The organism is Amphritea pacifica (genome assembly GCF_016924145.1).
Taxonomy (GTDB): domain Bacteria; phylum Pseudomonadota; class Gammaproteobacteria; order Pseudomonadales; family Balneatricaceae; genus Amphritea; species Amphritea pacifica.
Map to the genome: position 1 here is coordinate 114,476 of NZ_JAFFZO010000005.1, position 48,374 is coordinate 162,849.

42 protein-coding genes and 1 pseudogene (1 of these 43 cut by a window edge) are annotated in these 48,374 nt (G+C 51.3%); 33 read left to right on the top strand and 10 right to left on the bottom strand.

Annotation, left to right across the window (positions count from 1 at the left end; genetic code table 11):
* The 5 genes from JW499_RS03860 to JW499_RS03880 form a co-directional block, all read left to right on the top strand.
* A protein-coding gene (locus JW499_RS03860) for a hypothetical protein (protein ID WP_205209361.1) crosses the window boundary here: on the top strand, positions 1-559 show its 3' portion. 107 nt of this gene lie to the left of the window's left edge; the window shows 559 of its 666 coding nt (coding positions 108-666); its start codon lies off the left edge, out of view; it ends in the stop codon at positions 557-559.
* Between the two features lie 6 nt (positions 560-565).
* Entirely contained in the window at positions 566-1,849 is a 1,284-nt protein-coding gene (locus JW499_RS03865; protein WP_205209362.1) for a PASTA domain-containing protein, read from the top strand.
* Positions 1,850-1,866: 17 nt separating this feature from the next.
* Positions 1,867-2,442 (top strand): PASTA domain-containing protein, encoded by a 576-nt coding sequence (locus tag JW499_RS03870; RefSeq protein ID WP_205209363.1) that lies wholly within the window; start codon positions 1,867-1,869, stop codon positions 2,440-2,442.
* A gap of 18 nt (positions 2,443-2,460) precedes the next feature.
* The gene (locus JW499_RS03875; protein ID WP_205209364.1) at positions 2,461-2,814 is read left to right on the top strand and encodes a hypothetical protein; all 354 of its coding nucleotides are present in this window, start codon (positions 2,461-2,463) and stop codon (positions 2,812-2,814) included.
* A gap of 84 nt (positions 2,815-2,898) precedes the next feature.
* On the top strand, positions 2,899-5,040 hold the full coding sequence (locus JW499_RS03880; protein WP_205209365.1) for a hypothetical protein: 2,142 nt from the start codon (positions 2,899-2,901) through the stop codon (positions 5,038-5,040).
* 12 nt (positions 5,041-5,052) lie between these two features.
* Here JW499_RS03880 and JW499_RS03885 read toward each other — a convergent pair whose 3' ends face one another.
* Together JW499_RS03885 and JW499_RS03890 are read right to left on the bottom strand one after the other, a co-directional pair.
* Positions 5,053-5,928: a DMT family transporter gene (locus JW499_RS03885; RefSeq protein ID WP_205209366.1), complete on the bottom strand. Its 876-nt coding sequence runs from the start codon at positions 5,926-5,928 to the stop codon at positions 5,053-5,055.
* A 19-nt stretch (positions 5,929-5,947) separates the two neighbouring features.
* Positions 5,948-6,409 (bottom strand): Lrp/AsnC family transcriptional regulator, encoded by a 462-nt coding sequence (locus JW499_RS03890; protein WP_205209405.1) that lies wholly within the window; start codon positions 6,407-6,409, stop codon positions 5,948-5,950.
* Between the two features lie 297 nt (positions 6,410-6,706).
* On the opposite strand from JW499_RS03890, the gene JW499_RS03895 reads away from it, so the two are divergent.
* From JW499_RS03895 to JW499_RS03910, 4 genes are all read left to right on the top strand, one after another.
* On the top strand, positions 6,707-11,500 hold the full coding sequence (locus tag JW499_RS03895; RefSeq protein ID WP_205209367.1) for an NAD-glutamate dehydrogenase: 4,794 nt from the start codon (positions 6,707-6,709) through the stop codon (positions 11,498-11,500).
* Positions 11,501-11,931: 431 nt separating this feature from the next.
* The gene (gene putP / locus JW499_RS03900; protein ID WP_205209368.1) at positions 11,932-13,401 is read left to right on the top strand and encodes a sodium/proline symporter PutP; all 1,470 of its coding nucleotides are present in this window, start codon (positions 11,932-11,934) and stop codon (positions 13,399-13,401) included.
* Positions 13,402-13,699: 298 nt separating this feature from the next.
* Entirely contained in the window at positions 13,700-17,323 is a 3,624-nt protein-coding gene (gene putA, locus JW499_RS03905) for a bifunctional proline dehydrogenase/L-glutamate gamma-semialdehyde dehydrogenase PutA (RefSeq protein WP_205209369.1), read from the top strand.
* A 400-nt stretch (positions 17,324-17,723) separates the two neighbouring features.
* Positions 17,724-19,343, top strand: coding sequence for a putative bifunctional diguanylate cyclase/phosphodiesterase (locus JW499_RS03910; RefSeq protein WP_232846228.1), 1,620 nt, complete (start codon positions 17,724-17,726; stop codon positions 19,341-19,343).
* An 18-nt stretch (positions 19,344-19,361) separates the two neighbouring features.
* Here the strand turns inward: JW499_RS03910 and JW499_RS03915 are convergent, their stop codons facing one another.
* Positions 19,362-20,075: a TatD family nuclease-associated radical SAM protein gene (locus tag JW499_RS03915; protein WP_205209370.1), complete on the bottom strand. Its 714-nt coding sequence runs from the start codon at positions 20,073-20,075 to the stop codon at positions 19,362-19,364.
* A gap of 169 nt (positions 20,076-20,244) precedes the next feature.
* Here JW499_RS03915 and JW499_RS03920 point away from each other — a divergent pair, with 169 nt between their 5' ends.
* Genes JW499_RS03920 through arsJ form a run of 5 tightly spaced genes read left to right on the top strand, consistent with a single transcriptional unit; the run spans position 20,245 to position 24,146 of the window.
* Complete coding sequence (locus JW499_RS03920; protein WP_205209371.1) at positions 20,245-20,589, top strand: metalloregulator ArsR/SmtB family transcription factor; 345 nt, start codon at positions 20,245-20,247, stop codon at positions 20,587-20,589.
* 14 nt (positions 20,590-20,603) lie between these two features.
* Positions 20,604-21,593, top strand: coding sequence for a permease (locus tag JW499_RS03925; protein ID WP_205209372.1), 990 nt, complete (start codon positions 20,604-20,606; stop codon positions 21,591-21,593).
* A gap of 34 nt (positions 21,594-21,627) precedes the next feature.
* The gene (locus JW499_RS03930) at positions 21,628-21,864 is read left to right on the top strand and encodes a thioredoxin family protein (RefSeq protein WP_205209373.1); all 237 of its coding nucleotides are present in this window, start codon (positions 21,628-21,630) and stop codon (positions 21,862-21,864) included.
* A 56-nt stretch (positions 21,865-21,920) separates the two neighbouring features.
* The gene (locus JW499_RS03935) at positions 21,921-22,931 is read left to right on the top strand and encodes an ArsJ-associated glyceraldehyde-3-phosphate dehydrogenase (RefSeq protein ID WP_205209374.1); all 1,011 of its coding nucleotides are present in this window, start codon (positions 21,921-21,923) and stop codon (positions 22,929-22,931) included.
* A 3-nt stretch (positions 22,932-22,934) separates the two neighbouring features.
* Positions 22,935-24,146 (top strand): organoarsenical effux MFS transporter ArsJ, encoded by a 1,212-nt coding sequence (gene arsJ / locus JW499_RS03940; RefSeq protein ID WP_205209375.1) that lies wholly within the window; start codon positions 22,935-22,937, stop codon positions 24,144-24,146.
* Positions 24,147-24,154: 8 nt separating this feature from the next.
* Here the strand turns inward: arsJ and JW499_RS03945 are convergent, their stop codons facing one another.
* On the bottom strand, positions 24,155-25,105 hold the full coding sequence (locus tag JW499_RS03945; protein WP_205209376.1) for a cupin-like domain-containing protein: 951 nt from the start codon (positions 25,103-25,105) through the stop codon (positions 24,155-24,157).
* Between the two features lie 254 nt (positions 25,106-25,359).
* Here JW499_RS03945 and JW499_RS03950 point away from each other — a divergent pair, with 254 nt between their 5' ends.
* From JW499_RS03950 to JW499_RS03985, 8 genes are all read left to right on the top strand, one after another.
* Entirely contained in the window at positions 25,360-25,881 is a 522-nt protein-coding gene (locus JW499_RS03950) for a dimethylamine monooxygenase subunit DmmA family protein (RefSeq protein WP_205209377.1), read from the top strand.
* Between the two features lie 56 nt (positions 25,882-25,937).
* On the top strand, positions 25,938-26,840 hold the full coding sequence (locus tag JW499_RS03955) for a PDR/VanB family oxidoreductase (protein ID WP_232846222.1): 903 nt from the start codon (positions 25,938-25,940) through the stop codon (positions 26,838-26,840).
* 12 nt (positions 26,841-26,852) lie between these two features.
* Entirely contained in the window at positions 26,853-27,872 is a 1,020-nt protein-coding gene (locus JW499_RS03960) for a heme-dependent oxidative N-demethylase family protein (protein WP_205209379.1), read from the top strand.
* Positions 27,873-27,943: 71 nt separating this feature from the next.
* Positions 27,944-28,258: a DMT family transporter gene (locus JW499_RS03965; protein ID WP_205209380.1), complete on the top strand. Its 315-nt coding sequence runs from the start codon at positions 27,944-27,946 to the stop codon at positions 28,256-28,258.
* An 18-nt stretch (positions 28,259-28,276) separates the two neighbouring features.
* Positions 28,277-28,951 carry a type 1 glutamine amidotransferase gene (locus JW499_RS03970; RefSeq protein ID WP_205209381.1) on the top strand — a complete coding sequence of 225 codons (675 nt, stop codon included), beginning with the start codon at positions 28,277-28,279 and terminating at the stop codon, positions 28,949-28,951.
* Between the two features lie 81 nt (positions 28,952-29,032).
* Complete coding sequence (locus tag JW499_RS03975; protein ID WP_205209382.1) at positions 29,033-29,479, top strand: GNAT family N-acetyltransferase; 447 nt, start codon at positions 29,033-29,035, stop codon at positions 29,477-29,479.
* A 232-nt stretch (positions 29,480-29,711) separates the two neighbouring features.
* Positions 29,712-30,902 carry a GGDEF domain-containing protein gene (locus JW499_RS03980; protein WP_205209383.1) on the top strand — a complete coding sequence of 397 codons (1,191 nt, stop codon included), beginning with the start codon at positions 29,712-29,714 and terminating at the stop codon, positions 30,900-30,902.
* A gap of 340 nt (positions 30,903-31,242) precedes the next feature.
* Positions 31,243-31,785: a TFIIB-type zinc ribbon-containing protein gene (locus JW499_RS03985; RefSeq protein WP_205209384.1), complete on the top strand. Its 543-nt coding sequence runs from the start codon at positions 31,243-31,245 to the stop codon at positions 31,783-31,785.
* A 146-nt stretch (positions 31,786-31,931) separates the two neighbouring features.
* On the opposite strand, the gene JW499_RS03990 is transcribed toward JW499_RS03985, so the two are convergent.
* From JW499_RS03990 to JW499_RS04010, 5 genes are all read right to left on the bottom strand, one after another.
* Entirely contained in the window at positions 31,932-32,282 is a 351-nt protein-coding gene (locus JW499_RS03990) for a cupin domain-containing protein (protein ID WP_205209385.1), read from the bottom strand.
* Positions 32,283-32,342: 60 nt separating this feature from the next.
* Entirely contained in the window at positions 32,343-33,710 is a 1,368-nt protein-coding gene (locus JW499_RS03995) for an NAD(P)-binding domain-containing protein (protein WP_205209386.1), read from the bottom strand.
* A 99-nt stretch (positions 33,711-33,809) separates the two neighbouring features.
* Positions 33,810-34,595 (bottom strand): PAS domain-containing protein, encoded by a 786-nt coding sequence (locus JW499_RS04000; protein WP_205209387.1) that lies wholly within the window; start codon positions 34,593-34,595, stop codon positions 33,810-33,812.
* Entirely contained in the window at positions 34,592-35,320 is a 729-nt protein-coding gene (locus JW499_RS04005; RefSeq protein ID WP_232846223.1) for a response regulator, read from the bottom strand. Before JW499_RS04005 ends, JW499_RS04000 begins: the two co-directional genes overlap by 4 nt.
* Positions 35,317-36,471: a sensor histidine kinase gene (locus JW499_RS04010; RefSeq protein ID WP_205209388.1), complete on the bottom strand. Its 1,155-nt coding sequence runs from the start codon at positions 36,469-36,471 to the stop codon at positions 35,317-35,319. The genes JW499_RS04005 and JW499_RS04010 overlap by 4 nt, the downstream gene beginning before the upstream one ends.
* Positions 36,472-36,757: 286 nt before the next feature.
* On the opposite strand from JW499_RS04010, the gene JW499_RS04015 reads away from it, so the two are divergent.
* The 10 genes from JW499_RS04015 (at position 36,758) to JW499_RS04060 (ending at position 47,037) form a co-directional block, all read left to right on the top strand.
* On the top strand, positions 36,758-39,061 hold the full coding sequence (locus JW499_RS04015) for a DUF1989 domain-containing protein (protein WP_205209389.1): 2,304 nt from the start codon (positions 36,758-36,760) through the stop codon (positions 39,059-39,061).
* Positions 39,062-39,094: 33 nt separating this feature from the next.
* Positions 39,095-39,448 carry a cupin domain-containing protein gene (locus JW499_RS04020; RefSeq protein ID WP_205209390.1) on the top strand — a complete coding sequence of 118 codons (354 nt, stop codon included), beginning with the start codon at positions 39,095-39,097 and terminating at the stop codon, positions 39,446-39,448.
* Between the two features lie 269 nt (positions 39,449-39,717).
* On the top strand, positions 39,718-41,070 hold the full coding sequence (locus JW499_RS04025) for an ammonium transporter (RefSeq protein WP_205209391.1): 1,353 nt from the start codon (positions 39,718-39,720) through the stop codon (positions 41,068-41,070).
* Positions 41,071-41,078: 8 nt separating this feature from the next.
* Positions 41,079-41,249: a hypothetical protein gene (locus JW499_RS04030; protein WP_205209392.1), complete on the top strand. Its 171-nt coding sequence runs from the start codon at positions 41,079-41,081 to the stop codon at positions 41,247-41,249.
* Between the two features lie 100 nt (positions 41,250-41,349).
* Positions 41,350-42,732, top strand: a complete 1,383-nt coding sequence (locus tag JW499_RS04035; RefSeq protein ID WP_205209393.1) for an ethanolamine ammonia-lyase subunit EutB — start codon at positions 41,350-41,352, stop codon at positions 42,730-42,732.
* A gap of 22 nt (positions 42,733-42,754) precedes the next feature.
* Entirely contained in the window at positions 42,755-43,570 is an 816-nt protein-coding gene (eutC, locus tag JW499_RS04040; protein ID WP_205209394.1) for an ethanolamine ammonia-lyase subunit EutC, read from the top strand.
* 289 nt (positions 43,571-43,859) lie between these two features.
* Positions 43,860-44,198, top strand: a complete 339-nt coding sequence (locus JW499_RS04045) for a P-II family nitrogen regulator (protein WP_205209395.1) — start codon at positions 43,860-43,862, stop codon at positions 44,196-44,198.
* A 9-nt stretch (positions 44,199-44,207) separates the two neighbouring features.
* Complete coding sequence (locus JW499_RS04050; RefSeq protein ID WP_205209396.1) at positions 44,208-45,461, top strand: ammonium transporter; 1,254 nt, start codon at positions 44,208-44,210, stop codon at positions 45,459-45,461.
* 269 nt (positions 45,462-45,730) lie between these two features.
* Positions 45,731-46,444: an Ntn hydrolase family protein gene (locus JW499_RS04055; protein ID WP_091353229.1), complete on the top strand. Its 714-nt coding sequence runs from the start codon at positions 45,731-45,733 to the stop codon at positions 46,442-46,444.
* A 206-nt stretch (positions 46,445-46,650) separates the two neighbouring features.
* The gene (locus JW499_RS04060) at positions 46,651-47,037 is read left to right on the top strand and encodes a NifB/NifX family molybdenum-iron cluster-binding protein (RefSeq protein WP_205209397.1); all 387 of its coding nucleotides are present in this window, start codon (positions 46,651-46,653) and stop codon (positions 47,035-47,037) included.
* A gap of 494 nt (positions 47,038-47,531) precedes the next feature.
* Here JW499_RS04060 and JW499_RS04065 read toward each other — a convergent pair whose 3' ends face one another.
* Positions 47,532-47,921, bottom strand: a complete 390-nt coding sequence (locus JW499_RS04065; protein ID WP_205209398.1) for a hypothetical protein — start codon at positions 47,919-47,921, stop codon at positions 47,532-47,534.
* Positions 47,922-48,175: 254 nt separating this feature from the next.
* Between JW499_RS04065 and JW499_RS04070 the strand changes: the two are divergent.
* Positions 48,176-48,374: pseudogene (locus JW499_RS04070) on the top strand (transposase); the annotation flags it as partial.

The window sequence follows — 48,374 nt, forward strand, 5'->3', positions numbered from 1 at the left end:
GATGGGGCAGCAAAGCATGGTCTACCACATCCCGCGTATGGAGTTTGAACTTAAACTGCAGATGACTGCGTCAGAGGCGCCGGCATCGTCCGGGTCGGGGGGGCACCTGTCTCTGCAGAAAAAATCCCGGGTGCAATTTCTGCCGGTGAAAGCATCACAACAACACAGTAGTAGTTCTGCCACCAGTATTATCAAAGGGGTGTTTGTTGCAGCTCCGCTTGATTCAAGCGTGGCGCAGGTTCAGCTCAGCCTCAGTGTTGAGAAGAAGAGTGCGCGCAAAGCTCAGGTTAACATTGTTGTTCGGGCGGCCCCGGGTCACTCGGTGCAGGGGGCTGTTGTGGAGCTGAATATTGATCGCGAGCTGTCGGAAAAGCTCAATCAGACCCCGTTAAAACCCGCCACCCGACTGGAACAGGCCTCTCTGGCGTTGAATCAGGAGGGCACAGCTTCAACGGAGCTGATGATCTCCAATCAGGAGTCAGAAGGGCAGGTTATCGCCCTGATAGCCGATCTGTTCGGGCAGACTCAGACACTTTTGTACCGCTTTGAACAGGGATGATGACCTATGGCAATCAAAATCAAAGCCGTATTACGGAGCAGTGATAATAAAGCGCTGGGCAGTACCGATGCACAGCTGTTTTTCTATACCCTGAATGGCGGGACAAAGCTTGTTGCATCGGGGCGTAGCAGTGCAAATGGTGCACTGACTATGGAGGCGAGTACCCGTTTGAGTGGTTTTTTACCCCGTGTTCTGCTGAAGGTAAATCTGAATAATAAGTGGGTGAATGCCAGTAATACCCCAAAATCCTACAGTCAGGCGACCATTGATTTCGGCACGGTAAAACTGAGCAGTGAGCCCGTGCTGACGCTGGCGACAACGACTTTACATGCCATTCCGGCAGTTACTGCAGGTACCACAGCGGTCGCAGCTGATACTAATAAGCTCAGGTTATTAGAAACTCAGAATCTAAAACTGACCAATGAGGCGAAAAACCTGACAGAGCAGTTGAAGAGCAAAGAAAAGGCGCGCAAGTCACTGGAGGCAGAGCTGCAGAGTCGTCCCACTGTGCAGATGCTGAATGCAGAGAAAACTCAGGTCAGGGATTTAACCGCCCGGTTGAAGGCGCGGGACGAGCGGATTACCCAGTTGGAGAGGGGCAGTGGACAACTGAGCGAGATCAGCCGTCAGCTGGAATTGAAAGAGCAACAGCGCAAGCAGCTAGAGGTTGAACTCAATAAACGGCCCACAGTTGAGATGCTCAACATACAGAAGGGGCTGGTGACCGATCTTAAGGGCCAGCTTAAGTTGAAAGACAACCGCATAGCGGAGCTGGAAGAGCGGATTAGCCGGGGTGGGGCTACAGTCCCGATCAAATCAACCACCGTTAAAAGTGAAGATCTGATCTTTTCTACATCGCAGGCGATCTCCCGTGCCAGTGACAAACTGGTGAAGCAGGGAGGCTATCGCATCAGCAAAGCCAGCGTCGATCTGAAAGTTGTGGCGTCGGCTAACCACACCGATCTGATGTTGTTTGAAAGTGCGGATGACCTTGCCCGTATCCCCTCAAACTGCTTTGGCAACGTCAGCTTCGATATTGATCTGACCGATACCGGGGAGACCGCAACTCCCGCCGCTACCGATCTTAAAATGCCTGATGTTACGGGCTATACCCGCCAGCTTGCCGAGCGAAAACTGGATGGATTACAGGATCAGCTGTTCTGGTATGAACAGCAGTTATCGGAAAAAGATCCTTTTTCCGCCGGGCAGATCATTCGTCAGCATCCGAAAGCAAATACCCCATTGCAACCTGATACTCAGATCATTCTGATCGTTGGTGTCGGTATCTGATTATCAAGGAGACAATTATGGCAGATAACCCGTTTTCAACCGTACTGGCTGCCCCGTTGGGCGACATGATTGCCGAGATGGGGATCGGTGTTGCTCAGGCGCAATATGCGATCGATGCAAAAACCATTGAGAACCTGAAACAGATCTACAGTCTGGATGATGAGCTGCTGAAAGAGATGCGCCGTATCGGCTACCGGCCCACCTGGTATGTGATACCGGAGGCCGAAGCCGAGATCAGCATGGCACTGACGATACAGCAGACAACAGGCAGCGACCGGAAAGTTAAAACTGAGATCAGAGGGACCTCGGTTGATGCTGCATATCAGAATCAGTATGACTTCAAAATAGAGGGCGCCAGCACGCTGAAACTGACATTCAGACCGGTTCCTGCACCTCTGGAGGTTGATAACATGCAGGTTGTTCCACTGCTGGCAGGCATTCCTCTGGGAGAAGCCAAAGCGCTGCTGGGGAAGATCGGTATCGAATACAAGGTCTCCAGGGCAAACGCGAAGGACAGCGATATTGTCGCCTCGACGACGCCTGTGGCAGGGTCATTTATCGATGCAGGCAAACATATCTTGGTAGGCGTATAAGCGCCTGAGGAGTCTGGAATGAGTAATGGAGGTCAGCGGATCGAATCGCTGTTAAGACGTATTTCACAGCAACAAAATGCCCCGGCAGGGGAGCTGTTTGATCTGCAAAATCCGATAGCCGGAGGTTTAGGCCGGGTCAGCTCGGTGAGTCTGATCAATAACAGTCGCCAGAATCAACAGGGCTTCAGCAGTCTGATCTCAACCATGAGAATGCTGCACGATATGCCGGGACAAAACTCCCAACAGCTACAGCGCAGTCTGGACCAGCAGTCGGCATGGCCTGACCCCAACGCTGTTCCCATGCCTCCGGGGGATAGCCGGTTCGATACAGAACCGGATCCTGCGACAGATGGTGATGAAGAGCCCGATTAATAATCCCAACCGAAACACGAGCTGGTAAAGCCCGCTTTGTCAGCGTGAGGTCCCGGTGTTAGTCAAACGTTAAGGAGTAAACCGATGTGCAATGATGTGTGCGAAGCCAGTACTCCGGGCGCTGATGTCAGTCAGGAGTTTGCCTGTATCAGTGATGCGGTGAACTATTCAGAAATTTATAACCAGCAGATTGATGATGTCCGCAATGTGGAACGCAATGAGCGAACCCGGACCGCAGGTGTGTTTCTCTATCGAATCGCCAATTTCGATTATCCACTGGTTCGGGTCGAGCTGGATGCCTATCGTCAGGCGAATGGTCCGACCACAATCGGCGAACTGGCGCAGGTGCTGCATCTTGAACGTACGACCCTGTTTAACCGTATTCTGGACTGGCATGCGGGGCCTAATGGTCATGTCAGAGCGTTTCTCTACCGGCGATATGTGGGGGGAGATGCGACCTCAGTAGAGGATCAGGTTGCTGCTTTGCGAGAGATCAGACAGGGCGGCTCAGGTGTGCCTGTTTACCATCGCTGGCGATTACCCTCTGGCAGGAATTACCGCCTGATTCTGCCCAGAAGTGAAGCCCTGGAGCAGGAGATTGCCCTGAATCGTACGGCGCTGGTATCGGCGGATATTCAGCAGCTCAGCGCATCACTGTCTGCTGAGATGGATGATGCGATGGCTAAAGCGGAGCGGGTGGCTGCCAATCAACAGGCGCTGGGGCGGATTCTGCAGCCATACAAACAGGAGCTGGGAGCGCTTGAGCTGTTAATGGAATTTATCGATCTGGCTGAGGTTAACCCCGACTCGGCTTACTCCTCATCTGAGCAGGCAAAGATCGATACGCTGCAGAGTAAACTCAATACGCTGAAAGGTCATGCCGACAGCACATTTGGACGTGAGCCCACTCAGAGAGCCCGTTCACTGCAGCAGGCGATCAGACGGGATACCGATAGTCTGTATTCAATGCTGGAAGGTGACAGTCGTTTGAATGAACTACTGATCCAGGCCTGTAATAGTGACTCTATGATTACCAGCAGTTTTATGCAGGGTGTCTATAGCAAGCTGGGTGCCTGTTACCGGGTTATCATGACCAGCAATCATGCTGAAACATTGATAACTGAACGTTTGCAGCCGGCCCTGGAGATGATTGTCAGTAATGAGTGGCGCAGTTTTGTCAATCCCTCCTGTCTGGCTACCGTTGCCGGGAAGCTGAGTATTGTGCCAACCATTGCCGGTAACCTGCCGGGACCACCGTCGTTACTGATGGTGGTGATGGAAGCATCGATGCCGAAAATGATCCAGATCGCCTCTCAGAATCCGACCAGTGGACGTATTTTGAGGGATCTGAGTGTTCAGGTGACCGCCAGACTGATCGGCTTAACCGATGCCAATAAAGCCGAGTTTATCCGCCGTCTGAGCTCTGCAGAGCCCGGTGAGGTGCTTGGAGTGCGAGGCTGGAGTGAGAGAATCGTCAACTCTAATGTGATCAGCAGCCCCGGCTGGGGTGTCTTCATGTCGATGATTACCGGTATTCTCTTTCTCAATGCTTTCGTCAGCGCCGCGACTACGACGACTGACAGTATGATTACCCGAATCCGCTTATGGGGCGACACGGTGGCTCAGTTTTCCAACTTCGCTAACTCGCTGATCCAGGCGCTACAGCGGTTTAAATTTGTTCGTCAGGGGGTACTCGGAACCGCCGGGACAAGCCGGGTGTTGGGCATTATTGGATCTCTGGCAGCGATCGCCTCCAGCACTGCGCTGATGGCCGAAGAGTATCGTACCCGGGATTATGCCGGTATGACAGTGGCAGGCTTTGGCTTGGCCAGTGGTGTTCTGAGTCTGGCTGGATTTATGTTGTGGATGTCTGCAGGAACAATAGAGGTGCCTCCATTGGCCGCAGTACTATTTGTAGCGGCCCTGATCGTGGGGCTGGTTGGGGCAATTATCGGGCTGTTCACCTCGGATTCCAATGGTGAAGCGTTGGTTGAGGGATTGGTTGAGCATATGGCTGACGCCGACCTGTTCTCCCGTCAGCTACGTGGTGATCCGCGCCTGAATCGCTATTATGAGGATGTCAGACGATACCATCATAGTGTCACCATTAATGACCTGCGCAGTAGTGCCAGAACGGCACTCAACTATCTGTTTGGTCTTGATCAGATCACAGATTCAGAAAAACGGGAGCAGACTGAAGAGCTGATAGACGCACTGATTGCGTAGCTGGGAGCTGTTTTAGCGTTTGTGCTTCAGTTGCTGAAACAGCACCCCACCGATGATGAGTACCAACCCGATAACAGTTGAGATCATGATCGGTTCGTTGGCAACTGTAGCGAGCAATATCAGAGACAGAGGTGGAGACAGATAGACCAGATTGCTCAACTGGGCGGTGTTATCGGTCATCCGCATCGCCTGCATCCACAGCAGAAAGGCAAAGCCCATTTCAAAGGTGCCGATATAGATGCCGCCAGCGACCGCCTGCCAGGGGATCAACGTCACTTCACCCTGCAGTAACAGAAGAACACTCAGAATGGGCAGGCTCAGGCCAAAGCAGAGCAGTAGTGAGACGACGGCGTCCCTGGGCTTGCGGGTATTCAGAATCCAGTAACTGGCAAAAAAAACTGAACTGCCCAGCCCCAGAGTGACCCCCAGGGGGTTCCTGAACTCCAGTGCCAGCAGATCTCCCCGGGTCGCGATAACCAGCACTCCGCCGTAAGCCAGCAGAATGCTGATCACGTTTTTCAGGGTGAATTTTTGTCCCAGAAACGGCACTGCAAGAATGCTCAGCACCACCGCCCAGGTATAGTTCAGTGCCTGGGCCTGTTGCGCCGGTAACATATCGTATGCGGCGAACAGAATCAGATAATAAAGGGTTGGATTGAGCAGGGCTAACAGCAGAAAGTAACCGGGTGACTCTTGCAGATACTGGCGTGCCAGGGGAAGTTTACGCTGCGCAATGGTGGCTACCGATAGAATAACAAAGGTCGTGGTCACAGCGATCCAGAGCATCTGCAACGGGCTGATGATTGATAATGTCAGCTTAAATGCAGTGGCCACAGTGGACCACATCAGCACCACAGAGAGTGCCAGAATAAGTGAGGTGCGGCTCAACGTGTTGTCTCAGAACAGATCAAAGCAGTTTCGATTCGATGTCTTTGACATCTTCCATCACGACAAAGGTGCTGGTTTGAGTGACATAGGGCAGGGAGGATATTTTTTCCCCGAGCACTTCGCGATAGGACTCCATTCCAGTGGTGCGGACTTTAAGCAGATAATCAAAATTAGCGGCGATCATATGGCATTGTTCGATCTCAGGAATTTCACGAACGGCAGCGTTGAAAGCGTGCAAGGCTTTGGTTTTGGTATCACTCAGGGTTACCTGAACAAATGCGACATGCTTTGTCCCGAGCTTTTTCTGATCGACCAGAGCGATGTAACCGAGGATATAACCCTGTTCTTCCAGACGCTTCATACGGATCTGGCAGGGCGTTTTCGACAGGCCGACCCGCGAAGCCAGCTCTGTGACAGTGATACGGGCATTTTTCTGCAGCTCACGCAGAATGGCCATATCCAGCTTGTCCAGTTTATCCAAATTATCCATACGATTTCACAGTTCTGGTTGTTCGTTTGTTTAATTGATCGTTATGAGAAGGATACGGCTAAAAAAAATAAAAATACAGTGAAAAAGACTTCTATTCTTTTCCTATACTTTGATATTAACTAATACGTCCCGTTTTTTATACCTATCCTATTACTTATATGGTGGGAATAAAAAATGGGGTGTCAGCGCCAACCCTCTGTTTCTTGGGCGTTGTATCAGCCGATACAGGGAATAATAACAATCCGGTACCTGCCGGGCGTCGCGAGTGCTATCTGGAGTCTATACAAAATGCATGATTTATTGGGACTGACCAAATCTCAGATTATCGATCTGATCAGCGAAAAGCTCTCTGCTCAGGCGAGCAAGAGTCTGCAAGCATCGATGCAGCTGTTCACACAAAAGTTTTTTAGTGTCGCTGCGCCGGAAGAGCTGCAGAGCCGTTCACTTGAGTATCTTTGCGCTACTGCGTTGTCATACTGGCAACTGCTGCAGGATTACAAAGCGCCAGACCCCGATGTCAGAGTTTTCAACCCCGACTACGAGCAGCACGGCTGGCACTCAAACCATACGGTGATACAGGTTCACAATGTGGATGTACCATTTCTGGTGGATTCCGTCAGAATGGAGCTCAATCGTCGTGAGCTGGCGATACTGAGCATTAATAACTGTGTTCTGGCATGCGAACGAACCCGTACCCACAAACTTAAAAATCTTAAATCTGCCCGTGAACGCGATGAAAATACCCAGGTTGAATCGCTGATCTATCTGGAAATTGAACGTCACTCCGATCAGGCAACTCTGGATGAGATACGTGATGGTCTGTTAAGGGTACTGGCTGATGTGAAAGCAGTGGTCGATGATTTTCTGCCTATCAAAGAGAAAGGGCAGGAAATTAAAGAGGAGTTGCGGCTGCGTGATGCAAACAACCCTGAGATTAAAGAGATCCGCAAACTGCTGGACTGGTTAATGGATGAGAACTTTATCTTCCAGGGCTATGAAGAGGTTGCTATTCGCCAGGAAGAGGGAAAGGTTTTTGCTGATACGGTTAAAGGTTCACAACTGGGTACCCAGCGCAACACTCCGGTATGTAAAGAGCTGAGCCATCTGGAGCAGCAGTTTGTGCTGGCTGAGAAGGTGGCAATGTTCAGTAAAGATGTGGTGCGCTCCACAGTCCACCGGCCAGTGTACCGGGATCTGGTCATTATTAAACGGTTTGATGAGCAGGGCCGGGTGTGCGGAGAGTGCCGCTTCTACGGCCTGTATACCTCTTCGGTCTTTCTGACCAATCCGTTGCGGATTCCTGTGGTGCGGCTGAAACTGATCAGTATTCTTTCTGAGTGCGGTTTTGAACCGGGTGGTCACAGCCATAAAGCGCTGGTGCAGATCCTGACCGATATGCCCCGGGAAGAGCTGATTCTGGCACAAACCAGCGATCTGAAGCAGACCAGCTTTGGTATCTTTAATATGCAGGAGCGTCGTCGGGCCTGCCTGTTTGTCCGCCAGGATACAAGTAAGCGTTTTTATTCCTGTCTTTACTATATACCCCGCGACCTGTACACCACCAAGCTGCGAAACTCGGTATTAAACCTGCTGTATAAAGGGCTACATGGGCGGGATTATGAAGCTAACTCTCAGATCTCTGAATCGGTTTTGTCACGCACCCATTTCGTTATCTATGCCGATCCTGATCAGCAGGTTGAAGTAGATCTGAGAGCCATTGAAGCCCGGATTCTGGAGGTTTCACGCTCCTGGGATGATGATCTGAATATCAATCTGATTGAAACCTATGGTGAGGAGAAGGGCAGCCGCTTTGTCAACCGTTTCAGTGGTGGCTTCAGCTCCGCTTATAAAGAGAACTTCTCCACGGGTAACGGAGTCTATGATCTCCAGCATATCTCTTATCTGCAGTCGCCGGATGCAATCGCCATGAGTTTTTACCGCTCATTTGAAGAGGCAGAAGGGATTCTGAAGTTTAAGCTGTTCAGTGTTGATCGTCCCCTGGTGTTGTCCGAAGTAATCCCACTGTTGGAAAACCTGGGGCTTAAAGTGCTGAGTGAACACCCTTATGTGGTGACTGACCGGGATGGTAAACAGTTCTGGATCAGCGATTTCCGGGTTAGCTATGGGCCGCAGGCCGTGGTTGAACTGGATAAGGTGAAAGTGATTCTGCAGGAAGCCTTTGCCAGGGTCTGGGATGGGCAGGCTGACAGTGATGAGTTTAACCGTCTGGTTATTTGTGGCAACCTCAACTGGCGTGAAGTCGCCATGCTGCGCGCCTATGGCCGCTATATTAAGCAACTGCGTTTCGGCTTCTCTCAGCCGTTTCTGGCAGATGTTCTGGTGCGTAATGTTGACATTAGCCGGCAGTTGGTAGAACTGTTCCGCTGCCGCTTTCAACCTGGCCAGCAGAATCCTGGTCAGGAAGAGAAAATCGAGCAGAATATCCTCAGCGCTCTGGACGGGGTTAGCAGCCTTGATGATGATAAGATCCTGCGTCGCTTTATGGTGGTCATTAAAGCTACCCTGAGAACTAACTTCTACCAGCTGAAAGAGGGCCAGGAGAAGTCATACTTCTCATTCAAAATTGATTCTCAGTCAATTCCGGATATTCCGCAGCCAAAACCTAAATTTGAAGTATTTATCTATTCACCCCGTATTGAGGGGGTACACCTGCGGGTGGGTAAGGTTGCCCGGGGTGGTTTGCGCTGGTCCGACCGGATGGAGGACTACCGCACCGAGGTGCTGGGTCTGGTGAAAGCTCAGCAGGTGAAAAACTCGGTCATCGTGCCGATGGGCGCCAAGGGCTGCTTTATCTGTAAGCGGATGCCGGATACCGCTGATCGGGAAGTGATTCAGGCCGAGGGTATCGAGTGTTATAAAACCTATATTCGCGGCTTGCTGGATATCACCGATAACCTGATTGCCGGAGAAGTGGTTCATCCTGAATCGGTGGTGCGTCATGACGAGGATGACCCCTATCTGGTGGTAGCCGCGGATAAGGGCACCGCAACTTTCTCCGATATCGCTAACTCGATTTCCGAAGAGTATGGTTTCTGGCTGGGTGATGCGTTTGCATCCGGCGGAAGTCAGGGGTACGACCATAAGGGAATGGGGATTACTGCCCGGGGAGCCTGGGAGTCGGTTAAACTTCACTTCCGGGAGAAGGGGGTCAACACCCAGGCTGAGCCGTTTACTGTGATTGGTATTGGTGATATGGCGGGTGATGTGTTTGGTAATGGTATGTTGCTCTCTGAAACGATCAGTCTGGTGGCGGCGTTTAACCACATGCATATCTTTATCGATCCCGATCCCGATGTTGCCAGCGCATTTGTTGAACGTAAACGGATGTTTGAACTGCCGCGATCCAGTTGGGCAGATTATAACAGCAAGCTGATCAGTAAGGGTGGAGGGGTGTTTGCCCGGTCGGCCAAATGGATCGATATTTCACCCCAGATGAAAAAGCGTTTTGCGATTTCAGCTGATCGCCTGGCCCCGAATGATCTGATCAACGCCTTGCTGAAAGCCCCCGTCGATATGTTGTGGAACGGCGGTATCGGAACCTACGTTAAGGCGACTCAGGAAAGCCATGCCGATGTGGGTGATAAAGCCAATGATAGCGTGCGGGTCAATGGTTGTGAGCTGAGATGTAAAGTGTTGGGCGAGGGGGGCAATCTGGGGTTCACCCAGTTAGGACGGATCGAATTTGCTCTCAATGGCGGTTCGTCTAACACCGACTTTATCGATAATGCCGGCGGCGTGGACTGTTCCGACCATGAAGTGAATATCAAGATTCTGCTGAATGAACTGGTCAGCCAGGGTGATATGACGATGAAACAGCGTAATCAGCTGCTTCGTGATATGACCGATGATGTCGCAGAGCTGGTGTTGAAAAACAACTATCGACAGGCGCAGGCACTGAATATCGCTGAGACCTTTTCCAGGGAGTCTCTCGATGATTATATCCGTCTGATTAAGAGCCTGGAGCGGGAGGGAAAACTGAATCCGGAGCTGGAGTTTTTACCCACTGAGAAACAGCTGATACAGCGTCGCGAGCAGGGGCAGGGGTTAACCCGGCCAGAACTGTCAGTGTTGATCTGTTATGCGCGGATTGAGTTAAAGCAGGCTCTGATTAATTCCTGGATTACCGAGGATGAAGGTTTTTCCAAAGAGATGGAAACGGCGTTTCCGGCGCGTTTGCTCAAGGAATTTCCTGAGGCAATGCATAATCACCGTCTGCATCGGGAGATCACCGCCACTCAGATCGCCAATGATCTGATTAACCGGATGGGGATCACCTTTGTTAACAACCTTAGTACGGCTATCGGTGTCAGCTATGCTCAGATTGCAGCGGCATATATGGCCGCCCGTGAGATCTTTAATATTGAGCATCAGTGGCAGCAGATTGAAGCACTGGACAATCAGATACCAGCGGATCTGCAGGTTGCCATGATGCGGGATCTGATTCAGCTCCTTGGCCGGGGGACACAGTGGTTGCTGAGACACCATCGTGACAGTCTCAGTATGCAGGGTTGTCTGGAGGTTTATAAACCAGCCATTGACCAGGTTGTGGTTTCTGATAAACAGATCCACAAAGTGATTCCAGCCGACCGTCTGAAGGAAAAATATGAGAGTTATACTGGTGCGGGAACTCCGGGGCAGTTGGCAGCTTTCTGTGCCGCCAGTGAAAATATCTATTGGTTGCTGGATGTGATCGATGTTGCCCGCGAAACCAGCGAGGATGTTGAGCAGGTAGCGAGCACCTATTTTGGTGTGGGAACCAGCCTCAATCTGATCTGGCTGGATAAGCAGATCCGTCAGTTTGTTGCGGTTAACCATTGGCAGGCGCTGGCCAAAAATAGTTATCGGATTGAACTGGATAACCAGCATCGGGCACTGACACTGAAAGTGCTTCAGACAGGGGAGCCGGGAAGTAGTGTCAAGCAGCGGCTGGAGCGCTGGCAGCAGGAGCGGGCGGTGCACCTGGAGCGTTGGCATTACACACTCAAGGATATTCAGAATACCAAACTGATTGATTGTTCGATTTTCGCAGTGGCGCTGAGTGTGCTGCTCGAACTTCGTTAACGCAACCGTCATTGTAAAAAGCGGAGCCGGCATCTGTCGGCTCCGCTTTTTTATGTCGGACAAACAGGTATCTGTGATGGGGGACTCTGTTTGAATAAAAACCTACAAAATCTCACTCAAATAAAAGGATGTTCTTTTATTATTGTTTAAATAGGAAAAAAGGCTGCTTTTTGTTCTGTAAGCTATGTCGCTTCACTGTCTGCATTTGGGTACTGGATTGTATCGCAGCACAGACTCTGTGTTTCAGCGTTTGCTCACTGAGGTGGCAGATGGGGGGGGCGGGCTTTCTGAGCCTGTCTCTGAAACATACAAAATGCCGGTGGTGATACCGGTTATAACAATAATTGAATCTGCAACCTGTGCACTGTCCGGCTATGTAGTTGGCCCGCGCGGATGTGGTTAGCAGATTCTAAAATCGATGAGGCTTATGCATGATAATAACACTGACCTTTATTATCTATCTGGTTCTGATGTTGGCGATAGGGGTTGTTGCTTATCGTCGCACCAAGGATCTTTCTGATTATGTACTGGGGGGGCGGAATCTCGGAGCATTTCCCAGTGCGCTGAGTGCCGGTGCATCCGATATGAGCGGCTGGCTACTGATGGGATTGCCAGGTTATGCAATGTCTGCAGGTTATGGATCGTTCTGGCTGGCGGGTGGTCTGCTGGTGGGAACATGGCTGAACTGGCTGGTCGTTGCGCAGCGACTGAGGGTTTATTCCGCGCAGGCTGACGATTCGCTGACGTTACCAGCATTTTTCGAAAAGCGTTTTAATGACAGTAGCCGCAGTCTTCGTGTCGTATCGGCCTTCTTTGTCCTGGTCTTTTTCCTGTTTTACACCAGCTCAGGTCTGGTTGCAGGTGGCAAGTTGTTTGAAACGGTATTCGGATTCGATTATACCCTGGCCGTATTGCTGGGTGCTGTTGCTGTTATCTCCTATACGTTGTTTGGTGGTTATCTGGCGGTTTGCTGGACCGATGTGGTGCAGGGCCTGCTGATGGTGGGCGCCCTGTTACTGGTGCCCCTGTTTGCCATTGGTGAGCTGGGGGGGATGAGCCAGACGCTGGAGGCCGTCAACGCCAAGAATCCTGAATTGTTGAATATGTTTACCGAGGCGGATGGCAGCTCTATCACGCTTATCGGGACGTTGTCGCTGCTGGGTTGGGGGCTGGGCTATTTTGGTCAGCCTCACATTCTGGCGCGATTTAAGGGGATTTCCAGCAAAGACGCTGTGCCTTCCGCCCGTCGTATTGCCGTTATCTGGTCTGCTTTTTCCATGGCTGGGGCCTGCCTGATCGGTCTGGCTGCCATTGGTTATCTGCCTGATGGTCTGGGGGATAATGAGACCGTCTTTATGGTTATGGTCGATGCGCTGTTCCATCCGCTGATTGCCGGGATTCTGCTGGCGGCGATTCTGGCGGCCGTTATGAGTACTGCAGACTCTCAGCTGCTGGTGTCCTCCTCTGCACTGGCTGAGGACTTCTACAAAGCCCTGTTCAATCAGGAGGCTTCCCAGGAAAAACTGGTCATGGTTGGTCGTTTTGCGGTGATTGCGATAGCGGTCATCGCGACTTTTTTTGCGCTGGATAAAGATTCCAAGGTGCTGAGTCTGGTGTCTTATGCCTGGGCTGGCTTTGGGGCAGCTTTTGGGCCGGCCCTGATTATGTCGCTGTACTGGAAACGCATGAATACAGCAGGAGCGCTGTCGGGGATTATTGTCGGTGGTGTTACGGTGGTGGTATGGAAGCAGCTAAGTGGTGGATGGTTTGATCTTTATGAGATTATTCCGGGTGTCGTGTTTGCGTTTATCGCTATTGTTGTTGCAACGCTGGCAACAGCAGCACCGGCCCGATCCGTGACAGAGCGTTTTGAAAGTGTCGTAGCGGAAATAAAAGACTAGACTTATTCTGAATAGCATAAAGCCCCATTAGGGGCTTTTTTTATGTCCGCAGGATGTTTTTCAGCGTGATTCTTTGGGGTTAATTGTCTAAATATTTTTGATCTGGTGAGACTTAATTTTTGTTTTTGTTTAAAAAATATGACAATTATTTAAAAAAAATAACTTTATAGTGAAAACGACTTTATGGGACTGTTTAGAATGGGGTACATGAATCGTTCTTGCAGTGAAAATGGGTAAATACGCAAACAGCAGAACCAGAGCTGAGCTGTTTTCAAGCAGATTTTTAAAAGGTGAAACTATGACAAAAACAACTGACCAGTGCCGTACCGAAATACGTGAGCACTACCTTGCAAACGAGACTCAGGTTATCCGTGGTCTTATGGCAAATGCGCGTATGACAGCAGAAGATCGTAAGCAGATCTCTGCCAATGCTGCGCAACTGGTAACCACAGTTCGTAATGAAAGTTCGCCTTCAATGATGGAAAAATTTCTGGGTGAATACGGCCTGACCACAAAAGAGGGTGTAGCCCTGATGTGTCTGGCGGAAGCACTGCTGCGGGTGCCTGATTCAATGACAATTGATGCGTTGATCGAAGATAAAGTGGCATCGGGTAACTGGGGTGAGCATCTGGGTAAATCCAAATCTTCACTGGTGAACTCCTCAACCTGGGCGTTGTTGCTGACGGGTAAGCTGATTGCGCCTGCTGAAGATAAAGGTGTTACGCAGACGCTGCGTGCTATGGTTAAGCGCCTGGGTGAGCCCGTTGTGCGTACTGCCGTGGGCCAGGCGATGAAAGAGCTGGGACGCCAGTTTGTACTCGGCCGTACGATTGAAGAAGCGACCAAGAATGCCCGTAAACTGGAAAAACAGGGCTATTCCTATTCTTACGATATGCTCGGTGAAGCCGCGCGTACCGATGCCGATGCGGTACGCTATCATCAGGCATACAGTGTTGCGATCGGGAAGCTGGCTCCGGCGTGCATCCATTCTGATATCCGCATGAATCCAGGGATCTCTGTTAAGCTTTCTGCGCTGCATGCCCGCTATGAGTTTGGTCAGAGAGAACGGGTCATGACTGAACTGGTTGAGCGTACTAAAACGCTGGCCCTGCAGGCGAAAGAAGCCAACATGGGCTTCAATATCGATGCTGAAGAGCAGGACCGTCTGGATCTTTCTCTGGATATTATCGAAGCGGTTCTGTCCGATGAGGCTCTGGCTGGCTGGGATGGCTTTGGTATTGTGGTACAGGCTTTCGGCCCCCGTGCCTCTTTTGTGCTTGACTGGCTTTATGCCCTGGCGACCCGCCTGGATCGTAAAATTATGGTTCGTCTGGTGAAGGGGGCTTATTGGGATGCTGAGATTAAGCGCTCTCAGGAGCTGGGCCTGGATGGTTTTCCGGTGTTCACCCGGAAGGTCAACTCCGATGTCTCTTATCTGTGTTGCGCCGAAAAACTGCTGGCGATGACCGATCGCATTTACCCACAATTTGCCACTCACAATGCCCACTCTGTATCCGGTATTCTGCATCTGGCACGTGATCTGGATAACAAGCAGTTTGAGTTTCAGCGCCTGCACGGCATGGGTGAATCATTGCATGATACGGTGTTGAAAGGTGAAGGTACCCGTTGCCGTATCTATGCACCGGTAGGTGCTCACCGTGATCTGCTGGCCTATCTGGTACGCCGTCTGTTGGAAAACGGTGCCAACAGCTCTTTCGTCAACCAGATTGTCGATACCCGGATTAAACCTGAAGATATCGCCCGTGATCCGTTTTCTGTGGTTGAAGCGATGGGGGAGAATATCAGCAGTACGGCTATCTCCCGCCCGGTTGATCTGTTTGGCGACAAGCGTAAGAATGCAAAGGGCTGGGATATTACCGATCCGGTAACCATTGCAGAGCTTGAAGCGCAACAGGCTGAGTTCAAAACGGCACAGTGGCACGCAGCTCCGGTGATTGCAGGTGCTTCACAGGGGGGCGAAAGCAGTGCAGATTATAACCCTGCATTGCCTGAAGACTGTGTCGGTCAGGTAGTCACGGCATCCCCTGAAGATATTGAAACGGCAATTGTTGCCGCGCAGAATGGCTATGCAAGCTGGTCACAGAAAAGTGCTTCAGAACGCGCTGATTGCCTGCGTAGGGTGGCTGACCTGTTTGAGCAGAATGCACCGGAACTGTTTACACTGGCGACCCGTGAAGCGGGAAAAACCCTGCGTGATGCCGTAGGCGAAGTGCGTGAAGCGGTGGATTTTGCCCGTTTCTATGCCAACGAAGCTGAGCGTAATGAGTCTGCAGGTGAAGCGCGCGGTGTGATTACCTGTATCTCTCCCTGGAACTTTCCGCTGGCTATCTTCTCCGGTCAGGTTCTGGCTGCCATCGCTGCCGGAAATGCCGTTCTGGCTAAACCCGCCGATCAGACTCCTTTGATTGCAGCCCGGGCCGTTGAGCTGATGCATGAAGCCGGGATTCCTGCCGATGTGATCCAGTTGCTGCCGGGTAGTGGTGTTGCTGTCGGTGCCCCGCTGACCTCAGACAGTCGTATTGCGGGTGTCTGCTTTACCGGATCTACGGTGACGGCACAGCGGATCAACCGGGTGATGGCGGAAAATTTGGCTCCTGACGCACCGCTGGTGGCTGAAACCGGTGGAATGAACGCGATGATCGTCGATTCCACTGCACTGCCTGAACAGGTAGTACGCGATGTTCTGGCGTCCTCTTTTCAGAGTGCCGGACAGCGCTGTTCCGCGCTGCGGGTTCTCTATCTGCAGAAAGATATTGCCGACAACCTGCTGGAGATGCTGTTCGGTGCAATGGATGAGTTGCGACTGGGTGATCCTGCACTGCTGAGCACTGATGTAGGCCCGGTCATCGATCAGGCTGCAAAAGCTAAGATAGAGGCTCATTGCGCCAAGTATGCGGCCAGGGGACGGGTACTGAAATCTCTGTCAATCCCTGAGCAGGGGCTGTTTGTCGCACCAGCTGTCATCAAACTCGACAGTATCTCTGAACTGGAAGAGGAGATCTTCGGACCGGTGCTGCATGTTGTTACTTTTGAGGCAGAAAATATCAATAAAGTGGTCGATGCGATTAACGCCACCGGGTACGGTCTGACCTTTGGTCTGCATACCCGGGTCGATAACCGTGTAGCGCAGATCTGCAACCGTATCAGGGTCGGTAACATCTATGTTAACCGTAACCAGATCGGGGCCATTGTGGGTTCCCAGCCATTTGGTGGCGAAGGCTTGTCCGGCACCGGACCAAAAGCAGGTGGACCTGAGTACGTGAAGCGCTTTATGCAGACTGAAACTGCTGCATCGGTTCCGTCTAAGCTGATTCCGGCGGTTACCGCGGGGGCCCTGCAACCGGCCATTGATAGCCTGAACAACAGTAAGTGGGCTATGGACACCCGCCGGATTGAAAAGCTTAAAGAGCTGTTCAGCGGGGCGGATATCCTGTTCTCTTCACTGGAGCATGAACCCCAGCCAATGCCCGGGCCGACCGGGGAGCTTAACGTGCTTTCCACCCATGCCAGGGGCACTGTGCTCTGTCTCGGACCCGATCTGAAAAGTGCTATGCATCATGCGCTTCTGGCTCTGTCACAGGGCAATGCCGTTGTGGTTATCGCTCCCGGGGCTGAGGCTGAATGTCAGGCCGCTATCGCCGGTGGTTTACCGGTCCGTGCGATCAGTGGGTTAGTGGAGCCTCAGGCTTTGGCGACAGTATCCGGGTTCGCTGCGGTTGCCAGCTGTGCCGACACGGTTGTTCTGCAAGCTTACCGTGTAGCTCTGGCGTCCCGTGACGGGGTGTTAATTCCCCTGATTACTGAGCGTAATGCATCTGAGCGTTTCACTCTCGAACGTCACCTCTGTATTGATACTACTGCTGCAGGGGGGAACGCCAGTCTGATCGCAGCATCTGAGTAACTCACGGCTGCTCAGGTGATCTCTCAGTGAAGTATCGCTGCTATTTTTCAGTGATACTTCATCTCTGCAATCCTTTCTCCGCGGGATTGTTGATCTGTCGGAATAGTGTGTTTCTATCACCGGCTTTTGTGCCCCTCCCCGTGAGGGGTTTTTTTCGTTCAGACGTCACTCATTCCCGGTATAAGCAGTTCACCATTTCGTGTAATACCCTGATTATTTATATCCGGTCTTTCAGTAGGATATGAGTCAGCCGGGTGAAGGGGGTATTTCAAACACTTCAGCTATACAGGATTGAGTACATTTTCAATCTGAGAGTTTTCCAGGTGGGCGTTTAGTGCTAATCTCGGGTACCCGCTGTTTTAACAGAGGGTTTTACAACAAGGAGTTAGTTGTGGCGGTGATGAAAGGATCGACCAGTGATTTTCTGCATAATAATGTCAAGGTATTCCGTTCCCGGGTGTCTAAAACCGCCTGGCAGGGGATCTCTGTTGCCCTCCTGGCGCTGATTATCGCCAACGTTACCGTGGCGTATCTTGAGTTCGGTACTGTCAGCATTACCAGCATAGTTGCCGTTCAGAAGACTAACTTCGCACTCTGGATTCTCGATGGGATCCCCTTTGTATTCGCCTTCTGGGGACAGTATTCCAGTACTGTACTCGCTTATGAAGCCAGCGCTATGGTGATGGATCAGACTCAGGAGCTACGGGATAAAGCCGATAGTTTTGAGAAGCAGGCCCGTCACAGTGTGACCCATGATCTGCTGACCGATCTGCCAAACAAAGAGCTGTTTTATGATCGGGTTGAACAACTGATCGTTTCACCTCGCGGGCATACTGTTTTTTCTGTGCTTCTGGTGGAGGTTTCCAACTATAAAGAGATCAGCGATACCCTGGGACGCAACAGCAGTGACAGCCTGATCAAGCAGATTGCTGTGCGTCTTGAAAGTGCCTTTCCTGCACCGTTTACCATCGCCCGACTGGAAAATAACACCTTCAGTCTGCTGGTGAATGAAAATATGGATGAGAAAGCGGTACTGGAGCTGGCAGATAGTGTTCACCGGGTGCTACACGATGTGTTTTATATCGAGCAGATCAAACTGGCGGCTCAGGTTAATGTGGGTATTGTGCATTTTCCCCACCATGGTACGGATGTTGATACGCTGGTCCAGCGAGCCGGGATTGCGCTCTATATGGCTCAGAACGCTAATAAGGGCAGTGCGGTATACGATTCCTCGTTTGATGCTCACAGTCCCAAACAATTAACACTGATGAGTGAGCTTCACCATGCGATAGAGAACCGCGAGCTGGAGCTTTTTTACCAGCCTAAAATCAGCGTGTTGGATAATCGGGTGGTGGGCGCTGAAGCCCTGGTGCGCTGGAATCATCCTAAGTATGGTTTACTTAATCCGGACCAGTTTATCCCGCTGATGGAGCGCTCCGGGCTTATCCAGGGGTTAACCATATGGGTGATTCAGGAAGGCTTTGCTCAGTGTGCCGAATGGCATCAGGCTGATCTGGGGGTTGCGCTGTCGATCAATCTTTCCGCTAAAGATCTCAATAATCCAGAGTTGCCCGATCTTATCTCTGGTATTAAAGGGGCTGTTGGTATCAACCCGGCGTGGATAACGCTGGAGATTACCGAAAGCTCAATCATGACCGACCCTGATGCCGCAATGGCCATTATTCATCGTATCCATGATATGGGGTTTCAGTTCTCTATCGATGACTACGGCACCGGTTACTCATCGCTCTCTTATCTGAAACGTTTGCCTCTGAAAGAGCTCAAAATCGACCGTTCATTTGTTGCCGATATTTTGCGTGATGAAAGCGATGCCGTTATCGTAAATGCCACCATTAACCTGGCGCATAACCTGGGGTTAGAGGTGACAGCAGAAGGGGTGGAGGATATGGAAACACTGGCTCTACTGAAACAGGAGGGGTGCGATCTGGCACAGGGTTTCTGTCTGGGAAAACCGATGCCCCAGGCGGAGTTTGTTCAGTGGTGTCGGGAAAGAGTTTGACTCGTTGTTACTCACCGCTTAACCGACAATATCCAGCTCCCGTTGCTTAAACGTTACCCCTCGCTGTCGCGCAAGTTCTTTGCAGGCGTCGATATCGACCCCTGCCAACCCGTTGATTGCACTGGCGCTGACATCATTGATGTACTCGGGTGCCAGGGCAACAAACTCCAGCATTGCCGCATATGAACCCGGGAGTATGGGTTGACAGTGGCGGATGTAGACGGCTTCATTCTGGGCATTCAGGGAGATAGATAAAGCATCGATACACTGGCCCAGCTCTGGCAGAATGTTACGCTTATTTACCAGATTACCGAGGCCATCAGTATTTAACCGGGTTTGTCCACCGTTCAGCTTAATCCAGTGAGCGATCTCCAGTAGCGGTTTAAGACGCAACGTAGGTTCTCCATAACCGCAGAACACGACACAATCATATTGTTTGGGATCCCCGATCAGATCGATGATCTGTTGTGCCTCAGGTCTGACTTCCAGCGCCAGATTGTAGCCTTTTACCTCAGTACTGCCGTTATGCTTTGGGCAGAACTGGCAGGCCAGAGTGCAACGGTCGGTCAGATTGATATAGAGATTATTTTCAATCTGATAGACCAGCGTTTCATCCGTTGGAACGGTCTGATGCTGTATCGGTTTATTAGGCTTAAGCTTTTCAGTTGCGACCTTTGCCGATGAAGTGTGCTCAGACAGGTATTGTTCTGCGCTGTTTTTCAGAGAATGCATGAATCGATCCGAAAGAGTGTGAGCGACAGAGAATAGCATAACTGATGCCTGGGACGATGACTGGTGTCAAGGAGCCATCATTCGGGGGCCGATTCATCAAACCTTCACTTTTATATCTGTGATTTTGTATATATGATTATTCATATATGTGGTTTTGGGTATATTTATTATGCATCCTGTTGATCTGTTTAAGTGCCTTGCGGATGAGACTCGTCTGAAATCGGTGTTGCTGATTAAACAGTACAAGGAACTGTGCGTTTGTGAGCTGATAGCCGCGCTTGAGCTGAGTCAGCCGAAAGTATCCCGCCACCTGGCGCAATTGAAAAAAGCGGGTGTGCTCAGTGACCGGCGTCACGGCCAATGGGTATTCTACCGGATCAACCCGGACCTTCCAGGTTGGTGCCGCAATATTCTCTGGGAAACTCTGGTGACAAACCCGGACTATATTGCTGAAGAGAAACTGCGTTTAACTCAGATGGGCGAACGTCCGGACCGTAACAGAACATTCTGTTAAACAGAGGAGGCTCCATGTTCGAGATATTCACCCGCTTAGCCGACTGGCTGGTCTACCACCTTGCGGATTTGTCAGCAGATACCAGGATGGGACAGGCGCTGCACTTCTTTGTTGAAGATACGGTAAAAATCTTTGTCCTGCTGGTGGTGATGATCTACCTGATCGCACTTCTGAGGGCGTCACTCAATGTTGAACGGGTGAGGGATTTTCTGGCTGGAAAACATCGTGGAGCAGGCTATCTGATGGGCGCTGGTTTTGGTGCGGTGACACCTTTTTGTTCCTGCTCCAGTATCCCGGTTTTTCTAGGGTTCACTTCAGCTGGGATACCGGTGGGTATCACCATGGCATTTCTGCTGACCTCTCCGTTGATTAATGAAGTTGCGGTGCTGCTGTTGTTAAGTTTGTTGGGGTGGAAGTTCACTGTTGTTTACATCCTGGTGGGGATGACTGTGGGAATTGCCGGTGGTTTTTTTCTCGACGCCATTAAGGCTGAGCGCTGGTTACAATCCTTTGCCGCAAAAGCACTGCAGCAAGGTCGGCAGAACCGTCCTGCAGGGGCTGCTGCCGCTGCAACACTGTCGATGGCAGAGCGGCATCAGTTTGCCCGCGATGAAACCCTGGAGATCTTCGGCCGGGTGTGGAAGTGGGTGATTATCGGTGTTGGCCTGGGGGCCGCACTGCACGGATTTGTCCCGGATGGCTGGATTGAAACCCATCTGGGAGATGGCCAGTGGTGGACTGTGCCTGCGGCGGTAGTGGTAGGCATCCCGCTTTACTCGAATGCGACCGGTGTTATCCCGGTGATGGAGAGTCTGATTACCAATGGTCTGCCGATCGGCACAACCCTGGCATTCTGTATGAGTACAGTGGCGGCCAGTTTTCCTGAATTTATCCTGCTGAAGCAGGTAATGCAGTGGCGTTTACTGGCGCTTCTGTTCGTTATGTTGTTATGTGCATTCACCCTGATCGGCTGGATCTTCAATTTTCTTTTCCCGGTGTTGTGATTGTTGGGAAAGGCGATAAACCAAGGAGTGCGTTATGAAAAACATCAAAGTATTGGGTAGTGGCTGCACTAAATGCACAAAAACCGCCGAGCTGATTGAGAAGCTGGCGAGGGAACTGGGCGTCGAGGCGACGGTGCAGAAAGAGACCGATGTTCAGGTGATTATGGCGTACGGGGTTATGCGGACACCGGCCGTTGTGATCGATGAAGAGCTGGTGCACAGCGGAAGTATTCCAACGCAAACAGAGGTCACAGCCTGGTTGCAGAGCTGAATGACAAAATAATAAGCGCAACTTTAATGTGATACCTGGTTATTAAGGGGGAGGGGATGGCAATAAAAGTGGGTATTAACGGCTTTGGCCGGATGGGACGATTAGCGCTACGGGCCGCCTGGGAGTGGCCGGAGCTGGAGTTTGTGCAGATCAATGATCCGGAGGGGGATGCTGCAACACTGGCTCATCTGCTGATGTTCGATTCCGTACATGGGATCTGGAAACATACAGCGATAGCGAACGCTGATAATAGTGAGATGCTTATTCAGGGTAAGCGGTTGCACTGCACCCGGAACCGAGCGATAGAAGATACCGACTGGTCTGGCTGCGATATTGTGATTGAAGCCTCCGGGGTGATGAAGAGCAAAGCGAAGTTACAGTCCTATCTTGATCAGGGTGTTAAGCGGGTGGTGGTGACAGCACCCGTGAAAGAGGAGGGGGTGCTGAACATTGTCATGGGGGTGAATCACCATCTCTATGATAAGGCGCTCTATCCGATTGTTACTGCCGCTTCCTGTACCACCAACTGTCTGGCGCCGGCGGTCAAAGTGATCCATGAACAGCTGGGTATTAAGCATGGCTCAATGACGACGATTCACGATATCACCAACACCCAGACGATTCTGGATGCGCCCCATAAAGATCTGCGCCGGGCACGGGCCTGCGGTAGCAGTCTGATACCCACGACCACCGGTTCAGCAACTGCGATCACCCATATCTTCCCGGAGCTGAAGGGAAAACTGAATGGCCATGCGGTACGGGTACCGCTGGCAAACGCTTCGATTACTGACTGTGTCTTTGAACTACAGCGGGGCACGACGGACACTGAGGTCAATCAGTTGCTGAAACAGGCTTCAGAGGGCGAGTTAAAGGGGATACTGGGCTATGAGGAGCGGCCACTGGTATCGGTGGATTATAAGACGGATCCCCGTTCCTGCATTGTTGATGCGTTGTCGACGATGGTGGTCAATGATACCCAGCTAAAACTCTACCTCTGGTACGACAATGAATGGGGCTATGCCAACCGTACGGTCGAGCTGGTGCGGCTGGTGGCAGAACAGGAGTAGGTGGTGTCCACTGTATTATCCCGGTTGACGCCACAACTGCGTCAGTACCTCATCGTGACCGGCAATTACTGGGCCTTTACCCTGACGGATGGCGCGCTGCGGATGCTGGTGGTGCTGCATTTTCATCAGCTCGGTTACAGCCCGTTAGATATAGCGCTGCTGTTTCTGTTCTATGAATTTTTTGGCGTTGTCACCAATCTGTTGGGTGGCTGGCTGGGGGCGCGTATCGGCCTTAACAGGACGATGAATATCGGTCTGGGGATGCAGGTGGTGGCGCTGGGGATGTTGTTAGTTCCCGCCGCGATGCTCACCGTACCCTGGGTCATGCTGGCGCAGGCGTTGTCGGGTATCGCTAAAGACCTGAACAAGATGAGCGCTAAAAGTTCGGTTAAGCAACTGGTTCCAGCCAGTGCGCAAGGCATGCTGTATCAGTGGGTAGCGATACTCACCGGCTCAAAGAATGCCCTGAAAGGCGCTGGTTTTTTCCTGGGAGGCGTTTTGCTAACGCTGCTGGGATTTCAGGGCGCAGTGCTGGCAATGGCGGTTGTTTTGGCGCTGGTGTGGTTGCTGAGCCTGGTGTCGTTGAAACAGGAGCTGGGGCGGGCGAAAAACACGCCTAAGTTCAGTCAGGTCTTTTCTAAAAGCCGGGCCGTTAACACCCTTTCGGCCGCCCGCATGTTTCTGTTTGGTGCGCGGGATGTATGGTTTGTGGTGGCGCTGCCGGTCTATCTGGCCAGCACTATGGGCTGGGATCACTGGTCCGTTGGCGGCTTCCTGGCGTTGTGGGTGATCGGGTATGGCATTATTCAGTCAGTTGCGCCCTATTTCACAGGTAAAGGTTCCGGTCATATTCCCGGAGGACGGGCGGTTTTTTTATGGGCTTTGGGCCTGTTGCTATTACCTGTTTTGATCGCAGTGTCACTGAGCAGTCACTTTTATCCTCAAACCGTTCTGTTGACTGGCCTGATGATCTTCGGCGGAGTGTTTGCTATCAATTCATCGCTGCACAGCTATCTGATCGTTAGCTATGCCCGGGAGGATGGCGCTTCAATGGATGTTGGTTTTTACTACATGGCCAATGCGATGGGGCGGCTGCTTGGTACGGTGCTGTCCGGCTATCTGTTCCAGATCGCCGGATTAACCGCCTGCCTCTGGGTATCGGCACTGTTTCTGGCGATAGCTGCGCTAATCTCTCTGTACTTGCCGTCGCGTTGAAGTTGATGCTATGGCAGGGATTTTTGTATTTTTTTCGGCTTAGAAAGCGTTTTTGTATAGGCTTTGATTTTATTTAGATGAAGCAGGGTTTTGCCCAGTAAAATGGCTTCTTTAGCGATATGTTTAAACAGATCAGTTTTTGAGATGTTGTAAGGCGTTCTGATCAGTTCCTGATAGCGCCAGCTGATTTTGACATACCCTGGTGCATGCTTATTGAACTGTTTAAGCATCGTTCTCACGAGCTTAAATCGATGATTTTTAAGGTAATCATTGATTATATAACGCTCAACCTCTCGTTTAAGCGTTGCTGATGTAGCCGTGGTTTCTTTTTTAGTAAACAACCAGTTCAGATTAATGTTTTCGACATCGCAGGCAACAACTTTATGGAACCATACGGGGGGGATGTAGAGAATATCACCCTCATTGATAACGAAGCGGGTGAAAACCTTGCCGTTAAGTATTTTGTCGTCATCGCCTTTTATAATGGCAAAGTTGGTATATGGATAGCAATCAAGTGGGGTATGCGGGGATACAAGGACCCACTCTTTTTTTCCTTTCACCTGCACATTAAATACATTAACCAGGCTACCATCATAATGCCAGCTGGAGACATGTCCTTTCTTATGGATCCATAAACGCAGATGCTGAGTTCGGGGGAATACCAGTGGAGAGTCCAGACTCTGATTGACAAAATCAGGCGTGGTGTAGTCTTCTGTCAGTGAATCCCGGTCCATCCAGTACCAGAGTGATGCAGTGGATGCAGAGGGTTCCTGGGATAGTTTTTCATGCAGGTAATGTTCATTCCAGCACTCACGGGCGTGCCACTCCTTTCCGACACCCTCAATGATTACCGGTATCTCAGGTGTTAAGTATCTCTCTGAGAGTTTTTCAAAAGAGATATCTGATGATTCACGCGCGATTTCAAAGAAACCACTATTCTGCGTTGGCAGAGTCTGCATAAGCTTGCCTGGTCATTACTGGAAACATGAAGGCTAATATGCCTTATAGAGGGTGTTTAATCTATCTTACAGCCATTAAAAAATTGCACTTGCTGGACAGGTTGCTTTTTTCACTGTTCAGACCCATTGCCCGTTACCCCTTTTGAAGTACCTCTTCATGACAATTGAGGGGGCCGTCTACCTCTCATAATATTCTTATCAGGAATTTTATTTGCACATCATGATGCTAACCGGACCTTATCAGGAGGGCTCAGATGCAGACAGAACAATTGAATGGGGTTGTCAGCAAACCGGCATATTCACCGGTAATACTCAACCCGAAGTCCCGCTTTCATCTCTTTATCGCTGAGCAGGCTGTTACCGGTGAGATGCAGTCGCTTTTTGATGGCTGTGGTGTTGAGAAAGAGATTGCGGTGTACAGCGATGCCAGTGATTCCCGGTTGCTTGAATCACTGGCTGCTATTCCATTAACAGGCACTCTCTATCTTGCCGGCACTGAGCCTTTTATCTGGCGGGTGGCCAGCCATGCACGCCAGGCAGGTCTGCGCCCTGATCAGATCAGGATGATGGCGCCAGTCAGTCGCGAGCGACATCTGTTTTGCTGTCACTGTTACCAGATCACTGAGGGGGTGACCTATTCACCCTTCATCTGCAGCGGGTGTGGCCTGAGTCTCGAAGTCACCGATCATTTTGCCCGTCTTCACAGCGCCTATTTTGGCTATCAGGCAAATGCAGAAGACTGCAGCGATATGCCAGAGAAACGGGAGGTGAGCTGATGAGTGTTATCGATCAAATCTCTGTAAAGGTAAGCGCTGTTAGGCAGGTTGCGCCGATGATCAAAGAGTTTTCCCTCGAAGCAATCGATGCTGAGCTGGTGCCTTTTTCGCCTGGTGCGCATGTGGTTGTGACGATGGCTGGTGCTGAGAACGAGCCAACCTATCGCAATGCCTATTCACTGATGAGCAACCCTCAGGATAATAGTCAGTATCGCATAGCGGTTCGACTTCAGGAGGATTCCCGTGGTGGTTCACTCTTTATGCATCACCAGATAGCGGTGGGAGATCAGTTGATGATCTCACCCCCGGCAAATCTTTTCGCGCCGGAGTGGATGGCGAAGAAGCATGTCTTATTTGCCGGAGGGGTTGGCATCACTCCTTTCCTGTCCTATTTGCCGGAACTGCAGCAGCGTGAGAGTGAGTTTGAACTTCACTATATGTTTCGTAGTAAACAGACCGGAGCCTATAGCGATGAACTGTCGGAAACCTTAGATAAAAATTGTAACAACTATGATGCCGATAAAGGGAGCCGCTGTGATATCGCTGCGGTGATGGCAGAGCAGCCACTGGGTACACATTTTTACGTCTGCGGTCCACAATCTTTGATTGATTCTGTTCGGGCCACTGCGGACGAAATGGGCATTCCTGCCAGTGCGGTTCATTGGGAAGAGTTCGCTGGCGCGAAACCGGGTCAGCCCTTTGTGGTGGAGCTGAGTCGAAGCGGGATCGAACTGGCCGTTGCTTCTGATAGTAGCCTGCTGGAGACCCTTGAAGGTGCTGATATTGAGATCCCTAACCTTTGTCGTGCTGGTGTTTGTGGCCAGTGTGTCTGCAAGGTAGCCGAGGGTGAAGTGGAACATCGGGATAGCTATCTGAGTGAGCCTGAGAAACAGTCGGGCCAGGTGATGATGCCCTGTGTTTCCAGGGCCGCAGGTGAGCGACTGGTTTTAGATATTTAGGAGAACAGAGCAATGCGTGTAGCACCGAAAGAGATTCAGAGTTTTCGTGATGATTTTACCTACAGTAACAGTGCTGAAGCGATAGAACGTTTCCCCTTTCCTTTCGCTGAAGATGAGTATCGTTATTCGGTCAATATGGAACCTCATCTGCCAAAAGGCGGGGAGGGTTCTGCCTATGAGCATTTTCTCGATATTGATGAGCATTATCTGTCGGAGATGGCGGAGCGGGAGAAGGTTCTCGAGGAGATGCCGCACCGTTGTCTGGCGATGCCCCATATGGATCTTGCCTGCTGGGATATGATTGAAAGGATCATGGTATCTCTCTCAGAGGATTACCCGGACTATTTCAGTCTTATTCGCAATGGTGATCACTGGAGCTGGGAAAATAAACTATTGAATATTAAGGATCAGTTTACCTTTGGCGACAGCAGCTCGCTACCGCTGCCGCCGCTGGATTATATCGGTCGTCAGATGCAGGGAGATTTTGCTTTGCTGGATCAGCGCGAAGGCGATCTGTTCCTGGATGCTGGTATGATCACCTGTCCGGCAGACTGGTCGCTGGCCTTTGATGCCGGGATGAGCTTCAAAGAGTGGCATGGTCCGGTACCGATGGCCCACGGAGAAGGGATCTTTGAGCGGGCGCTGAAATACCTGATTGCGATCCCGGTGGGCAAACCGGTACGTCGTCTTAACTGGACCCTGACGGTGAATGCCCGAATGGATACCTCACCAGAGAAATATCATGAGTGGGGCCATGAACGAACGACTGTAACTCCGGAAAATGTGGGGGGAAAAGTGTATCTGCGGGTCGAGTTACAAGTGTTAGACCGCATGCCCCGCAGTAATGCGATGATGTTTAGCATCCGTACTTATCTGCTCAGTCTTGAAGATCTGGTGACCAATAAAGAGTGGGCCGTACGGATGCACCGGGCGCTGAAAACCCTGCCGGAGCCATTGATCAACTACAAAGGATTAACACGTTTTCACGGGACTGTAGTGGATTATCTGTCGCAATTTGATCCTGTGAACTGATCTTTTGGCAGGGCTGCTCAGTACTGCAGTCCCTTTTCTGATAAATGGTTAATCGGCTGTCAGGAGTGAAAATGGGCTGGATCTATCTCTGTATTGCCGGGGTCCTGGAATGCCTCTGGGCGGTTGGGCTGAAGTATAGCGATGGTTTTACCCGCTTATGGCCCTCGTTGATCAGTGTCATTCTGATTATTGTCAGTCTTGGTTTGTTGTCCGTAGCGATGCGCACCATCCCCGTGGGTACTGCATATGCGGTCTGGACCGGTATCGGTGCGGCCATACTGGCGTCCTGCGGTATTCTGTTTATGGATGAGTCCGGCAGCCTGATACGGATAGCCTGTATCGGTATGATTGTCGCCGGAGTGGGTGGATTGAAACTGTTTGCCTGAGGATGATTAATGATTTGAGTGTTGATACTGCAACATACAGAGGGTGAGTGGATCGGTTCAATGAATGACGGGTTTGCCGAACCTTCACGGGTGAATAATTTCATCCTGCACACCGTGCGTCTGGATCATGGTAGCACTTTACCCGCATCGGACTCATTAGACTGGTTGCTCATCATGGGGGGACTGATGAGTGTTAATGATGAGTCTGACTATCCCTGGTTGCGTGAAGAGAAACAACTGATTCGTCAGTCTATTGCAGACGATAAAACCATAATTGGGATCTGCCTGGGAGGGCAGATGATTGCGTCGGCCGCCGGCGCTGAGGTATATCGCAACAGTACCCCTGAGATCGGCTGGTTTGCGGTTATCAGAACCGATACTGATGTGACCTGGCTGCCTGAAACCGCCAGCTTGTTAAGCTGGCATGGAGATTGTTTCAGAGTACCGGTGGGAGCCCGGCCTTTTGCCACCAGTCACATGACTCCCTGCCAGGGATTCAGTCTGGGGCCGCGTATCTGGGCGTTGCAGTTTCATCTGCAAGCCCAGTCCGGCACGGTGGCTGCTTTTCTGGCGTTAGAACCCCATGGCTTGCCTGAAGGGGAATATGTCCAGCCGCAACAGCAACTGCTCAGTGAGGCCTTTCTCTCACGGAGCCAGACGATAATGCATGGGTTGCTGGATTCGCTGGTTTAGTCTGACCTTCCTGTTATGCTTAAGGGCATGAACTGATATCAATCCTCAGATTAATTTCAAATCTTCCTGACAGGAGTCGTGATGAATATATCGTTAGCAACCCTGGATGATATTCCCGAGCTGTGTCGCTTATTGGGCTATCTGTTTTCGCAGGAGGCGGAGTTCAAACCGGATATCCAGCTACAACGGCAGGGACTGAAAGCAATTATAGAGTCGCCTGAAGGCGGCACCATCCTGGTGAGCCGGGAGGCCGGTCGGCTGGTGGGTATGGTGAGTCTGTTATACAGCATCTCCACTGCGCTGGGTGGCCGGGTCTGTTTATTGGAAGATATGGTGGTTGAGCCGGAAAAACGCGGATCAGGCATCGGCACCGCTCTGTTAAACCACGCGATCGGTTATGCCCGGGAGCAGGGGGTGAAACGTATTACTCTGCTGACCGATCAGGATAATACCGAAGCAAAAAAGTTTTACAGCCAACAGGGTTTTTTCCTCTCATCAATGGTGGCGATGCGCACTTTTCTCTCCTGAGGCGCTCGGGTCGTCTTGCAGTTTTCATCAGCCCAGGGGGACAGACATCATCTGTTCAGAATGGGAACTCTTTTTATCCTTTTGACTACTTATATTGTCTGTTGATGAACTAAAACAGATATAATTGGCGTGATGTAGAGTTTTAACCTGACTCCGGTCAGGTTTGCGGTGATGGAGGTCATGTGATGAATAACGTACTCTCTCAGCGGTTGTCTGGTAAGGTGTTTAAGCCGTGATCAACTCCTTCGCAGAGCTTCCAGGTACTCTGATTGCGGGGCTTCGTTTTCTCTTTTTCCCCGATCGTGATTTCCTGCAGAAAAAGTATGAAGATCACCGTCGGTTTACCATCATTGTCTCGGCTTTTCTGTCCGTGCTCTGGGCTGCCCTGTGGGGATGGGACTGGGTTATCGATCCGGTAGGTGCTGATAATACAGTGGTGCTGCGGCTGTTTTTTCTGGTGGCTTTAGCCTATTCACTGACACTGTATTTTATCCGTAAGAGCTCTTCCTGGCTGACAATTATCACGGTTGTGGGAATGCTGGCAGCAGAGGCAAATTTTATTCTGATTCTGAACCATCTTGATAATGGTATTGTGTATGGCCTCGGTGGTTTCATGTATTGCATGTTTATCGCGGTGCTGGTGTTTCAATGCTTCTCTCTGATAACCAATATTATTTATACCCTGTCAGCTACGCTGCTTCCGCATCTTGCGGGTGAGCTGGCGATCGCCGATAACTTCCAGCATTTTCAATATGCGGCTCTGATCTGGCCTGCTGCATTGCTGGCGATAGTGACTCAGGTTGTTCAGTCTCACCACTATCTGCTGCGCTATAAACTTGAGCGACAGTTAGAAGCGTTGTCGACTACGGATGCGTTAACCGGGGCGAGAAATCGTCGTTACTTTATCCCATTGTTGGCGAAGGAGATTCGCAGAGCTAAACGCACAGGACAAAAGCTGTCTCTGTTAATGCTGGATATCGATATGTTTAAGCGGGTGAATGATACCTATGGGCATCTGACGGGTGACCGGGTGATTCACAATGTGTCGGTTATCGGTCATCAGTTTGCCCGTGATATTGATGTTGTTGCCCGCCTGGGAGGGGAAGAGTTTGCTATTCTGCTCACCGCCTGCGATCAGCAACAGGCGGTTCAGGTAGCCGAGCGGATCCGTTCAGCAATTGCCAGTGTTACGATGTATAGCGAAGACAAGGCCGTATTCAGTTACACCGTCAGCATCGGTGTAGCTGAGCTGGAAGAGTCAGACAAAGACGAGCGCTGTTTTCTTGGCCGCGCCGATAGCGCTCTTTATGAAGCGAAAGAGAGCGGCCGCAACCGGGTTGTGTTGGCAACAGATGTGAAGGGAGTATTCAATTCCCGTAACCGGGCCTTAACCTCTGAAAATTCAGAGTGTCCTGAGTCGTAGTAAAGCTTAAAAAGTTACGTTAGTGTTTATTTTCTACTCCTCAGCCGTTAGGCTGCAATCATAGCAACTGAAAGGCTGTTTTGCTACCAGCGTTCATGTAAAGTCAGTAAAACATCAGGATAACAAAGGGATAGGTTAAAAACGCCGGCGGGAGATCTGGCCGGGTTAAGAGTGCATAACCGCATTCTCGTTTTTCTGCCAGGAGATGGCGCTACGCCGTTCAGTACTTCCTCTCTCAATCTTACCGTTACCCTGCCTTTGATACAGAGGGGCTGGCGCGCATCTGCGTTAGCCAACCGTCAAAATTAATCTGTTCAGCACAATTTGAGGTAACTTTTTAATGAAATGCCCGATCTGTAAGAAAGGCAAGCTGGTTCCCAGTTTTCTGGAAGGCTTATTTCGCGCACATACCTGCGATGACTGTGGCGGTAATTGGCTACTGATTGAAGATTATGTCGCCTGGAAGGAGCGCAACCCAGAACACGCTTTTGATCAGGAAGATGCCTTCGAAGCTGACGATAGCAAACAGGCATTAATCTGCCCAATGACCGGCACCCTGATGCATAAATACAGAATTTCCAATAGCAGTGAGCACCGGCTGGACTACAGTCCCAGTGTCGGCGGTGTATTGCTGGATAAAGGCGAGTGGCAGTATCTGAAGGAGCAGAAATTAGCCGGCTCATTAAATAAGATTTTTACCGTTGAGTGGCAACGATCATTGCGTGATCAGAATGCTGAAATGACATTCTCAGATATCTACAGGGAGCGGTTTGGTGACGAGTCATATCAAAAGATTAAAGAGATTAGGGCGTGGTTGAATGATCACCCGCGCAGGGCAGATCTGCGAGCTTATCTGTTGGCTGAAGACCCCTACAGGGTTTAACTAAGCCTTCTGCTTTTAATCTGTCGGCCTGCGCTGCATAATTTTTCTGCTCAGGCGTGATCGGGAGCAGATTAACATCCTTCATTTGAGTATATTAAGCAGCGGATTAAATGCTGCTTAATATATTGACGTTCTACCTGAACCTATTACTTCAGCTTAATCACAAAGTGCTTAAATACCGGTTGAATGATCTCCCAGGTGCCGGTAAAGCCAGCATCGACCATAAAGGCATCACCGGGCATCAGGGTGATCGGTTGCTGGCCATCCTGAGTGATAATCACTTTGCCTTCGATCAGGTGGATAAACTCCCAGTTGGCATAGGTGGCCCGGTAGGTGCCAGGTGTCGCGGCCCAGCAGCCGGTGATCATAGACTCGTCGGGGCTGGTGTATTCGATCCAGGTGGTCATGGTGGGGTTGCCATCGACCTTCTCCCAGCCTTCCAGATCATCAGTAATGGGTGTGACGGTTTTATCGATAATTTTTGTGACCAGATTCATAGTGTTTTCCTGAGTGCGCTATCCAAAGAGGAGGCCGGTCAGAGACCGGCTATAAGTTGTTTAACCTGCCTGCTTAACTTCGCTCTTATCAGACAGATAGGCTTCCAGTGAATCATCCAGCGCATCGATCCAGGGGGTGTGGTGCGGTGGGGACATGGTGCCGGTCATCAGTGAGCGGAAAGAGTAGTCGCGGAAGGTCATAATGTTTTCCTTCTTGTGATGTTTCCACTCCAGGAAGGTCTGACGCACGCCTTCGATATCGAAGGTGGGATAATCTGTCGCTTCAATCAGTTCGAGGATATAGTCGCCCTGGTAGGTGAACATCTCTTCGGCGGTTTCCAGTGTCAGTTCGCGTTCACGCCACTCCATGCTGTTGGCGGTCATCTCCTCTTTGGTCGCCGGAAGCGAGATCCGACCGAGAATGACATCACGCACATACCAGGCCTGGGCATCGAACATATTGAAGGTGTACCACTGATCCTGCATACCGAGATAGAACATCTGGGTGTTGTGCTCCCAGACAACCCCTTTATAGAGATCCATCGCCCAGAGGCGATTGTCGGTTTTCAGGCGCAGGGACTCGTCGATGAAGGGGAAGTGATGCAGATAGCCGGTGCAGAGGATGATGGCATCAATCTTACGGCTGCTGCCATCGGCAAAGTAGGCGGTATCGGTATCGACCCGTTGTAGCAGTGGTTTCTCCTCCCAGTTTTTTGGCCATTTATAGCCCATCGGTGCGCTGCGGTAACAGCTGATCAGGCTGCGGGCGCCATATTTGTAACACTGAGAACCGATATCTTCGGCGGAGTAACTGCTGCCAACCAGCAGAATATCTTTGTCTTTAAATTCCAGTGCGTCACGGAAATCGTGGGCATGCAGAATGCGGCCGCCAAATGTGCTGAACCCCTCAAATTCAGGTACCCGTGGTGTAGAAAAGTGGCCCGAGGCGCAGACCACATAGTCGAACTCTTCTGAGTAAACGGTATCGGTGGTGTGATCGTGTACAGTGACGGTGAAAAGCTTGCTGGTGTCATCGAAGGTGATATTGCGCACAGGGGTGTTAAAGCGGATATAGTCACGCACTCCGGCCTTCTCTACCCGGCCTTTAATGTAATCCCAGAGCACTTCGCGGGGCGGGTAAGAGGCGATCGGCTTGCCGAAATGCTCATCAAAACTGTAATCAGCAAACTCCAGGCACTCTTTCGGGCCGTTGGACCAGAGATAGCGATACATACTGCCATGCACCGGCTCACCATGCTCATCCAGACCGGTGCGCCAGGTATAGTTCCATAAGCCACCCCAGTCGCTCTGTTTTTCAAAGCAGACCATCTCTGGTATCTCAGCACCTTTCTCCTGAGCTGACTGAAAGGCCCGCAGTTGAGCCAGACCACTGGGGCCGGCACCGATTATCGCTACTCGCTTGGTCATCTGTAATCTCCTGATAATTACGTTCTTTTCATCAGGTTATTAAGATATCGGGCGGTGATAAATTCCTCAGAGTGGATAAGTCAAAAGGGGTAACCCGGGTTACTCTGAAGGGGGACTGATCTTGAGAATGATCCCTTCAACACCCAGTACGGCGCCGGTTGAGGAGTAGATGCCCTGTCCTTTCTCATACACCCGGCGATAGTGGCCATCCGCATGGAGTATCTGGTAGTACAACTCAAAACAACGGTGTTGCTGGAGTGCGTGCTGAACCGTTTCCCAAACCCGGTCAGCATCATCGGGATGGATCAGTCCTCCAATGGAAAGCTGGGTCTGATTGAGCAGCAGATCACGGCTGTAACCGGTGATGTCAAGACACCCTTCACTGACATATTCCATGGTCCAGCGGGTATCATTCCGGCCGCGGTAGAGCATGCCCGGTATCCGGTTAACTAATCCAGACAGGCTGCGATGGCTGGCTTTGCTGATCTCATCCTCCCGAACCTGGGGGGTGATATCGCAAAGGGTGGCCGTCAGGGGAAAGGGATCACCGCTACGCAACGGTTGCAGGCGAATCTCACACCAGCGTACCTCGCTATCTTTTCGGATCAGGCGGAACCAGAGAAACTGGCTATCGTCCCCCCGGCTAACTTTCCGGCTGATATCGATCCAGTTCTGCAGCTCTTCCGGGTGGATATAGTCACTGAAGCAGGTATTGATGGCTTCTTTACTGGTGTACCCCGTCAGGGTTTTCCAACAGGCGTTAACATAGCTGATTTGCAGATCGCTGTTAAATACCAAAACGGCATCTCCCAGGCTATTGAGTACTTCGCTCAGCGCTGGCAGCTCTGCGCTGGGTGTCCGGCGGAACAACCTGAGCACCGTCATAGAGCGCCTCCTGTCTCTGAAGGGGCAGGCTTACCTGTGTGAGGTTGATTGGCATGGGCCCAGGCGGCCAGCTCCAGGCGGGAGCTAACGTTCAGTTTGCGTAACAGGTTTTTAACATAGACCTTAACGGTGCCATCACTGATACCCAGTTCCCGGGCGATCAGTTTGTTACTCATCCCCCGGGTAATCAGTTCCAGCGTTTGCTGTTCCCGTTCGGTCAGATCGAAGTGATTGCTCTCTGTTGTTTCCCGGGGCTGTTGATCCCCCTTGCTCAGATGGTGTGCCAGCATGGTGACACCGGTATGATCCATGGCGATATTGCCCTGCATCACACCTTTCAGGCCGCTGATGATCAGTTCCGGTGCAGAGTCTTTCAACAGATAGCCATGTGCACCCGCCGAGATCGCCTCAAACAGTTCGCTGCTGTCATCCGATGCGGTGAGAAACACGATCTTCTGTTCAGTCCCCATCTGTTTAAGTTGCTGCAACAGTTGCAGCCCTGAAAGCTCCGGCATATGCATATCCAGTAGCAGCAGATCGGCGGAGAGGCCGGGGAGGGCTTCAAGCAGCTGCTGTCCACCGTCGAAATCCGCCAATACTCTGAACTCGCCACTGTCGTTCAGCAGCTCAACCACCCCCCGCCGGAACAGGGGGTGGTCATCAACAATAATGACATTGGTCAGGCTAACTTCATTCATAAGATCATCATATTCAGTTGGATTCATCGGGGTGCGTCCGCAATCACCAGATCTACACGGGTGCCGCCCTGGGGACGTGGCAGAATAAACAGGCTGGCGTGGATCCGCTGTGCCCGCTCCTGCATGATTTTCATGCCAAAACTGTCCTGGCGGGCCTGTTCGGCACAGATCCCCTTACCGTTATCCTCAATACGGATGCGTATTGAGGTATCACTCAGGGGTAATAGCTGTACCTGGGCATGCGAGGCGTGAGCATGGCGGACGATGTTGTTGAGGGCTTCACGAATAATAAAGATCGCCTGGGAGTCATCTTCGGTGATCAGCTGGGTGCCCACCCGGTTATCCAGTTCAAAAACAATAGCGCTGCGCTGTTCGAATTCGCTGATGGCCTGGCTGATCGCCTCAACCAGCTGTCCCTGTTCGATGGACAGCCTTGAGCAGGCGATCAGTTCACGGGTCTGGCGATAGGCACACTGCGCCTGATGGCACAGGTCTTCACTGATTGCCGCCAGTTCCGGTTCGGATGTGCGCTTACACTGATCCGCCAGCCGGGATGCCTTAATCCGCATATAGCCGAGAATCTGCGCCATTGAGTCATGCAGTTCGGCAGCATGGGCGGCTTTCTCTGATGAGATCGCTGCACTGATACGGGATTGCTGCCGGTACCAGCTACTCAGCCCGCCGCTGAGAGCCTCGGCAACCGGACCCGATACCCGGTTGATCTGCTCGCTATCCGGCAGGCTGTCTTTAAAGCAGAGTACCATCCAGCCCGCCGGACTCTGTTCATCAAAGCGTAACTGCAGGGCATGAACGGATAGCTCAGTGCCCGGCAGCTTATAACGCAACTCATTGGCGTCACTGATGCAATGCTCCGTCAGTTGATAGCGCAGCTGACCGGCCAGGCCTACTGGCGGGGCGATGGTTGCGGCGTGCAGTAGCTGATTTCCCTGTGGAGTGGGTATGCCGATCAGATAGACCTGCGCCTGAAGATGGAAACCGATGTAGCTTTGCAGTCGGTTTAGTGCCTGTTCCAGACTGAGCCGGATATCCTCGCTGCAAGCCAGATCGACCACCAGTTGTGTCAGGGCAGGAGCACAGACAACCTCTTTCTGTTTCACCGGCTGTTCGCGAAACAGTCGGGGGAAACTACGCCGCCATAGTGGCAATGAAACCGCCATTCGAACCTCCTTACTGCTGGATTCCCGCTCAGGGAAAGGTTTTATTCCGAAGTTATTACTGCAGTTTTTATGCCACAGATGAGGCGCTACTCACTATGGATTACCCCTTCCTGAGAATTGTATCTTGAATCACTATGAGTAAATATTTTTAACCATTGGGAAATTAATTTCTGGTGTCAAAGCGAAGATCTGTGTGCACCAGGTTAGTTCTGAAGCGATCGATAGTGCACTCACATAGCGCTGCAGATGAAAGACAATCGGGTCAAAAGGTAATTGAGGCTTTTCTATGACGATTCAGCAACACCCTGTCCAGGATAGAGTGAATGACGAGTTGATACCCCGGTTGTATCGGCTGGAGGGGCAGGACGCTCTGCGTCTTGATCTGCAACAGGGGGACAAAATCTGTATCACCTCAGCCGATACGCAGCAGGGGTGTGAGTTGCTGTTTATCGATCCCGAGGGAGGTGTCACTGAAGCATCGTTGCCTTCATACGCTTTCAGTACAGCGGTCAATACCCTGGCGCAACTGGATCAGCCAGGAGGCTCAGGGCTGCGCTTAAAGGCGTTGTTACAGGCCTGGGAGATCAGTGAACAAACACTGCAACGGGCATGCTGTTTTACTGCACAGACACTGCCTGAGTTTGAAGTCACGGCCGCGGTCACCCTGGTGGTGCTCTGTTGTGGCCGGGATATGCAGGTGGTTGAGCAATCGCCGGTAACCGCTTTACAGATTACTCATTTCACGACCGCTGATGCTGTGTTGCCACTGCCTCTGGCCGCGCCACGCTGCGAATTCCGGGTGCCCAGATGCAGCGCGAAGAGTTACGAAGTGAAAGCGGGTGAGTGGATTCAGATTATCGATGTCGAGGGCAAACAGTGCAGTGATTTTATCGCCTTTGATGCTGCGGCGCTGGACCGGGGGGATGAGGTTGCGCTGGATGCGGTGGCCACCCGAACGCTTAATGGGCTGACTCTGCCGCAACCGGGTGTGCATTCGAAGCTCACCGATGCACAGCAGAAAACCATGCTCGAAGTTGTGCAGGATACTGTGGGTCGGCATGACAGCTTTTTGTTTGCCTGCAATAGCAAATATTACGAAGACAGCGGTTATTTCGGTCATATCAACTGTACTGAAAATTTCAATCGCTGCCTGAGTGGCTATGGCATCGCCCCCAGGGCTGGCTGGCCTGCGATCAACTTCTTTTTTAATACCCACGTTGGTGACTGCGGCACCATCGGCTTCGAAGAGCCCTGGTCCCGTGCAGGCGACTATGTGCTGTTGCGGGCTGGCCGGGACCTTGTATGTGCTTCTTCCGCCTGCCCCGACGATATTGATCCGGCCAACGGCTGGAACCCAACCGATATCCATATCCGTATCTACCCCGCAACCTGTGAGTTTCCCCGTTCAGTGGGATACCGGATAACACCCGAGGAACAACCCCGTATGACTAAGCCAACAGGTTTTCATAGCCGCACCTCCACCCTGACAAAGCAGTTTACTGAATATCATGGTTACTGGGTGGCCTCCGAATATCAGAACTATGGTGCCAGGGCGGAGTATCTGGCTTGTCGTGAAAGGGTGGCGATGATCGATCTGACACCGCTGCGAAAGTTTGAAGTGCTGGGGCCTGATGCTGAAACCCTGCTGCAATATGCCCTGACCCGAAATGTAGCCAGGATGTCGATTGGCGAAGTGGTCTACTCGGCGGTGTGCCACAGCACCGGCGGGATGATTGACGACGGTACGCTGTTCCGGATGGGGCAGCACGCGTTCCGCTGGATCTGCGGCGATTCCTATTGCGGTATCTGGTTACGCCAGTTGGCTGCTGAAAAGGGGTTGCAGGTGCAGGTGAGGGAATCAACCGATCAGATTCATAACGTCGCCGTACAGGGACCGCAAAGCCGTCACCTGTTACAGCAGATCATCTGGAATGGGGAGGTCTGCACGCCGGTATCTGAACTGGGCTGGTTTCGTTTTATGACTGGTCGGCTGGATGGCCCGGAGGGTATCCCGGTGATGGTCTCGCGCACCGGTTATACAGGTGAGCTGGGGTTTGAGGTCTGGTGCCATCCCGATCAGGCCGGAGAGGTGTGGGATCGTATCTGGGAGACCGGTGTGCCCTATGGCATAGCCCCGCTGGGTTTCGATGCCCTGGATGTGCTGCGTATCGAGGCGGGCCTTATCTTTGCGGAGCATGAGTTCTGTGCTGAAACCAATCCGTTTGAAGCGGGTATCGGTTTTACCGTACCGCTGAAAACCAAGACTGATGATTTTGTCGGGCGAGAGGCGATAGCCGCTCAAAACCCAGCCAGCCTGAAAAAACTGGTGGGGCTGCTAATCAACAGCCAGGAAACCGTGAGTCACGGAGATTCTGTCTTTAATGGCCGGTTTCCGGTGGGCGTTGTGACCAGTTCTACCTATTCACCCGCGCTTAAAAGTCAGATCGCTCTGTGCCGCATAGATCCTCAGTTTGCTGAACCCGGTACCACGCTGGAGATCGGGCAACTGGATGGACAGCGTAAACGGATAGCGGTCAGCGTCACCTCGCTGCCTTTCTATGACCCGGAACGAACCCGGGTCAGAAGTTAATTTATTTTTTATCAACTCGAAGGAGTAATACCCATGGCTATGACCTACATAAAGCAAGCGTCACAGATGAAACAACCGAGTATGGAGCGTCCGGGATGCAACGCTTTTCTGGGCGATGTAATGGTGTCCGATGATGCCGAAAAGACCATCGTCAGCGGTTTCTTCCGCATGGAAAAGTCCGATGAACCGCTGGTGTATGAATACACCTACCATGAGATGAAGATTATCGTCGAAGGCGAGATGACGATCTCCGATGAAGAGGGCAATGAAGTGATGGCAACGGCGGGGGATATTTTCTACTTCCCTAAAGGTTCGGTCATCACCTTCCAGTCATCCGACTATGGCATTGGCTTCTTCTGTGGACAGCGCCGTGAAGGCGAAGGCTGATGGTTTTGTCTGTCTTACGATGAAGCCATAAATTGACCCCGAATGATGCGATGCACCAAACAGGGTCAGTTTACCGGCCAGGAAAGTGTGTAAATCTATAGTATATATTTTTAACTTATTGATATAAGTCAATAAATAATAAGATTGGTATGATACCTGCATTTCTTTAAGGGAAATAAAGTTTCCCATAGATAAATAAAAGTTTGACTGTTTGAGTCACAGTTCTAACGCTTAACAATAGAAAATTTAACAGATGAGAGGTTTCCAAAATGGAGCAGACAGCCCCTACACTTGCGGAGTTGCAAACTCTGATTGAGATGACGGGTACCATCAATATGGAGGTGTTCTATTGGTGGTGTACCGGCCTGATGGTGATTATCCATGCAGGCTTTCTGGCGTATGAGATGGGTGCATCCCGCCTGAAAAACGCACTGGCGTCCGGTGTGAAAAACATTCTGGCATTTGCCTTTATTATCCCGACCTTCTTCTTCTTTGGCTGGTGGATCTATCTGGCGATGTACAACGGTTTTACGCCTGATTATGAAGCCGCCGCTGCGGGGCTTCCATGGTCAACGAATATGGGGCCAAACCTGAGCGATAATGCCAGCGGTATCTTCTGGGGCGCCTTTGTGCTGTTTGCGGCGACCACGGCGTCGATATTCTCCGGTGCCGTGATTGAGCGCATCCGTATGAGCTCATTCCTGATTCTGGCGATTATTCTGGGTTCTGTGGTCTGGATTCTTGCCGCTGCCTGGGGCTGGCATCCAACCGGCTGGCTCACCGTTGAGTGGGGCTTCCACGACTTTGGTGCGGCAGGCTGTGTACATATGGTGGCCGGCTTCTTCGCACTGGGCGTGACTATTAATCTGGGGCCTCGTATCGGTCGTTTCCTGGCGGATGGCACTGTGGTTGATATCAAAGGCCATAGTATGCCGATGACCATTATCGGTCTGATGCTGATTATCGTGGGTTTCTTTGGTTTCCTGGGGGGCTGTATCATCTATGCCGGCAGTGCTCAGTGGACCACTATCTTTGGTACCCCGGTGACACTGTCTGCGGTTAGCTTCAATACACTGATGGCCTTCTCCGGCGGTATTATCGGTGCTTACTTTGTTACCCGTCAGCCATTCTGGATGATGTCCGGCGCACTGTCCGGTATCTTCTGCGCGGCACCTGGACTGGATCTATACTATCCGCCACTGGCGTTCCTGCTGGGTATTACCGGCGGTGTCGTTTCCCCTCTGGCAGATAAATTTATCACCAACAAATTCAAAATTGATGATGCTGTAGGCGCTTTTGCTGTGCACGGTGTCGGTGGTCTGATCGGCATAGTGGGTCTGGGTGTTTTTGCCAGCGGCTTCCCGAATGTTATCGAGGGTGCTCCTGCTGTGTCCTTCACCGGCCAACTGATGAGTGCGACAGTGATGGCGCTGCTGGGCTTTGTGCCAGGCTTCGGTCTCTCCTGGGTGATGGCGAAGATGAACTTTTTGCGTGTACCGCCAAAAGCGGAAGAGATGGGTCTGGATATTGTAGAGGTCCCGCTGCAGGCTTATCCGGAATCGGTGCCAGCATATTCGGCCCCGGAAGAGCTTCCAGCCACTAAAATTACTGCAACTGCATAAGGAGAACGATGATGAATTCCAGTCCTATTACAACCTGGGAAGGTGCAGAAGCCTACTTCACCTTTGCTGACAGCCCATCCATTATGATGATTATTCTGGCGCTGGCGATGGCTGCAACAATAGGGGCCGTGGTAGCCAGTGCATTACACGAGAATCACACCTATATCGATTATAAATAGCCTAAGCTATAAATTGTGAAAGTCACCGGGGCAGCTCAGGCTGCTCCGGAATTTTTATTTCATGTTTATCTGAAAATGTCTGTGTGAAGGTATTGCGTCAATGACTGTCTATTCCTCAACCGCAGGCCAGCAACGCTGGCAATTTGCTGATCTGAAAGAGCTGCTGGCCAAAGCGACGCCACTGCGGTCCGGTGATTGTCTGGCGGGGCTTGCAGCCGGGTCAGCTCGGCAGCGGGTTGCTGCGCAGATGGCGCTGGCCGACCTGCCACTCAAGACATTTTTGCATGAGCAGGTCATTCCCCCTGAAGTCGATGAGGTCAGTCGGCTCATTATCGATAGCCATGATCCGGTTGCGTTTGCCCCGGTGTCACATCTGACGGTCGGCGATTTTCGCAACTGGTTGCTCTCTGATGCTGCCGATAGTGCCAGTCTGAAACGGCTGGCAATGGGGCTGACACCGGAAATGGTCGCAGCGGTATCAAAACTGATGCGGGTGCAGGATCTGATTCTGGTGGCCTCAAAATGCCGCAATGAGACCGCTTTTCGTAACTCTCTTGGCGGTAAAGGGGTTTTATCGACACGGCTGCAACCCAACCATCCCGTCGATGATCCGGCGGGTGTGGCGGCCAGTATTCTGGATGGCCTGATGTATGGCAGTGGTGATGCGGTGATCGGTATCAACCCGGCCTCCGATAACTATACGGCAGTGACTGACTTGCTGAAGATGCTGGATGATATTATTAATCACTATGGCATCCCAACCCAGTCCTGCGTGCTTACCCATGTCACCAATCAGATCGAAGCGATCAACCGGGGTGTTCCGATCGATCTGGTCTTCCAGTCGATTGCCGGTACCCAGGCCGCCAATGACAGTTTTGGTATCAATCTGGCGATGCTGGGTGAGGCTAATCAGGCTGCCCGCGAACTGCAACGGGGCAGTGTGGGGAATAACGTGATGTATTTTGAAACCGGGCAGGGCAGTGCTCTGTCGGCCAATGCTCATCACGGCGTGGATCAGCAAACCTGTGAAGTGCGCGCCTATGCGGTCGCGCGGCATTTTGATCCGCTGCTGGTGAATACGGTGGTGGGATTTATCGGTCCTGAATACCTTTATGATGGTAAACAGATTATCCGCGCGGGACTGGAGGATCATTTTTGTGGCAAGTTGCTGGGGCTGCCGATGGGATGTGATATCTGTTATACCAATCACGCTGAGGCGGATCAGGATGATATGGATATGCTGCTGACGCAGTTGGCGGTGGCCGGTATCAACTTTATTATGGGGATCCCGGGTGGTGACGATATTATGCTTAACTATCAGACCACCTCTTTTCACGACGCCCTCTATATCCGTGAAGTTCTGGGCCTGAGGCCCGCCCCTGAGTTTGACCACTGGTTGCAGCAGGCAGGTATTACTCAGCCTGGCGGGCGGTTGGCTGACACAATGCCGGCAACCTTTAGTAACCTGTTGAAACAGCTGTAGAAAGACAGCAGGAAGTTGGCAGATGGATGAGTTAGAGAAAACAGATCAGACCGCTTCGGTTACCGAGAACCCCTGGCAGGCGCTGCGACGTTATACCGCTGCCCGTATTGCCCAGGGGCGTACCGGTGTGAGTCTGCCAACCTCAGCCCTGCTGGCATTTCAGATGGATCATGCCAGCGCCCGGGATGCGGTGCATACTGCATTGCAGATTGAACCCCTAACTGAAGAGTTACATAGCGCGGGCTATCAAACCATTCAACTGCACAGCCGGGCCAGCGACCGGACAGAATACTTGCAGCGTCCTGATCTGGGACGCCGCCTCGATATGCGTTCAGTGAAGCAGTTGCAGCAGTACCGCCAGCAACACCCGGGCAGTGTTCAGGTTGCGCTGGTGATCGCCGATGGCCTGTCATCCCTGGCTGTACAGAGTCACGCTGCTGCGATGGCCGGGTCCGTCCTGAGCCGTTTAGCAGACCGCGGGTTGAGTATTGCCCCGCTTTCTATTGTCTCTCAGGGGCGGGTAGCGGTTGGCGATGAGGTGGCGGAACTGCTGGGCGCCGAGTTGCTGATTCTGTTGGTGGGAGAACGCCCCGGGCTCAGTTCACCCGATAGTCTGGGAATTTACTACACCTACCAGCCATCGGTAGGACTGACCGATGCCCGGCGTAACTGCATCTCCAATGTACGCCCTGCCGGGATGAGTATCGAGGCGGCCAGCGAAAAGCTGATCTGGCTGATCGATGAATCGGTGCGCCTGAAGTGTTCCGGTGTTGGCCTCAAGGATCAGTCGGTCTCATCGTCAAAGATTCACGGCAGGAAGAATTTTCTGCTGCCCTGAGAGACTCTCAGAGTAGAGGATAAACCTTTCATCACCCCCCAAAAACCAGTAACACCTTCCTCCGGTGTTGCTGGTTTTTTATTTTGCTGCACCGGTTCCAGAGAGCAAATCAGTGCACATCTGTGTGACTCGTACTGGTGCAACGCACTAAGAGTGTGCGCCTGCGTGAGTGTTATCCGGCCAAAAACAATCTAACTATATGATTTTAAATAAGAAAATATTCTTGGCATGAATATTACATATTCCCTTAAAGAATAATATATTCCTTATGGAGAATTTTGGAGGAGAGATGAAATTAATAACGGCCATTATCCGGCCGCACACACTGGAAGAGGTAAGAGGGCCTTTGCAGTCCATTGGTGTGAGCGGTCTGACAGTTACTGAGGTTAAGGGGTATGGGCGCCAACAGGGGCACACTGAACTTTATCGGGGTGCAGAGTACCGTGTCAGCTTTGTGCCCAAGATTAAGCTGGAAATTGCACTCGATGATGCCCTGCTGGATCAGGTTGTAGAAGCGATTTCCGGGGCCGCTAAAACGGGCGCTTTTGGCGATGGCAAGTTGTTTATTCAAGACCTTGATCAGGTTTTCAGAATTCGTACCGGAGAATCCGGTGCATCTGCATTGTAGGAGAAACAGATGAGTAATCTACCAATTGAACTGTCATACGCGCTCGATACATTTTATTTTCTGATATGTGCCGTGCTGGTGATGTGGATGGGGGCAGGCTTTGCCATGCTTGAAGCTGGGCTGGTCCGCAGCAAGAACACCGTGGAGATTCTGAATAAGAATGCCCTGCTGTATGGTATCGCCTGTATCGCCTACCTATTGGTGGGCTATAACATTATGTACCCGGCTGATCCGGTCAGTGGAGTTATCCCCGGCCTGGATTTTCTTCTGGGGGCCGATAACAGCACAGACGCTGTGGTGGCGGGTGGCGATGATGCACCGTATTACTCCAGTATGGCGGACTTTATCTTCCAGGCGGTGTTTGCTGCTGCAACCATGTCGATTGTCTCCGGTGCCGTGGCTGAACGGATGCGTCTCTGGCCATTCCTGATCTTCGCCGTCTTTATGGTGTCCTTTATCTACCCGCTGGAGGGGTACTGGAAGTGGGGCGGTGGTTTCCTGGATGAGCTGGGATTCCTGGATTTTGCCGGATCGGTGGTGGTGCATATGGCGGGCGCAGCTGCCGCTCTGGCGGCAGTGATTCTGGTGGGGCCGCGTAAAGGTAAATATGGCCCTCATGGAGAGGTACGGGCGATCCCCGGCGCTAACCTGCCGATGGCAACCCTGGGGATGTTTATTCTGTGGATGGGCTGGTTTGGATTTAATGGTGGGTCAGAACTCAAAATAGCCAATGTTGAAGAGGCTAATGCAGTTGCAAAAATCTTTGTTAACACCAATGCCGCAGCAGCTGCCGGAATGGTGGTGGCGGCGCTGTTTGCCCGGGCCCTGTTTGGTAAAACCGACCTGACCATGACCATCAACGGTGCGCTGGCCGGCCTGGTGGCGATTACGGCTGAGCCGCTGCTGCCTGATACCGGTACAGCATCGCTGATCGGTGCGGTGGGTGGACTGGTGGTGGTGATCTCAGTGCTGACACTGGATAAGCTGAAACTGGATGACCCGGTGGGAGCCATCTCTGTGCATGGTGCTGCCGGTATCTGGGGTATTTTTGCCGTACTGATCAGCAACCCGGATGCCACCTTTATGGCCCAGTTGATCGGTACGTCGGTAACCTTTGCCTGGATGTTTATTGCCTCTTTCATTGTTCTGCTGATCATCAAAGCAGTGATGGGGCTGCGCGCCAGCGAAGAGGAGGAGATGGAAGGAATGGATGTCCACGAATGTGGTATGGAAGCCTATCCGGAATTTACTTCGGGTAAATAACCTTCACAGAACCCTGTATTGATCTTGAAAAGCCACCCGCTGTTCAGCCGGTGGCTTTTTCGTTTATTTGTGCGTTGATTTACGGAGGATATACCTGAGACTATAGAGCGGATAGGGAGTACGCCTTTTTCTCACATCACAAATAAATAATAGGTATGCGCTGTAAAACTCATATAATGAACAGCGTTGAAGCCTGAGTACTACCGTCAGGAATCATTCAACGGTGATAAAATGTCAGCCGCGTATAACAGGGTATTTAGGAGAGAACCGTGACCTACTGTGTGGGTATCAGAACCAATGAAGCAACCATAATGATTTCCGACTCCCGCACCAGCGCCGGGGTGGATAACATTAGCAGCTATAGCAAAATGTGGCGGTATGGTATTCCCGGTGAACGTCAGTTTGTGATCTGTAGTGCGGGCAACCTGGCGACCACTCAGGCGGTCATCGCGGCGATCGAACGGGATATTAAGAACACTGCTGAGACCAGCTTGCTGACGGTTGCGGATATGCATCAGGCTGCCGAGTATATCGGTAAAGTGAGTGTTGCGGTGCAGGAAAAGGCCGGTGGGGGAGCGGTATTTGAAGCCACGTTTCTGCTGGCTGGCGAGATTCTCGGCTCGCTCAGTGGACTCTACATGATCTATGCGCAGGGAAACTATATCGCCAGTTCGCGTCAGGTACCCTATCTGCAGATCGGTGAAATAAAATATGGTAAACCGATATTAGACCGGGTCATTCAGGAAAGCACCACCATTGACAGAGCGATCGTCTGCGGTCTGATTTCGATGGATGCGACGCTGAAAAGTAACCTGACCGTTGGCCCGCCGATTGAACTCTACATTCTTCAACATGGTAGCCTTACTTTAGGCCGTTACCGTTCATTCGGCGAAGACGATGAGTATATGCGGGATCTGCGCAAACTCTGGAACAAAGCGATGGAAAGTGCGGTAGATGCGATGCCGCGATTAACCCTGAGTTGAGCACGCACTGTATGGGGCACGGCCTTGTGCCTGCACCACCTTAGAATGAAAATGCAGCCACACAGGCTGCATTTTTTTTGGTTGGCGTAGCCAAACACTGCTTCAGGTCAGGGTTTGATCGCTGAACTTAAGTACACTGGAGCCGTGATTTGCAATGGCAGATTGAAGTTTAATGATGAATTCAACGTGCTGATTGAGGTATTCAGATGAAAATAGCAGTTGCCAGCAGAGATGGTATTACGGTCGCCGGTCATATCGGTAAATGCAAAAGCTGGATTATTTTTCAGTCGGACGCAATACATCAGATCAAACTGGTCGAGATGATCACTCTGCCCAGAGAGCTGGTGTTTCATTATTATAAGGATGATATGCCCCACCCGTTAGCCGATTGTGATGTAGTGATTGGTGCCAGCGCCGGAGATAGTTTTGTTAACAAAATGGCTCTGCGGGGTATCAATGCCGTATTGACGGCTGAAACAGACCCCGAAAAAGCCGTGGCTGATTATCTGAACAAACAGATTACTCCCCCGAAACCCCGCCCAATAGGCGGACTGGTGTGCAAAGTCAGGGATGCACTCTCGTCGCATAACTGATTGCTATCTGTAACGGGCAGTACTGAGCTTTCCATCCGGGCCTCTGTTTCCAGGCCCTTATTTCCGGTCGCTTCCGGCGCTCTGGCTGCCTCCTCTTTTTTATCTGACTCGCTGAACTTAATGGCTCTTTTGCCTGCTCTCATATCTACTGATATAGGGCGGTGTCTTGCTATTGAAGCGATCTGTAATCACCATACTCATTAAGATCTTGCCATATTTTTATACGAAACCCATAACGACACCTCAACCAAGTAAATGAACTGCATTCTCCCCAATTGTCGATGCATGCTTCCAGCAAAGATACCAGTCGATATGTAGGCGCTGGCCCGAAATGCATGTTCTGCTGTTCCAAAGTGACAATTGAAACCGGAGGAATGTGACAGAGCTGCTGATCAGAATAACAACGTTCGGGCAAGAAAAAGCCCAGCAAGGTAGCTGGGCTCGAATGAAAATCTTAAGGTTAAAAAATTATATAAACTTCGATTTCTTTACCATTAATTAAGCCATTCTACTTCAGGCTCCGCCTCAGACAGAATATCTATGCAGTCAGTAGGTGTATATATCGCATAATGCTTAATACCCATATTCTCATTGATTTTATAGCCGTCCTCTAAAAACCAATCAAGCCATCTAGAGTTTTCAACTAGAAACAATGAGGACTTACCTGGATTATCTATCGATTCGATAGTTCTAAGTATGTCGCCTTCATAAAATTTTCTATAAGCTCTAGCCTGACTGAATTTCAATCTGAGTGTCGAATCCTTTTGATCCTCTCCCTTCAGTAAGATTCTAAACCCTTCATAATCGTCATGTATGCCTTCGCAATAAAGCACACGAGGAATATTGTCTAATGGCGTCCAAATTTTAAATAGTTCTTTTTTCATCTGCCGTACCGAACTTTAATTCGGTCCCTACCATTCTGAATTTCAACTGTCGGTCTACCATCTGAACTTCCAGGACGCACAACTACCTTTCTGCCATCAGGCAAAGTTCCTAAAGTATAATAAAGTATAAGGGACAGGCATATTCTAAAAGCCTGATCTATACTGCTGATACCTCAAATATATAAGGGACAGGCATATTCTAAAAGCCTGATCTATACTGCTGATACCTCAAACAAGGATGTTAAGGAAATCATATGACCCGTGCCCGTCATCAGATTATTTCTACCGCAGACACTCCCTATTATCACTGTATTGCCCGCTGTGTGCGGCGGGCGTTTTTGTGTGGCGAAGACTCATTAACCGGACAGAGTTATGAACACCGTCGTCAATGGGTAATTGACCGCCTTAAAACGCTGCAAGCCGTGTTCTGTATAGAACTGTGCGCCTACGCCG

Coding starts and splice junctions, on each gene's coding strand:
- JW499_RS03865 (WP_205209362.1), top strand. CDS start 566: ATGGCAATCAAAATCAAAGCCGTATTACGGAGCAGTGATAATAAAGCG.
- JW499_RS03870 (WP_205209363.1), top strand. CDS start 1,867: ATGGCAGATAACCCGTTTTCAACCGTACTGGCTGCCCCGTTGGGCGAC.
- JW499_RS03875 (WP_205209364.1), top strand. CDS start 2,461: ATGAGTAATGGAGGTCAGCGGATCGAATCGCTGTTAAGACGTATTTCA.
- JW499_RS03880 (WP_205209365.1), top strand. CDS start 2,899: ATGTGCAATGATGTGTGCGAAGCCAGTACTCCGGGCGCTGATGTCAGT.
- JW499_RS03895 (WP_205209367.1), top strand. CDS start 6,707: ATGCATGATTTATTGGGACTGACCAAATCTCAGATTATCGATCTGATC.
- putP (WP_205209368.1), top strand. CDS start 11,932: ATGATAATAACACTGACCTTTATTATCTATCTGGTTCTGATGTTGGCG.
- putA (WP_205209369.1), top strand. CDS start 13,700: ATGACAAAAACAACTGACCAGTGCCGTACCGAAATACGTGAGCACTAC.
- JW499_RS03910 (WP_232846228.1), top strand. CDS start 17,724: ATGAAAGGATCGACCAGTGATTTTCTGCATAATAATGTCAAGGTATTC.
- JW499_RS03915 (WP_205209370.1), bottom strand. CDS start 20,075: ATGCATTCTCTGAAAAACAGCGCAGAACAATACCTGTCTGAGCACACT.
- JW499_RS03920 (WP_205209371.1), top strand. CDS start 20,245: ATGCATCCTGTTGATCTGTTTAAGTGCCTTGCGGATGAGACTCGTCTG.
- JW499_RS03925 (WP_205209372.1), top strand. CDS start 20,604: ATGTTCGAGATATTCACCCGCTTAGCCGACTGGCTGGTCTACCACCTT.
- JW499_RS03930 (WP_205209373.1), top strand. CDS start 21,628: ATGAAAAACATCAAAGTATTGGGTAGTGGCTGCACTAAATGCACAAAA.
- JW499_RS03935 (WP_205209374.1), top strand. CDS start 21,921: ATGGCAATAAAAGTGGGTATTAACGGCTTTGGCCGGATGGGACGATTA.
- JW499_RS03945 (WP_205209376.1), bottom strand. CDS start 25,105: ATGCAGACTCTGCCAACGCAGAATAGTGGTTTCTTTGAAATCGCGCGT.
- JW499_RS03950 (WP_205209377.1), top strand. CDS start 25,360: ATGCAGACAGAACAATTGAATGGGGTTGTCAGCAAACCGGCATATTCA.
- JW499_RS03955 (WP_232846222.1), top strand. CDS start 25,938: ATGATCAAAGAGTTTTCCCTCGAAGCAATCGATGCTGAGCTGGTGCCT.
- JW499_RS03960 (WP_205209379.1), top strand. CDS start 26,853: ATGCGTGTAGCACCGAAAGAGATTCAGAGTTTTCGTGATGATTTTACC.
- JW499_RS03965 (WP_205209380.1), top strand. CDS start 27,944: ATGGGCTGGATCTATCTCTGTATTGCCGGGGTCCTGGAATGCCTCTGG.
- JW499_RS03975 (WP_205209382.1), top strand. CDS start 29,033: ATGAATATATCGTTAGCAACCCTGGATGATATTCCCGAGCTGTGTCGC.
- JW499_RS03985 (WP_205209384.1), top strand. CDS start 31,243: ATGAAATGCCCGATCTGTAAGAAAGGCAAGCTGGTTCCCAGTTTTCTG.
- JW499_RS03990 (WP_205209385.1), bottom strand. CDS start 32,282: ATGAATCTGGTCACAAAAATTATCGATAAAACCGTCACACCCATTACT.
- JW499_RS03995 (WP_205209386.1), bottom strand. CDS start 33,710: ATGACCAAGCGAGTAGCGATAATCGGTGCCGGCCCCAGTGGTCTGGCT.
- JW499_RS04000 (WP_205209387.1), bottom strand. CDS start 34,595: ATGACGGTGCTCAGGTTGTTCCGCCGGACACCCAGCGCAGAGCTGCCA.
- JW499_RS04005 (WP_232846223.1), bottom strand. CDS start 35,320: ATGAATCCAACTGAATATGATGATCTTATGAATGAAGTTAGCCTGACC.
- JW499_RS04010 (WP_205209388.1), bottom strand. CDS start 36,471: ATGGCGGTTTCATTGCCACTATGGCGGCGTAGTTTCCCCCGACTGTTT.
- JW499_RS04015 (WP_205209389.1), top strand. CDS start 36,758: ATGACGATTCAGCAACACCCTGTCCAGGATAGAGTGAATGACGAGTTG.
- JW499_RS04020 (WP_205209390.1), top strand. CDS start 39,095: ATGGCTATGACCTACATAAAGCAAGCGTCACAGATGAAACAACCGAGT.
- JW499_RS04025 (WP_205209391.1), top strand. CDS start 39,718: ATGGAGCAGACAGCCCCTACACTTGCGGAGTTGCAAACTCTGATTGAG.
- JW499_RS04030 (WP_205209392.1), top strand. CDS start 41,079: ATGATGAATTCCAGTCCTATTACAACCTGGGAAGGTGCAGAAGCCTAC.
- JW499_RS04035 (WP_205209393.1), top strand. CDS start 41,350: ATGACTGTCTATTCCTCAACCGCAGGCCAGCAACGCTGGCAATTTGCT.
- eutC (WP_205209394.1), top strand. CDS start 42,755: ATGGATGAGTTAGAGAAAACAGATCAGACCGCTTCGGTTACCGAGAAC.
- JW499_RS04045 (WP_205209395.1), top strand. CDS start 43,860: ATGAAATTAATAACGGCCATTATCCGGCCGCACACACTGGAAGAGGTA.
- JW499_RS04050 (WP_205209396.1), top strand. CDS start 44,208: ATGAGTAATCTACCAATTGAACTGTCATACGCGCTCGATACATTTTAT.
- JW499_RS04060 (WP_205209397.1), top strand. CDS start 46,651: ATGAAAATAGCAGTTGCCAGCAGAGATGGTATTACGGTCGCCGGTCAT.
- JW499_RS04065 (WP_205209398.1), bottom strand. CDS start 47,921: ATGAAAAAAGAACTATTTAAAATTTGGACGCCATTAGACAATATTCCT.